Origin of the sequence: Leptotrichia sp. OH3620_COT-345 (genome assembly GCF_003932895.1) — a bacterium.
In the GTDB taxonomy this organism is placed as follows: domain Bacteria; phylum Fusobacteriota; class Fusobacteriia; order Fusobacteriales; family Leptotrichiaceae; genus Pseudoleptotrichia.
The window spans coordinates 173,014-230,684 of record NZ_RQYW01000001.1 but is presented as its reverse complement, the minus strand read 5'-3'; the positions used below and the strand labels follow the sequence as shown (position 1 = coordinate 230,684).

The 57,671-nt window shown below is 30.0% G+C and carries 54 protein-coding genes (2 of these 54 only partly in view); 51 read left to right on the top strand and 3 right to left on the bottom strand.

Annotation, left to right across the window (positions count from 1 at the left end; all coding sequences use genetic code 11):
* Nucleotides 1–352, top strand: partial view of an O-antigen ligase gene (locus EII29_RS01020; RefSeq protein WP_125235679.1) — the 3' portion only. Its footprint begins 743 nt before the window's first position; only the last 352 of its 1,095 coding nucleotides appear in the window; its start codon lies beyond the left edge, outside the window; its stop codon occupies nt 350–352.
* A 279-nt stretch (nt 353–631) separates the two neighbouring features.
* On the opposite strand, the gene EII29_RS01015 is transcribed toward EII29_RS01020, so the two are convergent.
* The gene (locus EII29_RS01015; RefSeq protein ID WP_125235678.1) at nt 632–991 is read right to left on the bottom strand and encodes a DUF4870 domain-containing protein; all 360 of its coding nucleotides are present in this window, start codon (nt 989–991) and stop codon (nt 632–634) included.
* A gap of 132 nt (nt 992–1,123) precedes the next feature.
* Between EII29_RS01015 and EII29_RS01010 the strand changes: the two genes are divergently transcribed.
* From EII29_RS01010 to EII29_RS00885, 26 genes are all read left to right on the top strand, one after another.
* Complete coding sequence (locus tag EII29_RS01010) at nt 1,124–2,107, top strand: DNA polymerase III subunit delta (protein ID WP_125235677.1); 984 nt, start codon at nt 1,124–1,126, stop codon at nt 2,105–2,107.
* A 40-nt stretch (nt 2,108–2,147) separates the two neighbouring features.
* Nucleotides 2,148–3,641, top strand: coding sequence for an ABC transporter ATP-binding protein (locus EII29_RS01005; protein ID WP_125235676.1), 1,494 nt, complete (start codon nt 2,148–2,150; stop codon nt 3,639–3,641).
* 32 nt (nt 3,642–3,673) lie between these two features.
* Nucleotides 3,674–4,474 (top strand): energy-coupling factor transporter transmembrane protein EcfT, encoded by an 801-nt coding sequence (locus EII29_RS01000; protein ID WP_125235675.1) that lies wholly within the window; start codon nt 3,674–3,676, stop codon nt 4,472–4,474.
* A gap of 73 nt (nt 4,475–4,547) precedes the next feature.
* Nucleotides 4,548–5,855, top strand: a complete 1,308-nt coding sequence (locus tag EII29_RS00995; protein ID WP_125235674.1) for an RnfABCDGE type electron transport complex subunit C — start codon at nt 4,548–4,550, stop codon at nt 5,853–5,855.
* Nucleotide 5,856: 1 nt separating this feature from the next.
* Nucleotides 5,857–6,912: an RnfABCDGE type electron transport complex subunit D gene (locus tag EII29_RS00990; RefSeq protein WP_158612440.1), complete on the top strand. Its 1,056-nt coding sequence runs from the start codon at nt 5,857–5,859 to the stop codon at nt 6,910–6,912.
* A gap of 2 nt (nt 6,913–6,914) precedes the next feature.
* Nucleotides 6,915–7,448 (top strand): FMN-binding protein, encoded by a 534-nt coding sequence (locus tag EII29_RS00985; protein ID WP_125235672.1) that lies wholly within the window; start codon nt 6,915–6,917, stop codon nt 7,446–7,448.
* Nucleotides 7,445–8,101: an electron transport complex subunit RsxE gene (gene rsxE, locus EII29_RS00980; protein WP_125235671.1), complete on the top strand. Its 657-nt coding sequence runs from the start codon at nt 7,445–7,447 to the stop codon at nt 8,099–8,101. Before EII29_RS00985 ends, rsxE begins: the two co-directional genes overlap by 4 nt.
* 1 nt (nt 8,102) lies before the next feature.
* Nucleotides 8,103–8,675 carry an electron transport complex protein RnfA gene (locus EII29_RS00975; protein WP_125235670.1) on the top strand — a complete coding sequence of 191 codons (573 nt, stop codon included), beginning with the start codon at nt 8,103–8,105 and terminating at the stop codon, nt 8,673–8,675.
* On the top strand, nt 8,676–8,861 hold the full coding sequence (locus EII29_RS00970; protein ID WP_125235669.1) for a hypothetical protein: 186 nt from the start codon (nt 8,676–8,678) through the stop codon (nt 8,859–8,861).
* Nucleotides 8,861–9,187, top strand: coding sequence for a (Fe-S)-binding protein (locus tag EII29_RS00965; protein ID WP_199725996.1), 327 nt, complete (start codon nt 8,861–8,863; stop codon nt 9,185–9,187). The genes EII29_RS00970 and EII29_RS00965 overlap by 1 nt, the downstream gene beginning before the upstream one ends.
* A gap of 16 nt (nt 9,188–9,203) precedes the next feature.
* On the top strand, nt 9,204–10,352 hold the full coding sequence (locus EII29_RS00960) for an FAD:protein FMN transferase (protein ID WP_125235668.1): 1,149 nt from the start codon (nt 9,204–9,206) through the stop codon (nt 10,350–10,352).
* Nucleotides 10,315–10,752 carry a NusG domain II-containing protein gene (locus tag EII29_RS00955; protein WP_125235667.1) on the top strand — a complete coding sequence of 146 codons (438 nt, stop codon included), beginning with the start codon at nt 10,315–10,317 and terminating at the stop codon, nt 10,750–10,752. Before EII29_RS00960 ends, EII29_RS00955 begins: the two co-directional genes overlap by 38 nt.
* A complete protein-coding gene (locus EII29_RS00950; RefSeq protein ID WP_125235666.1) occupies nt 10,752–11,294 on the top strand; it encodes a Gx transporter family protein in 543 nt (180 codons plus the stop codon). Before EII29_RS00955 ends, EII29_RS00950 begins: the two co-directional genes overlap by 1 nt.
* A gap of 123 nt (nt 11,295–11,417) precedes the next feature.
* Nucleotides 11,418–11,684 carry a 30S ribosomal protein S20 gene (gene rpsT / locus EII29_RS00945; RefSeq protein WP_125235665.1) on the top strand — a complete coding sequence of 89 codons (267 nt, stop codon included), beginning with the start codon at nt 11,418–11,420 and terminating at the stop codon, nt 11,682–11,684.
* A 387-nt stretch (nt 11,685–12,071) separates the two neighbouring features.
* Nucleotides 12,072–14,534 (top strand): helicase C-terminal domain-containing protein, encoded by a 2,463-nt coding sequence (locus EII29_RS00940; protein ID WP_125235664.1) that lies wholly within the window; start codon nt 12,072–12,074, stop codon nt 14,532–14,534.
* 13 nt (nt 14,535–14,547) lie between these two features.
* Nucleotides 14,548–16,614 carry an HD family phosphohydrolase gene (locus EII29_RS00935; RefSeq protein ID WP_125235663.1) on the top strand — a complete coding sequence of 689 codons (2,067 nt, stop codon included), beginning with the start codon at nt 14,548–14,550 and terminating at the stop codon, nt 16,612–16,614.
* Nucleotides 16,601–17,065: an rRNA maturation RNase YbeY gene (gene ybeY, locus EII29_RS00930; protein ID WP_125235662.1), complete on the top strand. Its 465-nt coding sequence runs from the start codon at nt 16,601–16,603 to the stop codon at nt 17,063–17,065. The genes EII29_RS00935 and ybeY overlap by 14 nt, the downstream gene beginning before the upstream one ends.
* Before the next feature lie 39 nt (nt 17,066–17,104).
* Nucleotides 17,105–17,941 (top strand): diacylglycerol kinase, encoded by an 837-nt coding sequence (locus tag EII29_RS00925; RefSeq protein WP_125235661.1) that lies wholly within the window; start codon nt 17,105–17,107, stop codon nt 17,939–17,941.
* Between the two features lie 678 nt (nt 17,942–18,619).
* Nucleotides 18,620–19,543 (top strand): manganese-dependent inorganic pyrophosphatase, encoded by a 924-nt coding sequence (locus tag EII29_RS00920; protein ID WP_125235660.1) that lies wholly within the window; start codon nt 18,620–18,622, stop codon nt 19,541–19,543.
* A 32-nt stretch (nt 19,544–19,575) separates the two neighbouring features.
* On the top strand, nt 19,576–20,601 hold the full coding sequence (locus EII29_RS00915) for an ATP-binding cassette domain-containing protein (protein ID WP_233573211.1): 1,026 nt from the start codon (nt 19,576–19,578) through the stop codon (nt 20,599–20,601).
* Complete coding sequence (locus EII29_RS00910; RefSeq protein WP_125235659.1) at nt 20,598–21,383, top strand: ABC-2 family transporter protein; 786 nt, start codon at nt 20,598–20,600, stop codon at nt 21,381–21,383. Before EII29_RS00915 ends, EII29_RS00910 begins: the two co-directional genes overlap by 4 nt.
* Before the next feature lie 2 nt (nt 21,384–21,385).
* Nucleotides 21,386–22,159, top strand: coding sequence for an ABC-2 family transporter protein (locus EII29_RS00905; protein ID WP_125235658.1), 774 nt, complete (start codon nt 21,386–21,388; stop codon nt 22,157–22,159).
* Nucleotides 22,160–22,265: 106 nt separating this feature from the next.
* Nucleotides 22,266–22,613: a hypothetical protein gene (locus EII29_RS00900; protein ID WP_125235657.1), complete on the top strand. Its 348-nt coding sequence runs from the start codon at nt 22,266–22,268 to the stop codon at nt 22,611–22,613.
* A gap of 24 nt (nt 22,614–22,637) precedes the next feature.
* Nucleotides 22,638–23,300, top strand: coding sequence for a peptidylprolyl isomerase (locus EII29_RS00895; protein ID WP_125235656.1), 663 nt, complete (start codon nt 22,638–22,640; stop codon nt 23,298–23,300).
* A gap of 390 nt (nt 23,301–23,690) precedes the next feature.
* On the top strand, nt 23,691–24,488 hold the full coding sequence (locus tag EII29_RS00890; RefSeq protein WP_125235655.1) for a hypothetical protein: 798 nt from the start codon (nt 23,691–23,693) through the stop codon (nt 24,486–24,488).
* A gap of 361 nt (nt 24,489–24,849) precedes the next feature.
* Nucleotides 24,850–25,161 carry a hypothetical protein gene (locus tag EII29_RS00885; protein WP_125235654.1) on the top strand — a complete coding sequence of 104 codons (312 nt, stop codon included), beginning with the start codon at nt 24,850–24,852 and terminating at the stop codon, nt 25,159–25,161.
* Between the two features lie 1,019 nt (nt 25,162–26,180).
* On the opposite strand, the gene EII29_RS00880 is transcribed toward EII29_RS00885, so the two are convergent.
* Nucleotides 26,181–27,305 (bottom strand): S1C family serine protease, encoded by a 1,125-nt coding sequence (locus EII29_RS00880; RefSeq protein ID WP_125235653.1) that lies wholly within the window; start codon nt 27,303–27,305, stop codon nt 26,181–26,183.
* 469 nt (nt 27,306–27,774) lie between these two features.
* On the opposite strand from EII29_RS00880, the gene EII29_RS00875 reads away from it, so the two are divergent.
* The 12 genes from EII29_RS00875 to EII29_RS00820 all read left to right on the top strand — a co-directional run bounded on the left by EII29_RS00875 (nt 27,775) and on the right by EII29_RS00820 (nt 42,840).
* Nucleotides 27,775–28,509 carry a DeoR/GlpR family DNA-binding transcription regulator gene (locus EII29_RS00875; RefSeq protein ID WP_125235652.1) on the top strand — a complete coding sequence of 245 codons (735 nt, stop codon included), beginning with the start codon at nt 27,775–27,777 and terminating at the stop codon, nt 28,507–28,509.
* A 104-nt stretch (nt 28,510–28,613) separates the two neighbouring features.
* Nucleotides 28,614–29,531 (top strand): 1-phosphofructokinase, encoded by a 918-nt coding sequence (pfkB, locus tag EII29_RS00870; protein ID WP_125235651.1) that lies wholly within the window; start codon nt 28,614–28,616, stop codon nt 29,529–29,531.
* A gap of 4 nt (nt 29,532–29,535) precedes the next feature.
* The gene (locus EII29_RS00865; RefSeq protein WP_125235650.1) at nt 29,536–31,440 is read left to right on the top strand and encodes a fructose-specific PTS transporter subunit EIIC; all 1,905 of its coding nucleotides are present in this window, start codon (nt 29,536–29,538) and stop codon (nt 31,438–31,440) included.
* Nucleotides 31,441–31,647: 207 nt separating this feature from the next.
* The gene (locus EII29_RS00860; RefSeq protein ID WP_125235649.1) at nt 31,648–32,709 is read left to right on the top strand and encodes an ABC transporter ATP-binding protein; all 1,062 of its coding nucleotides are present in this window, start codon (nt 31,648–31,650) and stop codon (nt 32,707–32,709) included.
* Nucleotide 32,710: 1 nt separating this feature from the next.
* Nucleotides 32,711–33,658: an ATP-binding cassette domain-containing protein gene (locus EII29_RS00855; protein WP_125235648.1), complete on the top strand. Its 948-nt coding sequence runs from the start codon at nt 32,711–32,713 to the stop codon at nt 33,656–33,658.
* A gap of 3 nt (nt 33,659–33,661) precedes the next feature.
* A complete protein-coding gene (gene opp4B / locus EII29_RS00850; protein ID WP_125235647.1) occupies nt 33,662–34,624 on the top strand; it encodes an oligopeptide ABC transporter permease in 963 nt (320 codons plus the stop codon).
* A 10-nt stretch (nt 34,625–34,634) separates the two neighbouring features.
* A complete protein-coding gene (locus EII29_RS00845) occupies nt 34,635–35,537 on the top strand; it encodes an ABC transporter permease (RefSeq protein ID WP_125235646.1) in 903 nt (300 codons plus the stop codon).
* A gap of 48 nt (nt 35,538–35,585) precedes the next feature.
* The gene (locus EII29_RS00840; RefSeq protein WP_125235645.1) at nt 35,586–37,373 is read left to right on the top strand and encodes an oligopeptide ABC transporter substrate-binding protein; all 1,788 of its coding nucleotides are present in this window, start codon (nt 35,586–35,588) and stop codon (nt 37,371–37,373) included.
* A 199-nt stretch (nt 37,374–37,572) separates the two neighbouring features.
* Nucleotides 37,573–39,360, top strand: coding sequence for an oligopeptide ABC transporter substrate-binding protein (locus EII29_RS00835; RefSeq protein WP_125235644.1), 1,788 nt, complete (start codon nt 37,573–37,575; stop codon nt 39,358–39,360).
* A gap of 238 nt (nt 39,361–39,598) precedes the next feature.
* Nucleotides 39,599–40,579 (top strand): FAD-dependent oxidoreductase, encoded by a 981-nt coding sequence (locus EII29_RS00830; RefSeq protein WP_125235643.1) that lies wholly within the window; start codon nt 39,599–39,601, stop codon nt 40,577–40,579.
* A 130-nt stretch (nt 40,580–40,709) separates the two neighbouring features.
* A complete protein-coding gene (locus EII29_RS00825; RefSeq protein ID WP_125235642.1) occupies nt 40,710–41,393 on the top strand; it encodes a hypothetical protein in 684 nt (227 codons plus the stop codon).
* A 220-nt stretch (nt 41,394–41,613) separates the two neighbouring features.
* Nucleotides 41,614–42,840 (top strand): replication-associated recombination protein A, encoded by a 1,227-nt coding sequence (locus tag EII29_RS00820; protein ID WP_125235731.1) that lies wholly within the window; start codon nt 41,614–41,616, stop codon nt 42,838–42,840.
* A 170-nt stretch (nt 42,841–43,010) separates the two neighbouring features.
* On the opposite strand, the gene EII29_RS00815 is transcribed toward EII29_RS00820, so the two are convergent.
* Nucleotides 43,011–43,523, bottom strand: coding sequence for a hypothetical protein (locus EII29_RS00815; RefSeq protein ID WP_125235641.1), 513 nt, complete (start codon nt 43,521–43,523; stop codon nt 43,011–43,013).
* Nucleotides 43,524–43,746: 223 nt separating this feature from the next.
* Between EII29_RS00815 and rapZ the strand changes: the two genes are divergently transcribed.
* The 12 genes from rapZ to deoD all read left to right on the top strand — a co-directional run.
* On the top strand, nt 43,747–44,628 hold the full coding sequence (gene rapZ, locus EII29_RS00810; RefSeq protein ID WP_125235640.1) for an RNase adapter RapZ: 882 nt from the start codon (nt 43,747–43,749) through the stop codon (nt 44,626–44,628).
* A 29-nt stretch (nt 44,629–44,657) separates the two neighbouring features.
* The gene (gene uvrC / locus EII29_RS00805; RefSeq protein ID WP_125235639.1) at nt 44,658–46,439 is read left to right on the top strand and encodes an excinuclease ABC subunit UvrC; all 1,782 of its coding nucleotides are present in this window, start codon (nt 44,658–44,660) and stop codon (nt 46,437–46,439) included.
* A gap of 75 nt (nt 46,440–46,514) precedes the next feature.
* Nucleotides 46,515–47,534 carry a hypothetical protein gene (locus EII29_RS00800; RefSeq protein ID WP_125235638.1) on the top strand — a complete coding sequence of 340 codons (1,020 nt, stop codon included), beginning with the start codon at nt 46,515–46,517 and terminating at the stop codon, nt 47,532–47,534.
* A gap of 61 nt (nt 47,535–47,595) precedes the next feature.
* Entirely contained in the window at nt 47,596–49,116 is a 1,521-nt protein-coding gene (locus tag EII29_RS00795) for an ABC transporter ATP-binding protein (RefSeq protein ID WP_125235637.1), read from the top strand.
* Nucleotides 49,109–50,173, top strand: coding sequence for an ABC transporter permease (locus EII29_RS00790; protein WP_125235636.1), 1,065 nt, complete (start codon nt 49,109–49,111; stop codon nt 50,171–50,173). The genes EII29_RS00795 and EII29_RS00790 overlap by 8 nt, the downstream gene beginning before the upstream one ends.
* On the top strand, nt 50,173–51,042 hold the full coding sequence (locus EII29_RS00785) for an ABC transporter permease (RefSeq protein WP_125235635.1): 870 nt from the start codon (nt 50,173–50,175) through the stop codon (nt 51,040–51,042). Before EII29_RS00790 ends, EII29_RS00785 begins: the two co-directional genes overlap by 1 nt.
* Before the next feature lie 225 nt (nt 51,043–51,267).
* Complete coding sequence (locus EII29_RS00780) at nt 51,268–52,314, top strand: BMP family protein (RefSeq protein WP_125235634.1); 1,047 nt, start codon at nt 51,268–51,270, stop codon at nt 52,312–52,314.
* 95 nt (nt 52,315–52,409) lie between these two features.
* Entirely contained in the window at nt 52,410–53,714 is a 1,305-nt protein-coding gene (locus EII29_RS00775) for a thymidine phosphorylase (RefSeq protein WP_125235633.1), read from the top strand.
* A 49-nt stretch (nt 53,715–53,763) separates the two neighbouring features.
* A complete protein-coding gene (gene deoC / locus EII29_RS00770) occupies nt 53,764–54,429 on the top strand; it encodes a deoxyribose-phosphate aldolase (RefSeq protein WP_125235632.1) in 666 nt (221 codons plus the stop codon).
* A gap of 397 nt (nt 54,430–54,826) precedes the next feature.
* Nucleotides 54,827–56,002, top strand: a complete 1,176-nt coding sequence (locus EII29_RS00765; RefSeq protein ID WP_125235631.1) for a phosphopentomutase — start codon at nt 54,827–54,829, stop codon at nt 56,000–56,002.
* A 235-nt stretch (nt 56,003–56,237) separates the two neighbouring features.
* Nucleotides 56,238–56,792, top strand: coding sequence for a GNAT family N-acetyltransferase (locus tag EII29_RS00760; protein ID WP_125235630.1), 555 nt, complete (start codon nt 56,238–56,240; stop codon nt 56,790–56,792).
* Between the two features lie 209 nt (nt 56,793–57,001).
* Nucleotides 57,002–57,671 carry the 5' portion of a purine-nucleoside phosphorylase gene (deoD, locus tag EII29_RS00755; RefSeq protein WP_125235629.1) on the top strand. 41 nt of this gene lie beyond the right edge of the window, so 670 of the gene's 711 nt are visible here — the first part of the coding sequence; the start codon lies at nt 57,002–57,004; its stop codon lies off the right edge, out of view.

Here is a 57,671-nt window from a genome sequence, read left to right as displayed (position 1 = left end):
TTTTAAAACAAATGTAATATTCGGACATGGAAACGGATATTACTTCAAATATACGAAATTTTATCCCCATTCTCATAATGCTTTGACGGAGCTTCTTTTAAGCTATGGAATTGTAGGAACTTTGGCATTAATGAGTGTATGGCTGAAATATATATATGATATCTTTAAAGATGATAAAAGTAATGTTTTGAAAATAGCTATAGTTGCAGGAATAGTAGCCCACAATTCTACAGATTTTCCAATTTTCTGGATTCAGACGGTACTCTTATTTATAATGATACTTTCATGTTCCGAAAATAAAGAAGATATGAAAAAATATAAAATTAGACTTTATAAGTATAGAGGGAAATAAAAACTATCTTTATAAAGGTTATAATGTCTTCATACTTCGACTATCGACTTCGTTTTAGTTCTTTAAAAATGTTTGTTGTATTTAAAATAGTAAGCTCATTACATTTAGACAGATATTTTTCCGATTAATATAATTTTATATTTTTTTGATAAAACATATAAAATGATAATATAATAGTATTAGTGGAAACTTCATTAAGTTTAAGAGTTGGAGATACATGTTAGAATAAAAAAGGACTATGATAGAGATTACTCTCAAAATAGTCCTTTTAAGTATATTTTAGTCAATGAATAAAATATTTGTAATTTTGTTTATATAAGGAATTTCAAATTCATCACCCATTATTGATTTTATAATGGCAAAAATCTGAACAGCTATAAGAACGAAGATGACAACTCCAAAAATAACAGTTCCTATAAGAAATATTATATTTAATAAAGATGATACTAATACAAAAACACTTAATGCCAATGTCTGTTTTGCATAAGTTTTTACAAATTTATTTTCAGTTTCAAGAATTAATGCAAGGATAGGAATTAAAATACCCAGTCCTGTAAAAAAACTTAAATTTATAAGAGCAGCAGCAGCATTCGCTCTTAACCCCCCAATTGAAACCTGTTCTTTAACATTTGAACTCATAAATACCTCCTTTAAATAACTGTAATTTATTACACAAAAATTTTAACATAAAAAAATTAAAAAATCAAATTGAAATTGACAGTTAAAAAGAGTATACTTAAAATATAAAATAAAAATAACGGAAGGAAGCAGATGATTTATTTTATAGGCGGAATGAAACATAGAGAATTTAAGTATTTTGATTTAATGGAAAAAATCAGAAAAAAAACCCCGGGAATAAAAGAAAGTTTTTTTGATGCGGATATTAAGGAGGAAGAAAAATTTTTGGAAAAAGTGAGTTTTAATTCCATATTTTCATCAAAAGAATTAATTGTGTTGAAAAGAGGGGAAAAACTTAAAGATTTGGAAAAAATTTTAGGTTATATTACATCTCTGGACATACCCGATAAAGAAATAGTGATTGATTATTTCAAAGAAGACGGGAAAATAGGAGTAAAACTTTCAAAAAAACTGGAAGAAATAAAAAAAGACAATAAAATGGAGGTTTATCTCTTTTTAAAAGAAGATGACAGTGAAATAAAAAAATATATAAGGGAAGAATTGGAAATTACTGAAAAAGATACGGGGCTATTAATGGAAATGATAGGAAAGAATCCTTTAAAAGTAAAAAGTGAAACGGAAAAAATAAAGATTTTTCTGAATGGGGAAAAGTTTAATATAAATGAAGTAAAAAAAATAATTTCCATTGAAAAAGAATATAAAATTTATGAATGTACTGAAAAAATATTTACCGATAAATCCCGTGAAGTAATAAAATATCTTGAAAAAAGTAAGGAATATATGGGGATTTTGTATTCGCTGTATAGTGAGTTGGAAATAATATACAAGCTGAGCAGTTTTGAAAAATCAGGAGTGAAATTAAGCAGCAGTTATAATATATTTAAAGGAGAGTTTGAGAAATTAAAAGAGAGTTTCAAAACTAATAATAGGTTTCCAAATCCATATTCTATTTTTAAAAAATTTGAAAGATTAAAAAATTATTCTCATAAAAATCTGAAAAAGTTAGTTTTCAGATGTTGGGAAATTGAAAAAGATATAAAGACGGGTAAAGTAGGAATGGAAGCCGGAGTTGAAGTTCTTATAATGGAAATAGCAGACTCATACGGGAAAAAATGAAGATATATGAAAATATCGTGTTTTTAGTATTACAGGGAGAGTGATTATAATTTCCAAAATAATAGAATTTAAAAATGTGTATTATTTTAATAAAGATAAAACAATATTGGATAATGTTTCATTTTTCATTGAAAAAAATAAGTATAATGTAATTACAGGGAAAAATGGAGCAGGAAAAACAACTCTTGTTAAATTGATTACGGGGTTGGAAAAACCTCAGAAAGGGGAAATATTTATAAATGGAGCTCTCTTAAAATATACTGCTTCCTTTTTATATGAAATGAGAAAAAAAATGGGAGTTGTTTTTCAGTATACAGATGAGCAGCTTATAGGAGAAACTGTTATTGACAGTTTAATTTTCGGAATGGAAAATAACTGTATACCTTATGAAAAAATGAAAATATTAATAAAAAAATATACGGAACTTTTTAAAATGGAAAATCTGTTAAGTAGAAGAATTTCTCAACTGTCAGGAGGAGAAAAGCAAAAAGTTGCTCTTGTTTCAGCACTGGTTACAGAACCTGAAATTATAATATTGGATGAAGCTCTGGAAATGTTCGATAATGAGAAAAGAAAAGAAGCCGACAATATAATAAGAAAATTGATGAAAGATGGAAAAACAGTCATATCAGTATCTCATGATACGGAAGAAATTGAAAAGAGTGATAATATAATAATATTAAACAGAAAAAATGTAACAAATGGAAAATTTAATTATACGCTTTCTGAATATGAAAAAATAAATAATATTTTTTCGGAAAATAATGAACGGAAAGTTTATAATTTAAGAAAAGAAGAAAAAAATAGAAAAATAAAAATAAAGTTAAAAAATGTAAGTTACACACATGAAAAGAATTCTGAAAAATTGTTTGATAATCTTTCTTTTTCTATTCCTGAAAGAGAAATAACGGTAATAACAGGAAAGTCAGGGACCGGGAAAACAACACTTTTTGAACTTATGTATGGTTTTATTCCGAGAGAAGAGTTATTTCAAGGAGAAATATTTATTGACTTTTCAGAACAAAATGACAAAAGTGATGAAATAATTAGAGAAAGTAAAAAGAGAAATATTATAGTTACTGGAAATACAGAAGAAAAGGAATTCAGAGAAATAAGAAAATATACAGGATATGTTTTTCAAAATCCTGAAAATCAGTTTTTTCAAAAAGCAGTGAAAGATGAAATAGAATATAACATTACAAAAAAATGTAAGATTGAAAAGAAAAATAAGGGAAAAATAGATGAAAAAGTAAAAAAAGCCCTTATTACAGTGGGACTTAGTGAAAATTATGAAAAGAGATCACCGTTTACATTGTCTTCAGGGGAAAAAAGATTACTTGGAATAGCTACTGCAATATGTACTGAACCGACAATATTATTTTTAGATGAACCTACTGTTTCTCTTGATTACGAGTTTGGAAAAAGAATTATGGAATTACTCAAAAAATTGAAAGAAAACGGTATGACAATAGTCATGACTACACATAATAAAGGTATAATAAATGAATATGCCGATAACTATATCGAATTGTAAACAGAATATATGAATATTAGGAGAAAAATGAAATGAATTTAAAAAGATTATCCCAAATGGGAATTTATTCGCATGAAAATTCTTTCATACATAAACTTGATCCGAGAGTTAAAATATTGACAATGATTTTATTTATAATTTTAATTTTAATAAAACGGCATAGTTTCTATGCCTATTTTTTAATATTTATATTTTTAGTAGTATTTTCATATGTTTCAAAATATAATTTTTTGAATATTACAGCCAAAATAAAAGTGTATATGTATATTTCCTTTATATTATTATTTTTCAACATTTTTTTTATGAACACCGGAAAGTTGCTTTTGGATTTAAAAATGATAAAAATATATGATATTCCTGTTTTATTTACATTAAATATAATGACACAGATATTTCTTTTAACAACAATAACCGAGCTTTTCACTTTTACTACTAAACCGTCTGATATTATAAAAGGGCTAAACTATATTTTGAATAAAAAAAGAAAAAATAGTGAAACCAGTATTTATATTATGATTTCATTACAATTTATTCCTATAATATTTGAAGAGGCAGGAAAAATAATGAAAGCTCAGAAAAGCAGAGGAGCAGATTTTTCAAGAAAAAACATAAAGCAGTTTTTACTGAATATAAAGGAAATTTTTTTAATTATTATTCCTTTATTTCAACTGACTTTACAAAAATCAAACAGAATGTTTGAAATAATGGAAGTGAAAAATTTTATTTTAAATAAGGAGAGAACCGAATACAGTCCTTTAAAATGGAAAATAAAAGATATACTGACAATTATTGCAGTTTTATTATTTTTTCTTTTTTTACTCTTCTTTTTTTAAAATTATGTGGTACACTTATAATGATGAGATAATAAATTTACAATATTATGAATTTTTTGAGGAGAGAGAATTTATGAGCTTATTAAGTGGAATTGGAAAAATTAGGCTTAACGGTAAAAAAGAACTTACAAAGTCAAAACAAGTTCTTAGCTTACCTGAGCCTGAAATTGTTTATATTCCTTTGATTATCGGAGCATCGACAGATTTTGACGTACATGTAAGTGAGGGAGATTATGTTCATAAAGGAACAAAATTGGCTACACGAAAGGACATTTATGTTCCTCTGTATTCGCCTGTTTCAGGAACAGTCAAAGGGATTGAAAAAAGAATGCATACATCAGGAAAAATTCAGAATCATCTGCTTATAGAAAATGATTTTAAAGATGATGAAATTACTCCGTTTTCTTATGATAATCCTGACAGTCTTTCAGCGGAAGAATTAGTAGAAGCAATTAAGGAAATAGGAATATTGGGACTTGGAGGTTCGGGATTTCCTACATATGTAAAGTATCAGAATGCAAAAAATATTGAAGCTGTGCTTATAAATGCAGTTGAGTGTGAACCGTATCTTACATCGGATTATAAGGTGATGGAAAAACATTCTGAAGAATTACTGGATGGAACGCATTTTCTTATGAAAGCCGGACATGCCGGAAAAGGAATTATTGCAGTGAAAGTAACAAATAAAGATTTAATTTTAAAATTAAAAGAAAAAGCTGCAAAGTTTAATGATATTGAAATAGTGGGAGTTCCCGATGCTTATCCTATGGGATGGGAAAGGGTTCTCATAAGAGAAATATTTAAAAAAGAATATGAACGTTTTCCTAGTGAAATAGGTATAATAGTAAATAATGCCACAACGGCAATATATCTGTCTGAAGCATTAAGACAGAAAAAAGCTATAACACACAGAATAGTCACTGTTTCAGGAGAAGGAATAAAAAATCCTGAAAATGTGTATGTTCCTATTGGAACATCGGTAGACTACATAATAGATAAAATAGGAGGATATAATGACAAATGTGAAGAAATAGTAGTGCTTGCAGGAGGACCTATGATGGGGAAATCCATAGCAAATGACCAATTTGTCATAAGCAGTTACAGCAATTCGGTAACTATACTTCCTAAAAAGGATACGGATGAAATGCCTTGTCTGCGTTGCGGACTTTGTGTAGAATATTGTCCCGCAAAGATACAGCCTGTCCAGATAATGAACGGAGAAAAAATGAAAGATTTGGATAGTGTAACAAATGCCGGAGCAGATAAATGCATAACATGTGGACTATGCTCATTTATCTGTCCTTCTAAAATAGAAGTTACCGACTGGGTAGGAAAGGCAAAAACAAGAATAGCCAATGCCCGAAAGGCAGGTGGCAAATAAAATGAAAATAATATTTAAAAGAACTACACCGAATTACAGAAATATTTTATCCACACAGGAAATAATGCTCTATCTTACAATAACTCTATTAATTGTTTCTGCAGTTTCCGCAGGATATTATTTTACTCTTGGAGCTGATTACGGAATAAAAGCAGTTTTAATGATTGCAGTATCACTGATTTCAGCATATTTATGTGAAGCGGCTTATTTTTATATGCTTAAAGAAAAGGATATATTAAAAGCTGTAAACCGATCATTTCCTTATGTAACTGCAATACTGTTCGCACTTATTTTACCTATAGGTACTCCTTATTATGTAGTTATATCAGGAAGTCTATTTTCCATACTTATAGGGAAATTAATATTTGGAGGATTTGGACAGAATATATTTAATCCTGCTCTTATAGGTCGGGTTTTTGTGATGATGTCCTATGGAGATAAATTAACGGCTGTATTACCTTCAAAGGCAGTAGATTCAGTGAGCGGTGCTACCCCTACAACAATGCTTTCAGGAACAGGATGGTCAGGAAATGTGGGTGTATCTCTGACAAATTTATATATAGGATTTTATAAAGGATCTATTGGAGAAACTTTTGCTTTACTTATAATAATATTGGGAATATTTTTAGCGATTAAGAAAGTTTTGGACTGGAGATTACCTGTGTTTTATATAGGAACTTCTTTTATAATCACTTTTATAACAGCACTCGTTCACGGATTATCCCCTTTCGGTTTTGCCTTAGTACAGATAGGGATAGGAGGATTGATATTTGGAGGAGTGTTTATGCTGACTGATCCCGTTACATCCCCTTCAAGTCCATACGGGAAAATAATATTTGCAATAGGAGCGGCATTTTTTACAATGCTTTTAAGATACAGGTCGAATATGCCTGAAGGTGTTCTTTATTCGATACTTATTATGAATATGTTGACACCTATGATAGACAGGTATACAATATCTCCTACAAATGAAAATGAAAATAGAAAGAAAATATATGTTATAGGACTTATTGGAATAAGTGCTTTATTGATAACATTATTCTGGAGAGGTGCATAATTATGAAAAAGTCTTTATATTTAAGTTTATTTCTAGCAATTGTCAGTATAGTTTCGGCATTTGTCCTCTCAATAACAAACTCCTTAACTAAAGAAACAATAAAAAATGCAAATATAGCCAAACAGAATAAAAAACTTGAAGTGATGTTCAATAAAAATACCGAATTTAGTGAAGAAGAGGCTCCTAAAGATTCAAAAATTATAGAAACAATATTTAAAGCAGAGGAAAACGGGAAAGTTTCAGGATATGTATATAGTGTAAAAACTAAAGGTTACGGAGGAAAAATAAGATTTTTACTTGCTATAACACCAGAAGGGAAATACAAGGCATTTAATTCACTGGAACATAATGAAACCCCGGGCTTTGGAACAAAAATGGATGAGGAGGTATACAAAAGTCAGTTTACGGAAAAATCAGTTTCCGATGATATTGACGGTATAAGTGGGGCTACAGTAACTTCCAAAGGTCTTGATAAAGGTATAAAGGAAGCAGTTGCTCATTTTGAAAAAAATTACAAGAAGGAGGACAGAAAATGAAAAAAATTGAACTGATAAAATCAGGAATAATAAAAGAAAATCCTGTATTTGTAATGTTTCTTGGAACCTGTCCCATACTTGCTACAACAAATTCACTGACAAATGCAGTAGGTATGACAGCAGCTTTTACAGTAGTCCTTATAATAACAAATACGATAATTTCGGCAATGAGGAAAATTGTTCCTGATCAGATAAGAATACCTGTATATATAGTAGTTATTGCAACAGCTGTAAAATTCTGTGAAATGATGTTAAATGCTTATGCTTTACCAGTATATGAATCATTAGGAGTTTTTCTTGCACTTATAGTAGTAAACTGTATAGTTTTGGGAAGAGCTGAAGCTTTTGCCAGCAAAAATACGGTAACTGATTCATTTATGGATGCTATAGGAGTAAGTATCGGTTTTGGAATAAGTTTGATTGCGATGTCTGCTTTCAGAGAAATACTCGGAACAGGAGAATTACAGTTGAAGAGTTTATTTGATAGTGAAAAAATAGTATTTCAGATATCAATGTTCAAAAATTACGGAGCATCATTTTTTACATCGGGAGCAGGAGCATTTTTGAGTTTCGGATTATTGGCAGGATTGTTCAACATATATAAAAATAAACCTGTAAAAAAAGATACTAAGAAAAAAGGGCAGGTGAAATAAAATGGAACTGTTTACTTTATTTATATCAGCTGTTCTGATTAATAACATAATTCTTACAAAATATCTGGGAGTTTGCCCATTTCTTGGGGTTTCCAAAAGTCTTAAATCAGCTTTTGGAATGAGTCTTGCAGTAATTTTTGTAATATTTTCTTCATCTATTATAACATATGGGATTTATTATAAAGTATTAGTTCCTTATAATATGGAGTATCTTGACTTAATAACATTCATACTTGTTATAGCTTCTCTTGTCCAATTTGTTGAAATGGTGATAAAGAAGTTTTCTCCTCCATTGTATAAAGCACTGGGAGTTTATTTACCTTTAATTACTACAAATTGTGCTGTGCTTGGAACTGCATTGCTGAATATAAGAGAGGGATACAATTTTTCTCAGATGATAGTGAATTCCATAGGAGTACCTATAGGTTTTATGCTAGTGATGCTTATATTTGCCACAATCAGAGAAAGGTTGGAACTGGCAACTACAGTAAAACATTTTAAAGGTAATCCTATTTCACTGATTACAGCAGCGATAATGGCAATGATTATGCTTGGATTTGCGGGAGTGGTATAAATGGGAATAGAATTGGCACCTTTATTATGGGTATTATTCCTTGTAGGAATATTTATACTGACTTATATATTAAATAAAAATACACCTAAACCTGAGGGGTGTGAAAATCTGATAAGTAAAGTTGGATGCAAAGGTTGCAGGCAATTTTCATGTGGGCATCATCCCGACAGAAAGGAGAAAAATTAATGGATATAAGGGCTATGGTAGTAGCAATGCTTGTTTTAGGAATAATAGGAGCAATTTTAGGACTTCTTTTAGGGATAGCGGATAAATATTTACAGGTAAAAGTTGATGAACGATTGACAAAGTTAAATGAAATGCTACCGAAATTCAACTGCGGTGCGTGTGGATATCCGGGATGTAGTGGTTTTGCGGAAGGTATACTGAATGGAGAAATAAAATCCTTAAAACAGTGTAGACCTATGAAACCTGCAATAAGAGAAGAAATAAAGGAGTATCTTGAAAATACACCGGGAAATAATGGAGAAATTATTAAAGTTGAAGTGAATTAAAAATATAGGAGCACATATGATAAAGTACATAAAAACTTTCATAAAAAAAAATATAGTAATCCTTAAACTTAGAAATATAGGGCTTCTAGTATTTATATTAGCCCTATTTTCAAATTGCTCGGATAAAAAAGAAAAACTGTATACGGAAACAGTTGACGAATTATTCGATACTACACATATTCTTACAGGGTATGCTCAAAGTGAAGAGGAATTCAAAAAAAATGTCTCTGTTTATGAGAAAGAAATGAAAAGGTTCGATAAGCTGTATACTATTTATAAAAGTTATGACGGAATAAATAATTTAAAAACAATAAATGATAATGCAGGGATAAAAGCGATAAAAGTTGATAAGGATATAATAAATTTACTCGAAGAATCCATAAGAATGTACAGAGAAGTAAGCAATTCTGTAAATATAGCAGCAGGTTCTATAATAGATCTTTGGGAAAAAAGAAATGAAAATACTTTACCTTTAGAGGAAAAGTTAAAAGAAGCTTCAAAATGCACTGATATTAATAATATTGTAATAAATAAAAAGGAAGAGACCGTATTTCTAAAGGAAAAGTGCATGAAAATCAATGTAGGAGCTGTAGCAAAGGGATATGCAGTCGAATTTGTAGCTGAAAAAATGAAAAAAATGGGAATAACTTCTTTTATAATATCTGCAGGGGGGAACGTACGAATAATAGGAAAAAGAAAAGTTCCAAAAAAAGAAAATAAAATTTCCGATTTGAAAAAATGCAGAGAAGAGTTTTGTATAGGAATAACATCTCCTATTTATGGAAATACCGAGCTTGATAACAATAATCCCTATAAAAAAGGAGAATATATTGCAAAAATTGCGGCAAAAGATATGTCGGTGGTCACTACAGGGAATTATCAGAGATATTTTGTATATAAAGGAGAAATTTACGGTCATGTCATAGATTTAAAAAAGTTGAAACCGGGAGGAGAGTTTGCTTCAGTGACTGTAATAACTGAAAATTCAGCTTTTGCAGATTTTATGTCTACAGCATTGTTTTTGCTTTCTTATGAAGAAGGGGAAAAACTTGTCAAAAATATGGGAAATATAGATGCAATATGGGCATTTAAAAACGGTGAAATAAAGAATACCGAAAGGCTTATAAATGGAGAAAATTATGTTAAATATAATTTTAAAGAATAAAAAAAACATAAATAAATATGATATTTTGTATATACTATTTATAATTTCAATTTCAGTTTTTCTTTTTTTATTTAAAATAATATTTACGGATACTAAAGGGAATCGAGCAGAAGTTCGGTATTCAGGGAAAGAAATAATGACTCTCGATTTGAATAAAAATCAAGTTATAATTATGAAAAAAAAAGACTATCCGTTATTACTCGGAACTCTTATAATTGAAGTGAAAAATAAAAAAGTTGCTGTAATAAAAGAAAGTTCTCCTTATCATTACTGTTCACTTGTAGGTTTTACAGATGATAGTACAAGACCTATTATATGTCAGCCTAATAAAGTGACAATAACAGTAAAAAATAGCGGCAAAAATTCTATCGATAGTGATATCGACGTGGAGGTACGCTAATGGAAAACAAACAGATAAAATACTTGGGAAAAGAAAAAAAACAATTAAAAAAAGTACTTCAACTTTCAATGTTTCTGAGTCTTGGAATAGTACTGCAAATAATAGAGTCAATCATAGTAATTCCTATTTTTATACCGGGAATAAAATTAGGTCTGGTAAATATAGTGACAATGACAGTCGTTTACACATATGGAGTAAAAGATGGAGTGAAACTGGGTATTATAAGAGTAATTGTCGTGGGAATATTAAGAAACGGATTTGGAATAAATTTTCTTTTTTCTCTGTCGGGAATGCTACTTTCAATTTGTGCAGTTGGATTTGCAAAAAAATACAGTAAGCTTTCAGTAATCGGAGTAAGTATTGTAGGAGCAAATTTTCATATATTAGGACAGATAATAGCAGCTTCTTTTATTTACAAAACAGATTTATTTTTTCTAAGTTATCTGCCGTTTATGTTTCTTATTACAATAGTGACAGGAGGAATTGTCGGATATGTTGCAAATGAAGTCATGGAGCGTATGGAAATAAAAAGTTTTTTATAAATAATATGAAATTACTTGATTTTTATAGGAAAAAATGTTAATATACTTTGGTAATTTTGCATATACGTAAGTTATAGAGCAATATTCATAAATATAAAGAATGATATTTGAAAGGAGGATGAAATGGCACATTCAAAATCATCTAAAAAAAGAATTTTCATTGGTGAAAGAAATGCAAATAGAAATCAAGCTATAAAAAGTAGAGTTAAAACATTTGTAAAAAAAGTTCTTTCGGCTGTTGAAGCTAAAAATGTCGACGAAGCTAAAACAGCATTACAGGTTGCCTATAAAGAATTAGATAAAGCTGTAACTAAGGGAGTTCTTAAAAAAAATACAGCATCAAGAAAAAAATCAAGACTTGCATTAAAAGTTAATTCATTGGCAGGATAATGCTGATAATTAATTTTAAAAAAATTTTTTTAAAATTATTAAATAATAAAGACAGACTCAAAATAGTGAGAATGTCTTTTTTATTTTTCGTAAGGGATCATTGCAACTCCCACGCTCTCTAATGATTGCAACATTTTTTAGTCTTCAAAAATATTCATTATACTTGAGAGATTGTAAACTCATTATGTTCAGACAGTAGTTTTTCCGAACGGCACAATCTAATATTTTTTAAGGAAAATTTTAAATATCGAAGATTCTAAAAGAATAAAAAATAATTTAAGATAGTGATTTTCAGAAGTTTTGTACACTTTTTAAAAAGTATATAAAGCGGCTTATTTTATTGAAAAAAAATCATATATATAGTATAATCTTCTAATAGGAGGAAAAATGAAGATTGCCGATTTTATTAATGTCGAAGTAGCAGAAATAATTAAAAATGAAATAGAAAACTCAGGCGGAAATGAAATTTTTTTCAGAGGGATACCGGATGATAAAGGTCTTGTTACTGATGTTGAGGTGATAGCAAGAGGAAATGGAAATTCTGTTGCGGCATTGCTTAATATGATGAGAAAAAATGAAGTTATAATACATAACCATCCTTCGGGAATATTAATACCTTCTAATGAAGATGTGGAAATTTCAAGTCTATATGGAGAATCTGGAGGAGCTTCGTATATTGTAAATAATGAGGTTGATGAAATATATGTAATGGTTCCTCTGAAAAAATATATTAAAATAAATATAGATGAATTTTTTGGAGAAAATGGGAAAATACATGAAAAAATAAAGATGTTTGAACCACGTAAAGAGCAATATAAAATGTCAAAATACATTGAAAAATGTATAAATGAAAATAAGAAACTTATTGTAGAAGCCGGAACAGGAACAGGAAAAACAATAGCTTATTTATTGCCGACTTTATTATATGCTCTGGAAAATAATTTGAAACTTATTATTTCCACAAATACGATAAATTTACAAGAACAGCTTATAAATAAAGATATACCTCTAATAAGAAAAATAATTGAAAAAGATTTTATATATGAGATAGTAAAAGGTAGAGGAAATTATCTCTGTAAGAGAAAGTTAAAGAATATAAATACACTTGAAAGTGATAAGGATACGGAAGAAGAAAAAAGGGAAAAAAGAATATTAAAAAAAATTCTTGAATGGGATGAAATAACCGAAACGGGAGATAGAAGTGAGCTGAAATATGAAGTTCCGAACTATATATGGGAGCAAGTAAACTGTGAAGCTGACCTGTGTACTTCAAGTCGTTCTTCAGACTGTTATTTTTTTAAAGCAAGAAAAAAAATAGCCAATGCGGATATGTTAATAGTAAATCATCATTTATTTTTTGCAGATTTGTCAATAAGAAATGAAATAGGTTTTAATACGGAATACTCCATACTTCCTAATTATGATATTGTTGTTTTTGATGAAGCCCATAATATAGAAGATACTGCGAGAAATTATTTTACTTATGAAGTATCAAGACATACATTCGGAAGACTTACAGGTAATATATATAACAGGAGAGCAACAGGGCAGAATAATGCAGGAGCATTAACAAGACTTCTTGTATATTTGAATGAAAATCTGAAACAGGAAGAATATGTAAAAATAGATGATATGAAAGAAGAAGTTATTAGATCTTTAAATGAGTTTTATGATTACGGTAACACAATTTTTGATAAAATAATATATCCTTTTGCACAGGAATTAACAACAGGAGAAATAAAAAGAAGGATAGATAAAGATGAGATAAAAAATAGTAAATTCTGGCTTGAAATAATGGATATGAAAAGCGACTTTAAAGATAAATACGGAGAATTGTTAAGAAAAACGGTAAAATTTTTAAATTTTATAGATAGTTTTGAATTGGAAGATGAAAATGGTATTATATTTGATTTTACAAGGTATTTTGAACGTCTGAAGCAATACTTTGTAAATTTTGAATTTATATTACGGGGAGATGATGAAAATTTTGTGTACTGGCTAAATATTAATTCTTCCAGAGCAAATATACGCCTTTATGCCACTCCTTTTGATATAGCTGAATCCCTTGAAGAAAATTTGTTCAATAAAATGAACAGAATGATTTTCACATCGGCGACTCTAGCAGTGGATAATAAATTTGATTATTATAAAAAAAGTATAGGACTTAAAAACAGTGAAAAGAAAGAAATCGAGGAAAAAATTATAACTTCTCCTTTTGATTACGAAAAACAGATGAAAGTATATATACCGAATGATACTTTAGATCCCAATAGTATGGATTTTTTAGCTGATCTAGAACGTTTTATAGAAAAAATTATAAAAAAGACTGATGGACATTGTTTTTTGCTTTTTACTTCATATAGTTCAATGAACTATTTATATAATAAGCTGAAGTTCTATTTTAATAAAAATGAGTATACTCTTATAAAACAGAATGATTATCCGAGACATGAAATGATAGAGATTTTTAAAACATCAAAAAGTCCTGTTCTATTTGGAACTGACAGCTTTTGGGAGGGAGTGGACGTTCAGGGAGAACAGTTAAAGTCAGTAATTATAGTGAAATTACCTTTTAAGGTGCCTAATGATCCCGTTACTGAAGCAATTATAGAAAATACAAGAAAAAAAGGGAAAAATCCTTTTAACGATTATCAGGTACCTCAAGCTGTAATAAAATTCAAGCAAGGAGTGGGGAGACTTATAAGAAGCAAGCAAGACACAGGTATTATAACAATTTTAGATAACAGGATTATAAAAAAAGTTTATGGAAAAAAATTTTTAAAATCATTGCCTAAAAATATAATTGAGAAAAGTAGAAATAAAATTTTGGAATTAATGGAATCTGAGTAATTGGAGGAAAAAAATGACATTTAATATATTTGGACGCGAAATTGTATTTGAAATAAAAGAAAAGCATAAAAAAGAAAGTTTGTCGGTAATATCTGACAGAAAATTTATAAACAGATTTATATGGTCAATGATCGTATTTTTTTCTTTTGGAGTAATTATAGAGCTTTCAAAACTGGGATCGAATTATACAATAGGAAGTGAAGCAACTTCAGATATAATAGCATACAAAGATGTAGTTTACACTATAGATATTTTGGATAAGGGAATTAAAGACAAAATAATAAAAAATACAACTCCTGAATATGATAAAATTTCTTCAGTTCCTGATGAAGCAGTAGTCGGAATAAATAATTTCTTCAGAGATGCAAAAAATGTTGATTTATCCAGTGACCAGAGTATAAGTAATTTTATAAGGGATAACAGGTACAATCTTACTGTAAAGGAATTTAAAGGGATTATAGAGCGGGAAAGTATAGGATATGTCGTAAATCTTATTACGATAATAAAAGAGATTTATGAAATAGGAATAGTAAATACAAGTGAGTTTGATACTATAGTAAGTAAAAACAATATTAAAATAGACGAGCTTGATAAAAAATTTCTGAGAAATTTTATAAGACCTAACTTAAAAATAAATGAGAAAAAGACAGCTCAAAAAATAGAAGATAATATAGATTCACTTAAGGATAAAGAAATAAAAATATATAAAGGGGATATAATAGTCAAAAAAGGTGAAATTATTGACAGTGATGACTATGAAAAACTGGAGAAGTTAAATCTAGTGAGAGGACAGGATAAAGCAAGGAAAATAGCAGGACTGATTATAACTTTTATGCTTATAGGAGCTTTATTTTATTACATTCTCAAAAAATACTGTAAAAAAACGGTGGAATCAAAGGCTTTTTATCCTTCATTACTGACTATTATTATAATAAATATTTTATATGTCACATTATTTAACGATGAATATATGATATATCTTCTTCCTTTTGCAATGATACCGATAGTATTGACAATACTTGGAGATAAAGTCTTTGCATTGACTTTAACATTTTTTAATATGATATTGCTTTCAAGAGATGAAACATGGTTTCTTGTAATTGTGGCAGTTACTTTAGTGGCAATATATAAAGCGGATAAACTTACAAGCAGAAGTGATATAGTAAAGCTGGGGATATTTACGGGAATGTTTCAGGGAATAATGTCATTGAGCTATGGACTTGTAAATCAGCTTGAATTTACATTCCTTATAGTAATGATAATATTTTCAATATTATCAGGTATTTTGACAGGGATGATTTCTTTAGGGCTTTTACCTTATCTCGAAAATACATTTGACATACTAACGGACATTAAACTTTTGGAATTAAGTGATTTTTCCCATACATTGTTGAAACAACTTTTAGTTACAGCTCCGGGAACTTTTCACCACAGCATAATGGTGGGAGCACTGGCTGAAGCGGGAGCGGAAGCCATAGGAGCAAATGCCACATTCGCAAGGGTAGCTTCTTATTATCATGATATAGGAAAAATGAAAAGGCCAATGTTTTTTGTGGAAAATCAGAAAGGAGGGGAAAATCCCCATAATACTATAAAACCGTCACTGAGTGCTTTAATAATAATATCCCATACAAAAGACGGTTATATAATAGGAAAGCAGAATAAACTTCCAAAAGAAATACTTGATATAATACTGGAACATCATGGAACAACTCTTGTACAGTTTTTCTATTATAAAGCACTGGAAAATGATGAAGAAGTTCTGGAATCCGATTTCAGATATAGCGGTCCAAAGCCAAAATCAAAAGAATCGGGGATTATTCTTCTTGCAGATACCATTGAAGCAGCAGTAAGGTCTTCAGAAGATAAAAGTAGAGAAGGAATCGAAAATTTGATAAGATATCTCATCAGATACAAAATTGATGACAATCAGCTTGATAACTCCGATTTGACTTTAGGAGAAATAGAAAAAGTTATACAAGCTTTCTTAAATGTACTTCAGGGGGCTTATCATGAAAGGATAAAATATCCGAGACTTGATGAAAATTCAAGAAGGAGAGAAAATAATGTTGGAATGTGATATAACTTATGAAATTAAGAAACTTGAAGAATATCTCGATGAAGAGAAAATTGAAAAATTTGCCGAATTTGTTATTGAAAATGAATATAAAGAAATGTATATTAAAAATAATTATTATTTGTCCTTATTAATAGCAAATAATGAGATTATAAAAAAAATAAACAGTGAATATAGAAATAAAAATACCGAAACAGATGTAATTTCTTTTGCTTACAATGAAACTGAAAATATAGGCGGGATGAATGTACTCGGAGATATTATAATTTCCCTTGAAAAGGTAAAAGATCAGGCAAAAGAGTATGGACACTCGGAAGAAAGAGAATTTTACTATGTTTTATGTCACGGAATATTACATTTGCTCGGATATGACCATATAGAGGAGAAAGATAAGAAAATTATGAGAGAAAAAGAGGAAAAAATACTTGAAAAATTTCATTATATAAGGAATTGATAAAATTTATACAACTAATCCAAACAGATGAGGTATTTTATGGATAAAAATAATGAGGAATTAAAGGTGAAGGAAAAAACAGTAAAAAGGAAAAAGACTTTTTTCTTTAAGAAATATGAAAATTATAACTGGGATATAAAAAAAGAAAGAGAAAGAGATAGGAGAATTGTAGATAGTTTTAATTTTGCAATAGAAGGACTGACAGAAGCCATAAGAAATGAAAAACATATGAAAGTTCACATAATGGCGGCAATAATAATAGTCATTCTTGCAATATTGACTAATGCAAGTAAAATTGAAATACTCATAATTTCAATTTCAGTAGCTTTTGTAATGATTACAGAACTCATAAATACATCTGTTGAAGCACTTGTTGATTTGATTTCCCCTGAAAGACATCCTTTGGCAAAACTGGCAAAAGATGTAGCGGCGGGAGCGGTACTTATAGCTGCGATAAATGCTCTCTGTGTAGGATATCTCATATTTTATGATAAACTTTTAAATATACTGGATAATAAGAAACAGCTTCATATTATAGCAGGGAGAAAAGGTAATATAGCAATACTTATAATTGTTCTTATAGCAATTATAGTAATTATAATAAAATCTTTTTATAAAAGGGGCACTCCTCTTGAAGGAGGAATGCCGAGCGGACATAGTGCAATAGCTTTTGCAACATTCGGTATACTTATGTTTATGACAAATGATATAAGAGTGTTGGCATTAGTTTTTCTTATGGCTCTTTTGGTTGCTCAAAGTAGAGTAAAAGCAGGAATACATAGTTTCCGTGAAGTTTTTGCAGGAGGTATTTTAGGATTTTCCATTGCATTCGGAATAATGTTTATAATGGAACATTTTGGAATTTTGTATAATTAATTTTAAAGTTTTTTAGAAATATTTTTATAAATGAAAAAACAATTTTTAAATCAAGAATAATATGTTTATCCAACTTATGAAGATTTTCCGAAAATTTTTCGTTATAAGGATTTTTATTTTAAAAATATCTGATGTATAAGAAAATCAGAGGCTTGTGTAAATTTGAGTATTTATTTTTATATCGAAAGTTTACAGAACGGAAAAATAAATTAGATTTTCTATGATAATATATTATGTGATTTTATAACATTATAAGAATAATAATTTATAGAAATATTTTCATTAAATTAAAAATTTGATTAAATTAAAATATAAAAAAATTATATGTTATAAAATATATTTAAAAATAAAAAAATCATGGATGCATTATTATTAAAATGTATTTAAAATAAAAAATCGGATAAAATTTAATTTGATATAATAAAATTATTATAAATAAAATTAATATTCAAAATTTTTGTATTTAAAATTTTGGATTAATAACGGTTCTGCCTTATTAAGTTAAAAAATGTTTATTTATTTTATACTCCATGTAACTTTACAGTATTTTTTAAGAATAACGTTTTTAACAGCAAGAAATCATTAAAATTAAAAATGTTATCCGTAATTTTGAGTGTTATTTTTAACTTATAGGCAATAATGCCACAGTGTAAGAAAATATTATTAGGAGGGACGATAATGTCAATATTAGTTTTTGGGCATAAAAATCCGGATACGGATACTATCTGCTCGGCAATAGCCTATGCCGAATTAAAAGGGAAGTTGGGAAAAGATGTAAAACCTGTAAGACTGGGAGAAATTAACGAAGAAACAAAGTTTGCATTAGATTATTTTAAAGTGGAAAAGCCTGAATTGGTAGAAAATGTTGCAGGAAAAAAAATTATTCTTGTGGATCACAACGAGAGAACACAGACAGCTGACGGATTTGAAGAAGCTAAAGTGTTAGAACTTGTAGATCATCACAGAATATCAAACTTTAATGTAGATGAGCCGCTTACAGTGAGAATGTCTCCTGTAGGATGTACAGCTACGATTATTCTTAATCTGTTCAGGGAAAATAACCTTGTTCCGTCAAAAAAAACAGCCGGACTTATGTTAAGTGCTATTATTTCGGATACACTGTTGTTTAAATCACCTACTTGCACTGAGCATGATATAAAAGCGGGAAAAGCACTTGGAGAAATTGCAGGAGTAGATCCTCAGAAATATGGACTTGAAATGCTTAAGGCAGGAACTGCTTTAGGAGGAAAATCTGAAGCAGAACTTATTAATATGGATATGAAAACATTTGAAATAGATGGTGTAAAAGTAGGAGTAGCACAGGTAAATACTGTAAATGAAGCAGAACTTTTAGAAAAAAAGGAAAAATTAATTAGTGAAATGAACGATATTATTTCAAAAGACGGATTAAAATTTTTCCTATTTATAATAACTAATATTCTGTCAAATGATTCAATAGGAATAGTTGCAGGAGAGGGAAATGGAATAATAGAAAAGGCTTTTAATGTTAAAGTTGAAAATAGCCTTGTAACTTTGAAAGGAGTAGTTTCAAGGAAAAAACAGGTTATTCCTCCGCTGACAAAAGCGATACAATCCCTCTAAAGTAAAATTATTGACAGAAGAGGGGAGAAATAATGTCAATATATATGAAAAAATCGGAAACAAAAGAAATAATAAAATGTGAAAAATTGAATTACTGGTATGAGACATATGAGAAAAGTTCAGGACTTAAAGGTACTTTAAAAGATTTTTTTAAAAGAAAGTATAAAAAGGCTGAAGCTGTTATAAATGTTGATATATCAATAAATAAAGGTGAAATAGTCGGCTTACTCGGTCCTAACGGAGCGGGTAAAACGACTTTAATAAAGTTAATGACAGGGATTTTGGAAGCAAAATCAGGTGAAATGAATTGCTTAGGTACAAATCCTTATAAAAAAGAAAAAGAATATTTGAAAAATATCGGTGTAGTAATAGGACAGAAAAGTCAGCTGATATGGGATTTACCTCCAATGGAAACGCTGAAAATGCTGAAAGAGGTTTATAACATAAACAAGCACGAATTTAACGAACGACTTGAGAAATTACTGAAATTATTGAATTTAAAAGAAAAAATACATATTCCGGTAAGAAAGCTTTCCCTTGGAGAAAGGATAAAATTTGAGCTGGTCTGCTCATTGATACACAAGCCGCAAATTTTATTTTTAGATGAACCGACAATAGGACTCGACATAACAAGTCAGTATGCAGTATACGATTTCCTGTCCGAAATTAATAAAACTGAAAATACTACGATTATTTTAACAAGTCATTATATGAAAGATATTGAAAAGTTATGTGAAAGAGTCATTATCATTTTGAAAGGTGAAAAACATTTTGATTTACCCATTGAAGAGCTGAAAAAAAGATTTGTAAACGGAAAAAGCTACATTGTAGAAAGTAAAAAGGAAGAACTGCCTTTTGAAAGCAGTGATTTTATCGTGAAAAAAATAGAAAAAAATATTTTTGAAATTTTTAGAAAAAATGAAAACAGTCAAATTTCAAATTTGGATTTGGAAAATATAATTTCCATAAAAGAAAATACTCCTGAATTAGAAGACATTATTTTCAGATTATTCAGTAATAAAAATTCTGAAATAAAGTCGGAGGAGGAAGAAAAATGAAAAAATATTTTATTATAGCTTTAAATCAGATTACGATAAGATTACAATATAAATTTAATGTTTTTATAGCTTTCATATCAAGAATGGTACCGATATTCATGTTTTATTTTATATGGAATAATATATACAATTCAATATCTGCTGATAAAGTGGGACATTATGACAGAAATCAGATGCTCACATATATGGTTTTAGTAAATTTAACAGGATATGTGTTCACTTTCGTACATATAAGGGAACTGGGAATAAGAGTATATAAAGGCAAATTGACAACTTTACTTTTAAGACCTTTAAGCCTACTGGGAGAAAGTTTTGCAACATTTGCAGGAAGAGTTTTCTTTCCTATGCTTGTATATTTGTCGGCTATTGTTTTTCAGGGAGTTACGGGACATTTTAAAAGTCCGTTGTATTTTATGGAAGTTATAGTATTTGTTATTTTATGTTTTATAATGTTTTTTTATGTGATTTCCTTTGTGTCTACTGTAGCTTTCTGGCTGATTGACATATGGCCTGTTCACGTAATATTGATAGGAGTTTATCTACTTTTTTCAGGGGTATATTTTCCTTTGGATTTACTGCCTGAAAAAATTTACGACATAGTTAAATACAATCCTTTTTCCTTAGTGGGATACATTTCAATACGTTCAATTCAAAATGCTTTTTCTCATAAAGAAATGCTGATTTATATTATTTCGGTAATTATGTGGGGAATAATATTAAAAGTATGTTATGGAAAGGCTTTTAAAGCAGGATTGAGAAGATATGAAGGAATGGGGGCGTAATTATGAATTTAGGAGTATATAGGACAATGCTTGCAAACAGTATACAGCAAGTTCTGATTTACAGAACGACTTCCATACTCATTGTAATATTCGGGCTATTATTTTATATAATAGAAATGTTTGCGGGAATGGTTTATTTCAGTTATACTGATAATATATTAGGCTGGACAAAATGGGATTATTTCAGTTTAGTTACGACCGCTTCCATTATACAGTATAGTTATAATCTTATATTTGTATGGGGAGTTTCAGGATTAATCAGTAATATAATTGAAGGAAATCTGGATTATATTATTTTACGTCCGTTGAATTCTTTCTGGTACTATGCTTTATACAAAGCGGATTTTCCGAGCATTATCAATATAATATTAGGAATAATTGTCCAAAGCTGGATTATTTCAAAAAGGAATCTGAGTGTATTACAGATATTGTTATATATTTTATGTGTGTTAATAGGTATATGGTTTATATTTTTACTTAACTATCTGGTAGTTATGGTTTCTTTCTGGAAGGAAAAGTCAGAGGCACTTATGTGGATACCTGAAACTTTAATGGAAAATTCTACGAGACCTGCGTCAATTTATCCTAAGTGGATTCAGATTCTTTTAATGTGGATACTGCCTGCATTGACTTCCATTAATCTGCCTGTGGACATTATAAGAGGAAGAATAAATGTTATGAATATGTGCTGGTATATTATCTTTGTTACAGTTTTTACCGTTATAATTTACAAAATGTGGTATGCCGGCTTAAGAAAGTACCAATCAAGCAATTAAGACAAAATTATAAAATCCATAGAAAAAATATAGAATTTTATAGGAAAATTGAAAAAAACTCATGTATATGGTATAATTAATAAAACAAGAGTTTAAAGGAAAAAGTATGGCGATAATTAAATTTAAGAAACGAGAGGAACCTGAAATTTTATTCGGTATAAAACTACCTTTGATAGCTACCAATTTTTATAGAGAAATCAAAAATAAAAAACAGGCTTATGAAATAATAAGAGATACATTTAATATTGCAGATGGACGGCTAATTAATATTGTAGATGTACGTGATGCAAATGACAATCCCGCTTTAGTTCTCGTAGTTTATAATAATTTTGTTACTGAAAGGGAAAAAATGAAAATGGATCTTGAAATAGAAGTTTTTGATTTTAGTATTTTTGAATTTGACTATAATAATAAAATAGATGTTGAAGATGTAATAACAAGAATTAAAAACTAAATTTTTTGAGAGAGGTTTGATAAAATGAGAAAAATACTGCTACTTGGAATTTTAATGATGATGTTTTTTAATATAGGTAATGCAGAAACAAAAATAAAAAAAACCAGAGCTGAGAAAAAACTCGAAAGACAGGAAAGAAAGGATTATAATAAATTTAAGAAACAAATGAAGAAGTTTGAACTGGAAGCTGTGGTAAAAACAAATAAAGGAGATATTACATTATTTCTGTATCCTGAAGCAGCTCCTCAAAATGTGGCGAGTTTTGTATTTTTAGCTAAAAGTAATTTTTATAACGGATTGTCATTTCACAGGGTTATAAATAATGTATTAGCTCAGACAGGAGATCCTGAAGGAAACGGAACAGGAAATACAGGGTACCTTGTTAATGATGAAATAGTGGATTGGCTTACATTTGGAAGTGCGGGAATGCTGGCAATGGCAAATACAGGACCGAACACAAACAGCAGTCAATTTTTTATAACTGTTTCTCCGTTATCTCAATTAAACGGTAAATACACGATAATCGGAGAGCTGAAATCAAGGGAAGATTTAAGTGTATTAAGACTTATAAGAGAAAATGACAAAGTTATGGAAATAGAAATAAAGGGAAGAAAAGTCGATGAATTTCTGAATTATTTTACAGATGAAGTTTCCCAATGGGAAGCAACTCTAAAACAAAGCAAATAAAACTTAAATAATGTTTAAAAATATGACTTCTAAAATTTGGCAATCCGGACAGTAAAGGTTGAAAAGATTTAGGAGTCATTTTTATATTTAAAGAAACGGATATTAAAATTTATACTTTTATTTAATGATATAAAAATAAATTGATATTTATAAAATGAAAATTTAAATTTAAAAAATTAAAGTAAAAAATAAAGTTTTAAGTAAAGTAAAAACAATAGTTGCAGAGAAAAAATCACTAAAATTCGGAAATTTGAAAAAGGATTGGAAATATTTTATAATAAAGAAAAAGAAAGATTATAAAATTTATAAACAAATAAAAACTTAAGGAGGGAAAATGCCAAGAAATTTACAGGAAATTAGAGAAGAAACGGAAAGAAAAGCTAGAAAAAAATGACAGGAGAAAATGAAGGGGCAAATTATTATAATAAGGATTTAAGAGTCTCACATGATAATAAAAGAAGAATATACAGCGAGGATGAAATACAGAATAACATTGATTGGTGGTACGGAAAAGGTAAATTTACTGTAAATTGGAATACATATAAAATTAGTCAGGCTTACAGAGAAAAAGTTAATTATTATTGTTTTCAATCTAAATATGCTTTAAGAGATGTAAAATATGAAGGAAAGTCGGATGAGGACGGAAAAAAAATAATAATCAGTTATAGAACTGAACAAGGCGGAATTGGAAAAATGGAAATGAATAAAGTTTCTGAAACAGAGTCTATTTATCACAATTTAGAATATAGAAACGGAACAGTGTATTTGAACTTTAATGGTAAAAATAAAAAATATGTCGGTTCAAATGGAGAGGAAGTAATTTTAGATGGAAATAATAAAGCCGTTTATGATCCTTCAATAATAGGGACATATAATTATTATTCCTATCCTGTGGATTCTGATATAACAAATGTGAATAAACTAAAGCATAAATTAGATATAGATTTATGGATAAAATATGGAACCGGTCCTACTGATATGACCAATCCTAAATTAAGAGAAAGTATAGGAAGTTTAGCTTTAGGAGAACTTATAATGAGAAATTATAAATCTTTAAAAGAATTGGCTAATAAAAATAATAATAGAGGGAGATTGTCATTGGAACAGTTAATATCAAAAAATTCTAAAGAAAAATTTTTATTTATTAAAAGTGTAGGCCCGATTCAAACAAGAGGAGGAGGTTTTTAATGTTTAAGTCTTTAATAAAAGAAAATTTTTTTGATATATTACTTTTACCTGATATTTTGATGTTTTTTTCTCATTAATGCTTTTATTATTTATGCCTGAGTTAATAATTGGGGTATTTACTTATACAGTTGTTAAAATTTTGGTACTGATATTTTTATTTTATTTATTAAATATAATAAATAAAACTGTAAAAAATATTTCACTTAATAAAATACTAAAAGTCATATTAAAATATTTAGTATTTTATTTGAATATTCGACTGGTAATATTTGTACTGTTAGTTATGACAGCTAATTATAGAATTGGATGAGGAATTATCAATTTGGAACAAAAATATTTATTATAAAATGTGAGGTTTAATATGAGAAAGAATTTTTATTTAATAGAAGCTTATATATTAAGTTATGTATCTATTTTTACGTTTAGTAGATATTTTAATGCACCTACTTTATATTTTAATGAAACATTGAAAAAATTTGTTGCAAATTTTTATGAATTTATGAATGGTGAAATAATAATTTTGGTAGTAATAATAACATTTTTATTATTAAAAGAAAAATATGGTGAAATATTAAATAACAGTATATCTAAAAGATGTATATATATATTTTTTTATTTTTATGTATCTGTTTTTAAAAAACTATACTATACTTACATAAAATATAAAATTTAAAAGAGAATTTTCAGTTTTTAATTATTATTGTAAGGTTAAGTAAACTTAAAAATAAAAGTAAATTTGGAGTTTTAATTAAAATAAACAGATTAAAGGAGGGAAAATATTCAAATATTTGAAGAAAGAAAATTTTCTTAATATACTGTGTTATTATCGGATATTATGTTACTTCCTTTTATCTTTTTTACTCGTATGCTTACTTTAATATCTTATGTTTTAGAAGAAATATGATTATTGTACATATATATTTTTATCAGAATTTTGTTATTTATATTAACTTTCTGTCTATTATATATTATTAATAAGATTATAAAATAAATAAAGGATTAAAAATAATATTAAAATACATGGTTTTTTATGTGAGTATAAGAATAATAATTTCTTTTTCCTTGTTCACATTATTTATGTAAAAAATATTCTTTTTAAAACGAGAGACAAAAATAGAAAAAATTTTTTATTTAATAGAAACTTATTTTTTAGGTGTTTTATAACAAAATTTTTATTTTATGGCATATTCCATAAAATTTATATGAATTTACGTGAGTTTATAATAAAAGAAGCTACAATATCAGGTATAGTAAGTGTGTTTTTAATATTAAAGAAAAAAATATAAAAAACTGGAAAATAATAAAATAGTTGAAAACTGTACGTACACTTTTATTTTTCCATATATATTTTTAAGAAATTATATAATACTTCGTTAAAATAAAACAATAAATAAATTCAGATATAAAAAACTAGAAGAGTTATTTTGAGCCAAAAATAATAAAATGTATAAAATATATAGACCAATATATTTTTGAGTTTATAAAACAACCCTTGAACATACTGAAGTATAATATGTTAAGTTTAGCCATCTACTGATTTGATTTTTAAATTAACAGGGTTTCTTATTATTATATTAATAGCTTCTTATTAATAAACCTCAATAGCTTATTTAAGCTATTGAGGTTTACATAAATCAGTGAACTGAGTAATTTATTAAATATTAATAATATTGAGGGTTATAAACAATTATATCAGTTACGGCTGTTAAATTTCTCTAAAACAAGGTTTATATTTTTTTCTTTTCCGTTTGAATATATTTTCAGGCTGATAGTGTCTCCAATTCTTTTTGCAGCAAGTTCACCTATAAATGAACTTGCAGATAAAATCCTTTTATTATTAAGTTCAAGAATTATATCTTTTTCACGGATACCGTATTTAGCTGCAGGTGAATTTTCAAATACTTTATTTATATATACTCCGTAAGAATAAGGCGGTCTTGTCTGTCCTGCAGAGAGTGAAGATAAATCAGCTATTGAAACACCTAAATAAGGACGTTCAAATCTTCCGGTTCTTATAATAGAGTCTTTTACATTTTGTGCAAGATTTGAAGGTATTGCAAATCCTATTCCTATACTTCCTCCCGTTGTAGAGAAAATGGCCGTATTTACACCGATGACATTTCCGTTAATATCTAAAAGAGGACCTCCACTATTTCCTTGATTTATCGCAGCATCTGTCTGAATAAAGTTTTCTATCTGCTCAATTCCTAATGAACTTCTTCCTAACGCTCCTATTACTCCTACTGTCATAGAACTGTTAAGCCCTAAGGGATTTCCGAAGGCAATAGCCCAGTGTCCGATTTTTATACTGTCAGAGTTTGCAAATCTTAATGGAATAAATTTTTTATTAGAGTTGATTTTTAATATTGCAATATCTATTTCAGGGGAACTTCCCACAAGTTTAGCAGAATATTCATTTCCGTCAGAGAGTTTTACAAATATCTCATTGGCACCATCAATAACATGGTTATTTGTCATTACATAACCGTTATCTGAAATAATAAATCCCGAACCGAGACTTCCTGATTCCTTTTTTATCTGTCTACGCCCTGAAGTACCGAAAAGAAGTTCCTCAAGAGGATTGTAAGTATTAACAATAATTGTTTTTTTCGTTCTTATATTGACTATAGAATCTTTACTTTTTTCATATACATTTGAAAATGCATCTTGAACTCTATATATATCATTAGATGAGTTAACCGAAGAAAAAGAAGCTTTTTCTGCAGCCTCTCCGGAAGTACTCTTATTTACAATTTCTCCGTTTAAGCTGAGAGCAGCAAGTAAAAAAGAAGTTGCTAAAATTTTTTTCAATTTCATAAATATATCTCCTTATTTTTAATTATTTTATTTAAATAATTGTATTCTTAATTTATTAGAAATTCGATAGAAATTTAATAAATTATTCCTTTGAATGAGAATTTTTTTATGAATACTTATCATCACCTTCATATTTTCTTATACCAACTTCAAATTTAAATACTCATTATACTTTTAAAAAAGTAAACTCACTATGTTCATGCAGCAGTTTTTCAAGCAATGCAATCTCATATTTTCTTGGAAAAATTTTTAATGTCAAAGGAAGTTTAGAAATAATGTAAAATAATTTTAAATAAAAACATGTAAAAATTGTATTTATAATTTAAATACTAAAATAAAAAATATATATCAATTTATATTTTTGTGAAAAAAAATAAAAAAAATTGAAAAAAAATGAAAAAAATGATTGACTTTGAAAAAAATAAAGTATATTATAAGGATATAAAAAATAAAAAAGAGGAAGTAAGATATGCTGGAAATAGACAGATTTGAAAAAATAATATCAGAGCTTAATAAAAGGGGAAGACTCTCCTATCAAGATCTGGACAGGATAATGGACGTTTCCTCGTCAACAATCAGAAGAGATGTGGAAAAAATGTATTCAAAAGGGCTTCTTCTGAAAATAAAAGGAGGAGTGTGTCAGCATAAAAATTTGAATTTTGATGTTGAAGTAAAAGACAGATTTAAAGAAAATGTAAACGAAAAAAAGGAAATAGCCGAAAAAGTATCAAAAATTCTCAAACAGGGGGACTTCATATATTTAGATGCAGGAACAACAGTATTTTATGTGATTGAAAAATTAAAAAATATGAATATTACGGTTGTGACAAACGGACTTATGCATATTGAAGAACTGCTAAAATATAACATTAAGACTATTATGCTTGGGGGAGAAATAAAGCAGTCCACAAAGGCGGTAGTAGGAGTTGAAGCTCTTGCTTCACTGAATAAATACAGATTTGAAAAATGTTTTGTGGGAGTGAACGGAATAAATATAGAAAATGGATTTACCACTCCTGAGATAAATGAAGCTATTTTAAAAAAAAGAGTAATTGAATTATCTCGTGAAAAATATGTTCTGGCGGATAAAGAAAAATTTGATAAAATTTCAAATGTAAAATTTTCTGATTTGAAAGACTGTAAAATAGTAACGACTAAACAAACTATTAAAAAAAATAATAGATATAAAAAATATTTTTATTAATATGATTAAAATATATGACTATTGGAAAAGATATGCCTTGGAAAATTGTCAAAAACTTCTTTGAAGTCATATATTTGAAAATATTAATAAGAAAGGGAGGAAATATGATTTATACATTAACTTTAAATCCCGCTCTTGATTATGATGTGTATATTAATAAAGAGCTGAAAACGGAGCATTTAAACCTTGCAGATAAAGTAAATTTCAGAGCAGGAGGAAAAGGAATTAATGTATCCAAAGTTCTTAAAAATCTTGGTGTGGAATCAACAGCAGTAGGATATATCGCCGGATTTACAGGAGATTTCATAATAAAAGATTTAAAAAATGACGGGATAAAATCCGAATTTGTAGAAATTGACGGAAATACGAGAATTAATGTAAAAGTGAACGGTAATGACAAAGAAACTGAAATAAACGGTGTTTCTCCTGAAATTACGGAAAAAAATCGAAAAGAACTTGCTGAAAAGCTTTTACAGTTAAAAAATGGCGATATATTAGTTTTATCAGGAAGTATCCCTGAAATGATAAGTAAAAAAATATATAAGGAGCTTTCAGAAAATATAGAAGCAGATGTGGAAATTGTACTTGATACGCGAGGTAATCTGCTACAGGATAATATATATAATAACTTTTTCATTAAACCGAATATACATGAGCTTAGGGATATGTTCAATGAAAAATTGGAAACAAAAGAAGAAATTGTAAAAAAATGTTCGTTTTTTTTGGAAAGAGGAGTCAAAAATGTAATTATTTCACGTGGTGGTGAAGGGGCATTATTCGTAAACGGAGAATTTGTAATGGAAGCCTCTGTACCTCAAGGGGTGCTGATAAATTCAATAGGTGCAGGAGATTCCATGGTAGCAGGGTTTATAGCGGGATATGTAAAAGGAATGTCGATAGAAGACTCGTTCCGACTTGCAGTAGCTGCCGGAAGTGCAACCGCATATTCTTACGGATTGGCAGAAAAGGATTTAATTTATAAATTATATGAAGAAATAAATATTGCTAAGGAAGGTGTATAAAATTATGAAAATTTCAGATTTACTTATAAAAGAAAGAATTAATCTTGATTTAGAATCAACTGATAAAGGAAATGTGATAAGAGAAATAGCGAAATTACATGATAATACAGGGATTTTATTGGATTATGAAGGATATGTGGAAGCTTTGAATGCAAGGGAAGAACAAAGCTCTACTGCACTTGAGGAAGGAATTGCAATACCTCACGCAAAAACAGAGTATGTAAAAAAGCCCGCTCTTGCAATGGGAAGAAGTTCAAAAGGAATAGAATACGGCTCAATGGATGGAGAATCGTCAAAATTATTTTTTATGATAGCTGCTCCTGCGGGAGCTGACAATACACATATTGAAACCTTGGCAAGATTGACACAGTTGTTATTAGACGATGATTTCAAAACAAGTCTTGAAAAAGCAGGGAGTGCTGAAGAAGTATTGGAAATAATAAATAAAAAGGAAACAGAAAAGCTGGAAGCTCAAAAAAATGAAAAGACAGCGGGAAATTCTATAAATGGAAATGAAGTTTATATAGTTGCAGCAACGGCATGTCCTACGGGTATAGCCCATACATATATGGCTGAAGAAGCTTTAAAAAAAGCTGCAGCTGAAATGGGAGTTAAAATAAAAGTAGAAACAAACGGAACAGACGGAAGAAAAAATGAGCTTACAGCAGATGATATAAATAATGCTAAAGGGGTTATCCTTGCAGTGGATAGAAATATAGAAACGGAAAGATTTAACGGAAAACCTTTAATAAAAGTAGGAGCAAGAGAAGGGATAAACAATGCTAAAGGACTTATTCAGAAAGTTCTTGATGGGGATCTTCCTAAATACATCGCTTCACCTATAGAAGAAAGTAGGTCAAAAACTAATGAGAAAACAGGCTTTTACAAACATCTTATGAGCGGAGTATCGTATATGCTTCCTCTTGTAATAAGTGGAGGTATATTGATAGCATTGGCATTTTTAGCTGATACGCTTACAGGAAACGGGAATGCAGGTTCTGATTACGGTTCAAAATCTTACATGGCGAAAATGCTAATGACAATAGGAGGAGCTGCATTTGGTCTATTCGTACCAATTTTGGGAGGATATATAGCTTTCAGTATAGGAGACAGAGCGGCATTGACGGCCGGACTTGTAGCAGGAGCATTGGCAAGTGCAGGAGGTTCAGGGTTTTTAGGAGCAATAGCAGGAGGAATACTGGCAGGATATATTGTCAAATTTTTAATTCAAGCACTAAAAGGATTACCTAAATCAGTGAGCGGATTGAAAATGATACTTCTTTATCCTGTATTATCGGTACTTATTGTAGGAGTGGCAATGGTTCTTGTATTAAATCCTGTTGTATCTATAATAAATAATGGAATGAACACTTATCTTGCTTCTATGAGCGGTTCAAGTAAAGTACTTCTGGGACTTATATTGGGAGGAATGATGGCTGTGGATATGGGAGGACCTATAAATAAAGCGGCTTATGTTTTCGGAACAGGAACTCTTGCAACAACTATAAATTCAGGAGGAAGTGAAGCAATGGCAGCGGTTATGGCAGGAGGAATGGTTCCGCCATTGGCAATAGCAATAGCTTCATCATTGTTCAAAAATAAATTTACAGAGCAGGAAAGAGAAGCGGGATTGACTAACTATGTAATGGGACTTTCATTTATTACAGAAGGAGCAATACCTTATGCAGCGGCGGATCCGGGAAGAGTAATCCCTGCCAATGTTGTAGGTTCGGCAATAGCAGGAGGATTGACAATGTTATTCAGTATTAAAATACCTGCTCCTCATGGAGGAATACTTGTAATGGCATTGAGTAACAATTTTATAATGTATCTTTTAGCAATAGTTATAGGAAGCTTAGCATCAGCAATATTTTTGGGATTATTAAAAAGAAAAGTAAAAGAAAAATAATTTAAAATAAAATTATTTAATTGTTAAATTAATAAAAAATATGAATAATTGAAAAATAAGAAGAACACTCTAAAATACTAATGAAAATAACTTTGTTTCATAAAAAGGGTGTTTTTTCTTTATAAAAAATATTTGAAAAATATTTGAATATAAGGTACTATTAATTATAAGAAGCAAGAAATTAAATAAATTTTAAGGAGAGAGGAATTGGAAGAAGATAAAGTTTTATTGAAGATCAATAACTTATATACGAGTTTCCGTATTAAAGATGATTACTATCCGGCAGTTGACAATGTATCGCTTGATTTGAAAAAAAATGAGATACTTGCAATAGTTGGAGAATCAGGCTGTGGGAAAAGTACCCTTGCCACTTCCGTTATGGGGTTACATAATCCTTTAAATACTAAAATTGAAGGAGAAATTATTTATAACGGAAAAAATTTATTAACACTGAACGAGAGCGGATATAATGAAATAAGAGGAAATGAAATAGGAATGATATTTCAGGATCCTTTGTCAGCTTTAAATCCTCTTATGAGAGTGGAAGAACAAATCGAAGAAGGATTGATTTACCATACTGAAATGACTTCAGAAGAGAGAAAACAGCGTGTATATAAGTTACTACAGCAGGTGGGTATTCCTAATTATAAAAGGGTTGCCAGGCAGTTTCCTCACGAGCTTTCAGGAGGAATGAGACAGCGTGTAATGATAGCTATTGCACTTTCCTGTAAACCACCTATTATAATAGCGGATGAACCTACTACAGCTCTTGATGTCACAATACAGGCACAGATACTTGATTTACTGAAATCACTGCAAAATGAAATTCATGCAGGTATTATTTTAATTACTCATGATTTGGGAGTTGTAGCCGAAATGGCAGATAGGGTAGCAGTGATGTATGCAGGTGAGATTGTGGAAATAGCACCTGTAAATGAGCTTTTTAATAATCCCAGACATCCTTATACTAGGTCACTTTTAAATTCCATACCGCAATTGGAACATCAGGCTGAAGAACTTCATGTAATACAAGGAGTGGTACCGTCATTAATAAAGCTTAAAAGAACAGGATGCAGATTTGCTCCAAGAATACCTTGGATTGCCGAAAGTGAACATGAGGAGCATCCTGAGTTGCATGAAGTGTCAGCGGGCCATTTTGTAAGATGCAGCTGCTGGAAAAATTTTTATTTTAATTCTGAAAAAAAATTAAATAATGAATATAAATATGAAGAAAACAAAATAAACTATTCTGAAACGGAGGGAAGTTAAAATGAGCTTTCTGGATGTAAAGGGATTAAAGGTTCATTATCCCATTCGCGGAGGATTTTTTAATAAAATAATGGATTATGTCTATGCTGTAGACGGTATAGATATATCCATTGAAAGAGGAAAAACTTACGGTCTTGTGGGAGAATCGGGATCAGGAAAATCAACAATAGGAAAAGCTATTATAGGGCTTGAAAAAATAAAAGAAGGAACAATCATATACGAAGGAAAAGAAATTGATAAAAAATTCAGGAATAGAAAATCCGATTATAATAGAAATTTACAAATGATTTTTCAGGATTCAATGTCAAGTTTAAATCCTAAAAAACGTGTAATCGATATTATTGCAGAACCTTTAAGAAACTTTGAAAATCTCACTTTGGAAGAAGAAAAGAGAAAAGTTTCCGAGTTATTGGAAATTGTCGGAATGAGTGATGACGCATTATATAAATATCCCCATGAATTTTCGGGAGGACAGAGGCAGAGATTGGGAGTTGCCAGAGCAGTAGCGACAAAACCTAAACTCATAATAGCTGATGAACCTGTTTCAGCACTGGACTTGTCGGTTCAAGCACAAGTTCTGAATTATATGAAAGAAATACAGAAGCAGTTCGGATTAAGCTATCTGTTCATATCCCATGATTTAGGTGTGGTGAAACATATGTGTGACTATATGGCGATAATGTACAGAGGACGTTTTGTAGAGAAAGGAACGAAAGAGGATATATACGGTAATCCTAAACATATATATACAAAAAGACTGATTGCGGCTATTCCTGAAGTAAATCCAGATCATAGGGTTAAAAATAAGGAAAACAGAATTGCTGTTGAAAAGGAATATAAGGAAAATGAGTTGGAATATTATAATGAAAACGGAAAAGTTTATGATTTGAAAAAATTAAGCGATACTCATTATGCAGCATTGGCACATGAAGTTAAAGGAGGAGATTAAAAAATGTGGAAAACGGTATTGAGAAGAGTTTTAATAATGCTGCCCCAACTGTTTATATTGAGTATAATAATCTTCATTCTGGCAAAATTAATGCCGGGAGATCCTTTTACAGGATTGATAACTCCCCAAACAGATCCGGCAGCCATAGAGGAATTGAGAAGAAAAGCCGGACTTTATGATCCGTGGCATATTCAATATATAAGATGGATGAAGAATGCTTTTCAGGGAAATTTCGGAATGAGTTATGCTTATAAAATACCTGTAAAAACTTTAATCGGTCAGAGAGCAAACAATACATTCATACTTTCACTTGTAAGTGTTATACTTATGTATTCTATAGCGGTTCCTTTAGGAGTACTTGCAGGAAGATATCAAAATTCCGCCCTTGACAGAGTGGTTACTTTTTATAATTATGTAAGTTATGCTGTTCCTACATATGTATTATCTTTAATAATGCTATGGTTTTTTGGATATACACTCGGCTGGTTTCCGAAAACAGGATCAGTGACAATAGGTCTTGATCCCGGAACATTTAAATATTTTATTGACAAAATACATCACATAATTTTGCCTGCAATGACTTATGCCCTACTTGCAACTACAGGTACGATACAATATTTGAGAAACGAAGTAATAGATGCAAAATCGCTTGACTATGTAAAAACTGCAAGAAGTAAAGGAGTTCCTGAAAAAAAAGTATACTCAAAACATATATTTAGAAATTCAATATTACCTATAGCGGCCTTTTTTGGATATACTATAACAGGATTACTCGGAGGTTCAATATTTATCGAACAGATATACAGCTATCCGGGAATGGGAAATCTCTTTATAAGTTCCATATCTACGAGAGATTACAGTGTGGTAACTTCACTTATACTGTTATACGGATTTTTAACATTACTGGGAAGTTTACTTTCAGATATTATTTTAAGTATAGTTGATCCGAGAATAAGGATAGAGTAGGTGATATGTAATGAAAAATAAAAATAAAAAAGATAATAATATACAGATGAGTGAAAAACCTACAGGGTTCAGTGTCATCGTAAGAGAAATAAAAAAAGATAAACTTGCAATGATATCACTGGGAATATTGGCAATATTATTTATTACGGTGTTTGTCAGTGCGGCGTTATTAGATAAGGAAAAAATAATGGAAGTTTCACTCCTTGATAAGTATGCTGCTCCGGGAGAAGGATTTTGGTTAGGTGCGGACGCAGGAGGACGTAGTATTCTCGGGCAACTTGTTATAGGTGCAAGAAATTCCATTGTAGTAGGATTTGCAGTAACATTTTTTACATCAATGATAGGAATTGTAGTAGGACTTATAACAGGATATTACGGTGGAACAATAGATAATATAATAATGAGAATAGTGGACTTTATAACGGTTCTTCCTACACTTATGCTTATAATAGTGTTTGTAACAATTGTTCCGAAATACAATCTTTATACATTTATTTTTATAATGAGTATATTTTATTGGACAGGAATAACAAGGCTTATAAGAAGTAAAGTTTTAACTGAAAGTCGTAGAGAATATGTACTGGCTTCAAAAACAATGGGAACGAGTGATTTTAAAATATTATTCAGAGAAATTCTTCCCAACATAAGTTCTATAATTATAGTAAACTCTACATTAAATCTGGCAGGAAATATAGGAATAGAAACAGGGTTGACATTTTTAGGGTTCGGATTCCCTCCATCCACACCGAGTCTCGGTACATTGGTAGGTTATGCCACAGATCCTGAAGTGCTGTCATCTAAGTTATGGATATGGCTCCCTGCTTCTTTGCTTATTCTTATTATGATGTTATCAATAAATTATGTAGGTCAAGCACTGAAAAGAGCCGCAGATGCAAGACAGAGATTAGGATAGTTTATAAAAAGGATTCAAATAAATAATATAGAAAAGGAGAAATTCAAAATGAAACGAAAAAATCTTTTGTTGTTATTTGTAATTTCAATTGTGCTATTGGCAGTTTCGTGCGGGCCGGGAAAAAAGAAAAGTGAAGGAGGCGGAGAAAAAGTTGATACTTCAAAATTTCCTGCTGCTGTGAAAAATGACGGAAAAGCAGTAGAAGGAGCAACTTTAAAAGTGGCGATAGTAAAAGATTCACCATTAGTGGGAATTTTTACAAGTCTATATTCCAATGATGCATATGATGCAGTAATATCTGATATTTTTACTTCAGAACAAATTTTTGATACTGATGAAAATTTTGAAGTTACTGATACCGGAGCAGCTACATTGACGGTAGATATACCGAATAAAAAAGCAATAATAAAAATAAAAGATAATGTAAAATGGAGTGACGGTCAGCCTATGGTTGCCGAAGATGTAATATATGCTTATGAAGTTATAGGAAGTAAGGATTACGAAGGAATAAGATATGATGATGAAAATGAAAAAATAATAGGAATGAAAGAATATCATGCAGGAAAGGCGGATACTATTTCAGGAATAAAGAAAATAGATGATAAGACAGTGGAAATAACATTTACTGAAATAGGTCAAAATATTTATACTTTAGGAAACGGACTTATAGGACAAGCTTTACCTAAGCATTATTTAGGAGATGTTCCGATAAAGGAGTTAGTATCGTCGGAAAAAATAAGAGATAAGATAATAGCGATAGGTCCCTACTATCCGGTAAAATCAGTACAGGGAGAAAGTATAGAATTGAAAGCGAATCCTCATTACTTTAAAGGGAAAGCTAAAATCGACAGAGTAACTATACAAATAGTAAATTCCCAGACAGCAGTCGCTGCACTGAAAGCAGGAGAATATGATATAGCATATTTAATACCGGGAAATTTATATAATACTTTCAAAGATTTAAACAATTTAGAAGTGCTTGGAAGACAGGAATTATACTACTCATATATGGGCTTTAAAGTAGGGCGTTTTGATAAGGAAAAGGGAGAAAATATAGTAGATCCTAATGCAAAAATGAGTGATGTGAGATTAAGAAAAGCACTTGCGTATGGATTGAATGTAGATAAAATGTTGACATTTTATCATGGATTAAGAGAAAGAGCAACATCATCAGTACCTCCGGTATTTAAGAAATACTTTCCTGAAGGACTTGAAGGATATCCTTATAATCCTGAAAAAGCAAAGCAGCTGTTAGATGAAGCAGGATATAAAGATGTGGACGGTGACGGATACAGAGAAGATAAAAACGGAAAGCCGTTTGAAGTAAGAATAGCGGCAATGGCAGGAGGGGACATAGCAGAACCGTTATCTCAGTTTTATATACAGAATTGGAAAGAAATAGGTATAAAGGCGGTACTAACAACAGGAAGACTTATAGAATTCAATAATTTTTATCAGAAGGTTGATGCTGATGATAAAGATATAGATATTTACTTTGCAGCGTGGGGAGTGGGTACAAACTTGAATCCTATTGAATTTTCAGGAAGAAAATCTCCTTTTAACAGACCAAGATTTGCATCTGAAGAAAATGATAGATTGATGAATGAAATAGTAGGAGAAAAATCACTGTCAGTGGAAGGATATAAAGCGGAAGCATACAAAAAATGGCAGGAATATTATATGGATCAAGCAGTGGAAGTTCCCCTGACTTACAGATATGAATTAGTTCCTGTAAATAAAAGAGTAAAGAATTTTAATGTTTCTTATGATAGAGATAAAAACAGCATACATCGAGTCGAACTTACTGAAAAAGAACCTTTAAAAGCTTCTAAGTAGAAATAAAAAATAAAAAAGAATAATATAAATAATTTATGCCGGCAAAAATAAAATATATAGTTGCCGGCATAAAAAATATTGACTTTATTTATATATAGTATATAATATAAGATATATAAAAGATTAAAAAAATAAATTTTAAGAATGGATCTAATTTTATTAATTATTTAAAAAATAAAATTTTAGGAGGAAAGAAGGCATGAAAAAAAAGAGTATAGTTTTAGGTTTTATTTTATCTATCATGATGTTACTGACAGCATGTGGACCGGGAGAAAGAAAAAGCAAGGGAGTTGAAGGGGTGGATGCCTCCAAATTTCCGAGAGAAACTGTAAATGATGCAAAAGCGGTAGAAGGTGCTACATTAAAAGTAGCATTGGTAACAGATTCTCCAATTAAAGGAGTATTGAATGAGGCATTTTATCAAGACGCTTATGACGGAGAAATTTTGGATTATTTTGTGGGTTCGGATATATTTGATACTGACAATAATTTTGAAGTAACGGATACAGGAGCAGTTACTTTAACTGTAGATGCGGATAATAAAAAAGCAGTAATAAAAATAAAAGACGGTATAAAATGGAGTGACGGTCAACCGTTAGTTGCAGATGATTTGATTTATGCTTATGAGATAATAGGACACAAAGACTACACGGGTGTTAGATATAATGATGAAAGAAAAAAAATAGTAGGAATAGAAGACTATCATAACGGAAAATCCGAAACAATTTCCGGAATAAAGAAAATAGATGATAAAACAATAGAAATGAGCTTTACCGAAATGGGACAGGGAATTTATACAATAGGAAACGGTTTAGTGGGGTACGCTCTTCCTAAACATCATTTGAAAGATGTTCCCGTAAAGGATATGATTTCTTCGGAAAAAATAAGAAATAACATAGTAACATTAGGGCCATATATTCCTGTTAAAGTAGTACAGGGAGAAAGTATTGAATTAAAAGCAAATCCTTATTATTATAAAGGAAAAGCTAAGACGGAAAGAGTAACTATACAGGTAGTAAATTCAAAGACAATAAGTGCTGCATTAAGAGCGGGAGAGTATGACTTGGCATTACAGATCCCGGGAGATTTATACAATACTTTCAAAGATTTGGACAATATAACAATCTTAGGAAGACAGGAGCTTTATTATTCATATATGGGATTTAAATTAGGATATTATAATAAAGAAAAAAAGGAAAATGTAACAGATCCTAGTGCAAAAATGGGAGATGTGAAATTAAGACAGGCACTTGCTTATGCACTTGATATAGATGAAATGGCAAAGGCATTTTATCATGGATTAAGAGAAAGAGCCACATCCGCTGTTCCTCCTGTATTTAAAAAATATTATCCTGAAGGAATTGCAGGATATCCTTATGATCTCGAAAAAGCTAAAAAACTGTTAGATGAAGCAGGATATAAAGATGTGAATGGTGACGGCTTCAGAGAAGATAAAAATGGAAAACCTTTTGAAGTAAGAATTGCTTCAATGGCAGGAGGAGATATAGCTGAACCGTTAGTACAATTTTATATACAGAAATGGAAAGAAGTAGGAATAAAAGGCGTACTGACTACAGGAAGATTGATAGAATTTAACAGTTTTTATGATAAAGTTGAAGCAGATGATAAAGAAATAGATGTATTCTTTGCAGCATGGGGAGTAGGGACAAACCTAAATCCTTACGGAACAAAAGGGCGTTCTGCCAAGTTTAACTATACACGTTTCGTATCCGAAGAAAATGACAGACTTATGGCGGAAACAGCAGGAGAAAAAGCTTTAAAAGTTCCGGGATATAAAGCTGAAGCATACAAAAAGTGGCAAGAGTATTTTCTTGAGCAGGCCGTTGAAATACCTTTAACTTACAGATACGAGTTATTTCCTGTGAACAAGAGAGTAAAAAACTATAATACTACATACGATAAAGGTGTTTGGAGAATGCACCTTGTGGAATTAACGGCAAAAGAGCCTATAAAAGCAAGTAAATAAAAAATTAAAAATATCGGTAATAAAATTTTTATTATCGATATTTTTTTGTAAAAATAATTTTGTTTGATTAATTTTCAAAATTTTATCAATTTTTTAAAAAATTATGGAAAAAACTATAATAAGTTATAATAGAACAAAATATTATTATTGACAAAGAAAGCATTTTGTAATACAATAAATCATATTGTAATGATTACAAGATTAAATGGATTATTATAAAATATTATTAGGAGGAAAAATGGATTTCAGTTTAAATTTAGGGACATTGGATGAAGGAAAATTAAGAAAAATAGATGAAAATGAATTATATGATGTTATTGTAGTGGGGACAGGTCCGGCAGCAGTTTCAGCAGCAATATATGCAGTGAGAAAGGGACTTACTGTAGGTATAATAGGACTTAAAATAGGAGGACAGGTATTAGATACAAATGAAATTGAAAATATAATAGGAACTCCAAAAACTACAGGGGCAAAATTTGCCGAATCTCTTGAAAAACATATGAAGGAATATGAAATAGCTTTTAAAGAAGGACATCTTGTAAAAGAAATAAAAGAAGATGGAAAAGATAAAGTAGTAATAACCGATGACGGGAAAAACTATAAGACAAAAACTGTAATAATAGCAACAGGTGCAGAATGGAAAAATCTGAATATTCCCGGAGAAGCTGAGTATACAGGGAAAGGAGTACACTATTGTTCTACATGTGACGGTCCTTTTTACAAAAATCTTGATGTAGCGGTTATAGGCGGAGGAAATTCAGGAGTGGAAGCTGCCCTTGATTTGGCAGGAATAGCTAAAAATATTACTTTGATAGAATACATGCCTGAATTGAAAGCGGATAAAGTGTTACAGGATAAGCTTGCAGAAAGAGAAAATGTAAAAATTATTACAAATGCGGCTACTACTGAAGTTACAGGAACACAATTTGCAGAAAATTTGAAATATCTTGATAGAAAAACAAATGAAGAACATAACTTAAAAATAGATGGTGTATTTATAGAAATAGGGCTTGCTCCAAAAAGTGGATTAGTTAAAGATTTAGTAGAAACAAATAAAATCGGAGAAATTCTTATTAATGAATACAATATGACAAATAAAAAAGGGATTTTTGCAGCAGGAGACGTTACCGAAGTCAAACAGAAACAGATTGTTGTGGCTGTAGGAGAAGGAGCAAAAGCTGCATTGGGAGCATTTGAATATATAATTAAAGAATATTAGTTTATTAAAAGATATAAACTTTTAAACAATTTTTCATATGGAAATTATTTTTATCAAAATCGACTTGCATTTTATATATTAATAGAGTATTATTAATATAATAATGAAAGTTTTGAAAGGAGAAAAACATATGGAAGAATTGAAGAAAGAGTTATCAGAGGGTTATTTAGAGACAAGTGAATATTTCAGTCAAGCTTTTGAAGTATTTAAAAAGATATTGAAGAAAGAAACGGTAACGGTAATAGGAGTCACTATGCTTTATTTTGTTAGTGCAGCTTTTAACATGCTGATGCCTAATCTACCGTTAGGTTTACTAACAAGTGCAATCGGAAGTATTTTTTCTCTTTTGTTAATGAGAAAAATTGCATTTTTGATTGATCCCGTTCAGGAAATAGATAACAATTTAATAAAACTTATTATATTAGTTGCAATATTCAGTATACCCATGACAGGAATTGGATTTTTGATTGTTTTTTTTATGTCTCCTTATTTTATAATTTCATATGTCATTGAAAAAAAGACTTTAAATGAGCTATATAACTATAATTTGAGAATAACTTCGGGAAACAGAAACAGAATGTATTTTCCGATAATAATTTTAATTGTTATTTCTTATGTCTGTTCCGTTATTTTGGATTTTCTTCCTGTTCTACCTGAAATTAAATTAATTATTATATGTATTTTAATAGGAATATCTGTTATATTTTCAAATACAATAATGATTATTGTTTATCTGAATGTAAAATATATAAGAATAGAAAATGAAAATTATAAAAATCGAAATGACAATGATAATTTAAAAAGAATTGAATAAATTATAAATATTTAAATTGCTCTCTTTTGAGAGCATTTTAATATTTGTTGACTTAAATCAGTTGAGTACGCAAAGCGTGTGAAACATAAAACCACCCGCTATGCGGGTGCGGAGATGTAAGTTTGCAACAAAAATACCTTCCGTTATAATAGAGTTGTATTAATGAAAGGAAGGTGTTTATATGACTCAAGAAAAAATAAATACGGGAGGAAATTATAAAATGAATTTATTTGAAAATTTGCATGAAGATAAGAAACCTCTTGCATTTAGGTACAGACCAAAAAAATTGGAAGATTTTTACGGACAGAAGAGATTGGTGGGAGAAGAAGGGATTTTAAAGAAAATAATTGAAAAAGGAACTTTTATGAATTCGATATTCTGGGGAGCATCTGGAACGGGAAAAACTACACTTGCCGAAATTGTAGCAAATAAAATGAACTATAATTATGAATATCTTAATGCAATAAAGTCTTCGGTTTCGGATATTAAGGAATTATCAGTGAGAGCTAAAAGGATATTTAACATTGAAGGAAGGCAGACACTTCTATTCTTTGATGAAATCCACAGATTTAATAAACTTCAGCAGGATTCGTTACTTCAAGATTTAGAAAATGGAAATATCATATTAATAGGAGCTACTACTGAAAATCCTTATTACAGTTTAAATAATGCTTTATTATCAAGATGTCTTGCGTTTGAATTTAAAAAATTAAGTAAAGAGGATATGCTTTTTATTTTGAAAAATATAAATGAAAAGGAAAATTTTAATTTTTCTCAGGAAATTCTTAAATACATTGCAGGAATAACTGAAGGTGATGCAAGACAGGGTATAAATATACTGGAACTTTTATCAAATGTAGGAGTGAAATTTACCATAGAAGAAGTTAAGGAAATATTAAATACGAAGAAATCTTATCATAAGACTGAAGATAAATATGATACAATTTCAGCAATGATAAAAAGTATAAGAGGAAGTGATCCCGATTCTGCCGTTTACTGGATTGCAAAAATGCTTTCAGGTGGGGAGGATCCTATGTATCTGGCAAGACGTCTTGTAATCCTTTCATCTGAGGATATAGGACTTGCAAATCCGCAAGCATTACCTATAGCAGTGGCAGGAATGCAGGCAACAAAAGAGATAGGTATGCCCGAAGCGAGAATAATATTATCAGAAGTGGCGATTTATCTTGCATTGTCTCCTAAAAGCAATTCAGCTTATATGGCAATAGACAATGCTATGAATCACATTGAAAATCAGGAAATTCAAGAAATTCCAAAATATCTCACAAAATTAGGAGCTAAAGATTATAAATATCCTCACAACTATGAAGGAAATTTTGTAAAGCAAGATTATATGATAAAAAAAAATAAGTTTTATGAGCATGGAGATAATAAATTTGAAAATGCTGCAAATGAAAGAATGGAGAAACTGTGGAGAGAAAAATAGAGTATAGAGCCTATTTTTAAACTTTTTCAAAAAATCTTAAATATATCCAAATTTTTTTTAAAAAAGCTTGGATATATTTAAGTATGATACATATTTTTGAAATAATAAAAACTTTGCATTCTATAGTAAAAATATGAGGGCAATGATAGACCCTCACAAAGAAAATTTTTTTATTTTATCACAACTACTTTATTATTTTCTATTTTAATATCCTTTATCATTTGAAATTTTTCAATTTGTTTTAAATTTATAAGTTCTTTTTTTTCCAACTGACTGAAAGAAAAGTTTAAAGCAGTTCTTATAATAGGTTTTGTACCGATGTCAATATTTTTTCTTTCTTTTGTTAGCTTTATAAGTTTAAAATTATTAAGATAAAGTTTTGCATCTATAAGATCGTATTTCAAATCAGTTTCAAATGTCATAGTTCCGCTAATTTTATCATTAAGAGCATCATTCAGATATTCTGTTTCTATTATTAATTTATCATTTTCAAAATATGTTTTAGGATTATAAAGTTTTATTTTTCCTAAGGGATAAGATTTTTCCAAAGGAAATTTTGAATTTACTGCGGTTTGAACCATTGTATCGGGTATTTTTACTTGATTTTGCGAATAAATGTATACTCCGCTTCCTATTATTGTAAAAATAATCAAAAAAAATATCAATTTAAAAAAATTTTTCATAATTCACCTCTTGTAATTTAATATTATAGCTAATATTAACATTAAAAACTTTTAATGTTCTTAGAAAATATATAAAAATAGCGGTTTACTTAAAGAATATTTTTGTAATATTTTTTTGTAAGAAATGGAAAAATTATGTTATAATAAAAAAGTTAAAGAAAAAATATCATTAAAAATAAAAATTTATTATAATTTATTTATTGAATACTGAAAGGGGTAGTTTATGGAAGAAAGAGAAAAAAAGGAGCTTGTCATTATAACAGGAATGAGCGGTGCAGGTAAATCTGAAGCAATGGATTTTTTCGAAGATAGGGGTTATTTTTGTATTGATAATTTTCCTATAAGCTTATTTCAGTATCTGAACGAAATATTTATTAGCAGTGAAAAAAGAGATAAAGTTGCAGTAGCAATTGATATTAGAAATCAGGAATTTATAAATCAGTTTTCCAAGCAGATGAAACTTTTGGATGATTTAAAGATAAATTATACCGTGATTTATCTTGATGCAAGAACTGATGTTCTTTTAAGCAGATATGAGCTTTCAAGAAGAAAACACCCTCTGAATCTGCATGATACTTTACTGGAAAATATAGAAGAGGAAAGAAAGATCATTAAAAATTTTATGCTGAAGGCGGATATAGTTATAGACACGACTAAAACGACAGTGAAAGAATTTCAGGAAATCCTAAAAAAAGAATTTTTAGGGAAAATGACGAAATTAAGCATTAATTTGACATCTTTCGGATATAAGTACGGTATACCATTAGACATGCATTTGATGTTTGATTTGAGATTCTTGCCTAATCCATACTACATAGAAAGTTTAAAGAAAAAAACAGGAAACCATAAAGATGTAAACCAATATGTAATGGGGTTGGAAGAGAGCAAAGAATTTTATAAAATGCTGTGTGATATGCTTTATTATTTAATTCCTAAATATGAAAAAGACGGAAAATCACATTTGAGAATAGGAATAGGCTGTTCAGGAGGACAGCATCGTTCGGCAACATTTGTAAATAAACTTTATGAGGATTTGTCGGAAAAATTTGATTATAAAATTACGAAATTTCATAGAGAAATTGGAGAAAAACTTGAAATTGAATAAATTTTTCCTAAATTTGCAAGAGGGTAAAAATGGATAAAATAAAATCACCTGTGGAATATAAAAATATACCGGAAAATCCCGGTGTTTATCTTATGAAAAATGAAAAAGGGAAAATTATATATGTAGGAAAAGCTAAAAATCTGAAAAACAGAGTTTCTTCATATTTTAAAAATATAAGTTCCCATAATGTGAAAACTTCTGAACTTGTAAAAAATATAGCAGATATAGAGTTTTTTATATGTAAAACTGAAGTAGAAGCTCTAATTCTTGAAAATAATCTTATTAAAAAAAATAGACCTAAATATAATATTTTACTAAAAGATGAAAAAACATATCCTTATATAAAATTTACAAGGGAAAAATTTCCTAAAATAGAAATTGTGAGAAGTACAAAGAGATTAGAGGAGAAAGCTGATTATTTCGGTCCTTATCCTATGGGGATATTTTTTGCAGTCAAATCTCTACTTAAAATATTTCCGATAAGAGATTGTAACAGAAATATGGAAAAGGTTACAAAGCCTTGTCTTAAATATTATATGAATACCTGTACCGCTCCTTGTCTGTACAAAAATATTGAAAAAGAATATAATGAAGATATAGAAAATTTTAAAAACTTTTTAAAGGGTCATCAAAATCAACTTCTCAATAACCTTGAGAAAAAAATGAGAGATTTCAGTGAAAATATGGAATTTGAAAGGGCTATTGCCGAAAGGGAAAAAATAACAGCATTAAAAAGAATGTTACAAACTCAGATTATAGAATATAGTAAAGAAATAGATGAAGATGTATTTGTATTTGAGGAAGTGGGAGAAACTGTATTTTTATGTGTATTGAATATAAGAGAAGGAAAAGTGATAAATAAAAGCCATATAAAGATTTCTCTTGAAAGAAGTCAGGAAGACAGTCTGTTTGAAAGGCTTATTACTCTATATTATGAAAAAAGGAACATACCGAAAAATATAATATGTGATGTGAAATATATTGAAAATGAAAGTCTTATAAAGGAATGGGCTAAAATTGAAAGAAAAAAAGAAATTAAATTACATTTTCCTAAAGTCAACAATAGACGTCAGAAGCTTTTGGAAATGGGATATTTAAACTTAAATGAAGAAGTTGAAAAACATTTCAGGCAAAAAAAAATTATTCAGGAAGGGTTGCAAAAATTAAAAATCGAGTTACAATTAAAAGAGCAGCCATTTAGAATTGAATGTTTCGATATTTCAAATATTCAGGGAAAGGACGCCGTTGCAGCAATGACTGTGGCAATAAATGGTGAACCTGAACCAAAAGAATACAGACATTTTAAAATAACTGTAAAAGACACTCCTGATGACTTTTTAATGATGAGGGAAGCCCTGACAAGGAGATATTCAAAGTTGTCCCCTGAAAATTTTCCTGATTTAATTCTTATTGACGGAGGAAAAGGTCAACTTGGAGTAGCAGTGGATGTTCTTGAAAAGATGGATAAAATGGAATATACTGATATAATAAGTATAGCTAAAAGAGAAGAAGAAATTTTTAAAAGTTACGAAAAAACTCCTTATATTTTTCAAAGAAATGATGAGACTCTTAAAATTTTACAAAGATTGAGAGATGAAGCCCACAGATTTGGAATAACGTATCATAGAAAATTAAGAAGTAAAAGAAATATAAAGAGTGCTTTAGATGATATAGAAGGAATAGGACCAAAAAGGAAAAAAGAGCTTATACGTAAATTCGGAACAATAGAAAATATAAGAAATGCCACAATAGAAGAATTGATTGAAATAGTTCCCGAAAAAGTTGCATTTTCCATAAAAGAAAATTTATAGAAGAAAGTTTATAAAAATAATGGAACATATATTATCCGAAAAATTATAAAAATATTTTGAAAAAGGGAGAAAATTTTGAAAAAAATAGGAATAATTTTAATGGTAAGCATAAGTATGCTCAGTTTCGGTATTTTTGATAAAATAAAATCGGAAATAAAGTTAAAAGGAGAAGAAATACCCAGATTTAAAAAAATAAAAGTTATAATAAACGGAAAAGAAGAAATGAGAAAAGTTATTCCGGGAAGATATCAAATAAAACTGTTTGAAATAAACTATCCTAATGATATATTCGGGAAAAACAAATTTTACAATGAATTTAATGAAGTTCTTGAAAATGTTAATAAAAATAAAAAATATTCATTACTTCTTGAAAAACGTTTTTATGATGACATGCAAAAAATAAAAACGGATGAAATGAGTGAAGAAGAAAAAATACTGGAACTGCCGGCTTCTTCTCTTGACAGTTACGGTATACAGGAATTATCAGTTCTTTCAAAGAATTTGAATGTCAGCCAGTATGCGGGGACAGATCAGGAATATCTGAACAGACAGATTTACGTACTTTATGAGTTATTAGATAAAAAAAATTTTAATCCGGGCAATGTATATTCGGAGTTGGATAAAGAATTTTTGATTTCAGAATTGAAAGAAAAAAGAAAAAAAATTGTTAAAAATTTTGAAAGTTCAAAATTTGAATATTTTGTAAAAGAAAGTTATAATAATATTGACTTTAAAAAGTTTCAAGATGATTCTGTATACAGATTTGATAAGGATATTGTAATTTCTGAAAAAATTGAAGATCAAGCATTATTGCCTAAGATAAAAAATAATCTTTATTTAACGGATTTTCCTGTAGAAATAATTGAAGAACTCGCAAAAAATAATTTAAAATTGAAAAGAGAAATTCTACTTCTTGAAAATAACAGATTTCACGGTTATACTTATAATGAAAATAATACAGTTGTTTTTATAAACGGAAAAAATTCGCGATATTATTATAATGATTTCAAAATAGATGTAATACTTGAAAAAATAAATGTTTTAAAATTACTGAAAACAAGCTCAAATTATTATATTTCAGATTTTTTTAACTAAAGAAGAGATAAAGCTAAAAAATATTTTACATATAGTTTTTAAATTTAAAGTAGGAGGAAATATGAGTGACTATATTTTAGAAATGAAGAACATGAGAAAAGAATTTTTAGGCGGGAAAATAGTCGCTAATGATGATATCACTCTAAAAATAAAAAAAGGTGAAATTCATGCAATAGTAGGAGAAAACGGAGCCGGAAAATCTACTCTTATGAAAATACTTAACGGCCTTTATTCACCTACATCGGGAGAAATATACTATAAAGGAAAGAAAACCGATATAGCAAGCCCTTCTGTAGCTGCAAATCTGGGTATAGGAATGGTTTATCAGCATTTTATGTTAGTAGAAACTCTGACTGTTGCTGAAAATATGGTATTGGGCTTTGAACCAAAAATCGCAGGAACATTTTTTGATTTGAATACTGCACGAAAGCAGGTAAGGGAAGTATCCGAAAGATATGGACTGAACATTGATCCTGATGCGAAAGTATCCGATTTATCTGTCGGTATACATCAAAGGATTGAAATACTGAAAATATTGTTTAAGGGTGCAGAGCTTCTTATATTTGATGAACCAAGTGCAGTGCTGACTCCTCAAGAAGTCGTGGAACTCTACGGTATTATGAGAAATCTTGTAAAAGAAGGGAAAACGATAATATTTATAACTCACAAATTACAGGAGGTTCTTGATTTATCAGATAATATAACAGTTATAAGAAAAGGAAAAGATGTAGGAAATCTGAAAACTTCCGAAGCGACAAAGGAAAAAATCGCAAATATGATGGTGGGAAGAGTGGTACTTTTTGAAGTAAAAAGGCCTGATGTAAAATTAGGTGATCCGATAGTAAAAGTGGAAAATATGGTGGTTAAAGGTGAAAATAAAGTGGACAGAGTAAAAGGAATATCCTTTGAAATAAGAGAAGGTGAAGTGCTGGGAGTTGCGGGAGTTGAAGGAAACGGTCAGACAGAGCTCATTGAAGCACTGGCGGGACTTAAAAAAATTGAAAGCGGAACATATACAATTTCCAATGAGAACCTTGAAAATAAAACTCCTAAAATAATAAAAGAAAAAGGACTTTCCCACATACCTGAAGATAGACATAAAAGAGCAACTATCAATGATTTTACAATCGAGGAAAATATGGTTTTAGGATTACAGGACACATATCAAAAAGGAATGTTACTGGATTTTTCAGAAATAGAAAATAAAACGAAAAAAAATATGGAAAAATACGATATAAGACCATTAGACGGAAAAATCAGATTTGGGGGATTATCAGGAGGAAATCAGCAGAAAGTGGTTGTTGCAAGGGAACTGGAAAAAGAAAATAAATTTATAATAGCTGCTCAACCTACAAGGGGAGTTGATATAGGAGCTATTGAAATGATACATAATACAATTTTAAATGAAAAAACAAAGAAAAAAGCGATAATGCTAGTTTCGGCAGAACTATCGGAAATAATGGCACTTAGTGACAGAATAGCCGTGATGTACTCAGGCAGAATTGTCGGAATGCTAGATAGAAAAGATGCAACAATGGAAAAACTAGGTATACTAATGGCAGGAGGAAAATTAAATGACTAAGAAGTTAAAAGAATTTTTGCCGTCAATAATAGCGGTTCTTATTGCTTTGACTATTGGTGGAATAATAATGATATCAAAAGGAGTAAATCCTTTATTTGCTTATTCGGATATGGCAAAAGCCGCATTTTATCAGGCATCTCCCAGAGCACCGTTTTTAAGTGGATTGGCAAAAACATTGTTTACTGCAACACCGCTTATATTTTCCGCACTTGCGGCAATGGTGGCATTTAAAGCAGGATTATTCAATATAGGAGCTCAGGGTCAAATGATAGCAGGAGGATTGGCAGCTACATTTTGGGCAATTACATTTAGGAATTATATTTTAGGAAATGTATTTATAGTTTTAATTATTGCTATGGCAGCAGGATTTTTATGGGCAGGAATTGCAGGATTTTTGAAGTCCAGGTTTGGGGTAAATGAAGTAATAAGTACAATAATGCTTAATTATATCATCATAGAATTTCAGAATTATTTATTAAATGGAATATTGAAAGATCCTGCATCAGGAAGTACACAGTCACCTAAAGTTTTTGAAGGAGCAAGATTACCTCTTATATTTGCAAAAATTACGAAACAGAATTTGAATTTAGGTTTTGTAATAGTGATACTTCTTGTTATAGGAATTTACTTTTTCTTCAAATATTTTAAAAAGGGATATGAAATAAAAGCAGTGGGATTAAGCGAAACTGTTGCTGAAAATTCAGGAATAAATCCGAAAAAAATAATGTTTCTCGCAATGGGACTGGCAGGAATTTGTGCAGGTCTTGGAGGAGCGGAAAGAGTTTTGGGAGGTTCTGCACAGTATGCATATACTGAAGTAATTATGGGAGATGCAGGGTTTACAGGACTTGCAGTGGCACTACTCGGTAAAAACAGTCCTTTCGGAATATTAATAGCCGGAATTTTCTATGCTGCACTTGATGTAGGTGGACAGGCTCTACAGTTGAAATATCAGGTAGATAAAGAAATAGTCCTTATTATTCAAGCATTAATAATAATTTTTGTAGCATCGGAAAACTTATTCAAATTCTTTACACTGAAGAGAAAGGAGAAATAATGAATATATTTGGAATTATAGGACCTTTAATTGAACAGACTATAACAATATCAGCACCTATAATGATTACTGCTGTGGGAGCATGTATAGGAGAACGTAGCGGTGTAGTAAATATAGGACTTGAAGGAATAATGCTGAGTGGAGCGTTTGCCACAACAGTTGTAAATCTTGCTACAGGTAATCCTTATTTGGGGATATTGGCAGGAATAATTACAGGAGGACTTATTTCACTTATTCATGCAGTAATCAGTATAAACTTGAAAGGTAACCAGATAATAAGCGGTGTAGCAATAAACCTGTTTTCAATAGCTGCAACATCATTTTTAATAAAAACTATATATGGAGTGGCAGGAACTACTCCTTCAGCTGATAAACTTGCAGATTACAGGATTATATTAGTTTTAATGTACGGAATTGCCATAGGAGCGCACTTTTTCCTTTTTAATACTGTAACGGGTCTTAGGATCAGAGCTGTTGGAGAACATCCCTTGGCAGCAGATACTGTGGGAATAAGTGTGTATAAAATAAGATATCTGGGAGTCATCCTTTCAGGAATGTTTGCAGGATTTGGAGGAGCATATTTGACAGCAGTAGTACTCAGATCCTTTTCAAGTAATATGTCCGCCGGAAGAGGATTTATGGCGATGGCTGCCATGATTTTCGGAAAATGGAATCCTTTGGGAGCCATACTGGCAAGTTTATTATTCGGCTTCGGACAGGCTTTTTCCGATTATGCAAAAACAGTGAGATTGCCTATACCTCAACAGTTTCTTACAATGATACCTTATATATTGACATTGCTTGCATTAGTAGGTTTTGTAGGAAAATCAAGGGCTCCAAAAGCGTCGGGACAACCTTATGAAAAGTAATCTTTTAATTTCTGATTAAAAAAGCAATTAAGATTTTAGAATATTCTTACAAAATAGCAAATAAATTTATCAGAAATTATTCCAACTTATATATTTAAAATAAAAATCAAAAGAAGTATTTAAAAATTTTTTAAAAAATAAAAATATAATAAATAATATTTGAAAAAATAAAAAAATAAGGTATAATTTATTATAGATATACATAAAAAACAGGAGGATTTTAAGATGAAAAAAATTGTAACAGCTTTCAGTATTATAGCTGCGTTGTTTTTATTTGTAGCTTGTGGTGGTTCAAAGCCGGCAGAGGGAGAGCAGAAAAAAGATGATATGAAAACAACGGTCGAAAAAACTGATGTTAAGAAAAGTGTTGCTGTGGTTTATTCAACAGGAGGAAAAGGAGACAAGTCGTTTAATGACGCTGTTTTCAGAGGAGTCGAAAAAGCACAAAAAGAATTAGGGATTACATTCAAGGAATATGAGCCTAAAGATCCGGGTGCGGAATCGAAAGATGCTTTGGAAAGATTTGCTGAAACAGGTGAATTTGACCTTATTATCGGAGTAGGATTTACAATGAAAGATTCTATATTAGCAGCGGCAAATGCATATCCTGATCAGAAATTTGCAATAATTGATGAAAATACTAATGATACTTCCAATGTAGCTTCAGTAATGTTTAAAGAATATGAAGGTTCATTCCTTGTAGGAGCTTTGGCGGCAATGATGAGTAAAACCGGAACGGTAGGATTTGTAGGAGGATTAGAGCTTCCTTTAATTAAAAGATTTCAATCTGGATTTGAACAGGGAGCAAAATATATAAATCCGGATATAAAAGTTTTGTCAGTTTACATAGGAGGAAACAGTGCATTTAATGATCCTGCCTCTGCAAAAACTAAAACGGAAACTTTGATTCAACAAAAAGCGGATGTTGTATACCATGCAGCAGGAGGAAGCGGAGCAGGAGTATTTGAAGGTGCAAAAGCCAAAAATGTATATGCAATAGGTGTTGATTCCAATCAAGACGGATTATTCCCGGGAACAATTCTGACATCTATGATGAAATATGTAGATGTTGCAACGTTTAATCTTGTTAAAGATACTCTTGAAGGAAAGTTCCCTCTTCAACATCAGGAATTTGGAGTAAAAGAAGGATATGTTGGAACTACCGAGTTTGAATTTACAAGAGATAAAATTGGAGAAGAAAACATTAAGAAACTTGAACAGATAAAACAAGATATAAAAGATGGCAAAATAGTAGTTAAACCTACTTTATAGTTAATTATCTTAAAAGTCTTGAACAGAAATGAAAGCAGGATTTAGCATCCTGCTTTTTTGACTAAAAGACAACTTTAAAAAAGGAGAAGTTAAAAATGAGAGTAGTAGACTTAATAGAGAAAAAGAGAGACGGAAAAGAACTTTCAAAAGAAGAAATTTCATTTCTCCTGAGTGAATATTTAAATGGAAATATGCCTGATTATCAGATGTCATCATTTTTAATGGCAACATACTTTAATGATATGACAGCAAATGAATTACTTGAATTTACCATGACAATGAAAAATTCAGGAGACACAATATCCTTTGATGATGTAAGAAGGTTTTTAGTAGATAAACACAGTACAGGAGGGGTTGGAGATAAAGTTACTATAGTACTTGCTCCTATTTTGGCAGCATTAGGTATGGGGACTACAAAACTTTCTGGAAAAGGACTTGGACATACAGGAGGGACAATAGATAAATTTGAATCTATAAAAGGATTTAGCTTTTCAAATACGAGAGATGAATTAGTTTCCATAGCGAATAAAACAGGAATAGGGCTTATGGGATACAGTGACAGAATTGTCCCTCTTGACAAAAAACTGTATTCTTTAAGGGATGTTACAGGAACTGTACCGAGTATTCCTTTGATTGCAAGCAGTATTATGAGTAAGAAGTTGGCAATACAGTCAGATGTCATAATACTGGATGTGAAAGTGGGGGACGGTGCTTTTATGAAAGATAAGGAGCATGCGAAAGAGTTGGCGGAAAGAATGATAGAAATAGGAAAAGGTGTCGGAAAAAAAGTGAAGGTAGTTTTAAGTAACATGGACGAACCTTTAGGATATTCTATAGGAAATGCCAATGAAATAATAGAGTCTATCGAAATGCTCAAAGGAAAAGGTCCTGAAGATTTAAAAGAAGTGGTTTATACTATAGCTTCTCTTGCATTAAAAGCAAAAGGTGAAATAGAAGAATTGCCGGATGGGAAGGAAAAAATAGATAAAGTGATAAATGACCGTTCCGCACTTCAGAAACTTTCGGAATTTATAAGTGAAAGCGGGGGAGATGGTAACCTTATTAATAATTATAATCTGCTTCCTCAGTCAAAATCAGTACTTGAAGTATTTTCTAAAAAAGAGGGATATATTTCAAAAATAAAAACTGAAGAAATTGGGAAAGCAGCTATGATAATAGGAGCGGGAAGAGCTACTAAAGACGATATAATAGATCATGCTGTAGGAATAAAAATATTTAAAAAAGTAGGAGATAAGATTTCAACAGGAGAAAAAATAGCTGAGATATATTATAACGACGGTAAAAATGTTGAAACGTCAAAAAATATGATTTTACAGGCATATACTATAAAAAATGATAAAGTTAATAAACAAAAAGCTATTTTAGAGATTATAGAATGATCAATGATAGTTGAATATAAAAAAAATTAAAGAAAGGAAAGATATTGTAATGGAAATAAATAAATACATAGATCATACTACATTAAAAGCTGCAGTTCAGAAAAATGAAATAAAAAAATTATGTGATGAAGCAAAAGAGTATAGATTTTATTCCGTTTGTGTAAATGGAGCAAATGTAAAATATGCTTATGAGCAGGTAAAAGACAGTGATGTAAAAGTTGCGGCAGTTGTAGGTTTTCCTTTAGGAGCAATGTCTAAAGAGGCAAAGGTATTTGAAGCTAAGAAAGCCATAGAAGACGGAGCTTCTGAAATAGACATGGTCATAAATGTAGGGGCACTGAAAGACCGAGAATATGATTATGTAGAACAGGAAATAAAAGAAATAAAGCAGGCGATAGGAGAAAATATTTTAAAAGTTATAATAGAAACGTGTTATCTGACTGATGATGAAAAAAGGAAAGCATGTGAATTGTCTTTAAATGCCAAAGCGGACTTTGTAAAAACTTCGACAGGTTTTGGAACGGGAGGAGCAACTTTTGAAGATGTGGAACTTATGAAATCCGTGGTAGGTGATAAAGCACAGGTAAAAGCAAGCGGAGGAGTGAAAGATATGAAAACTGCTCTAAAATATATAGAATTAGGAGCTACGAGATTAGGAACAAGCTCAGGAATAGAAATAATAAAAGGAATGGAAATTGAAGAAGGAAAATATTAGAAATGAGTAATAAAGAAACATTGTTAATATTTTTTTCATCTGAAAATAAAAGATACTAGAAAGCATACAAAAAACATGTTGATGATAGTATAGAATGGGAAATTCATGGGAAGCAAGTCAAAAAATCAAAGGAATTAAAATTATATGAATGTTATACAGGAAAGTTAAAAAAATTCCGAGAATACGTTTACTCTCGAAAACATTGTCGGAAGTAAAATTTCTTTCGAAATAGTTACACTTTTGGAGAATAATATTGAAGAATATCCTATGATATATTTGAATTTGAAAATGGAAAAATTATTAAAGAGTATGAATTTTTATTAGGAAACTAAGTAGAATAAGAAAAATTGAGTAAAAGAATTTAGTATTAGTAAAGGAAACAGAAGGGAAGATAAAAATGAAAGATATAAGTAGAGTAACATTAATAGTTCTGGACAGTGTAGGAGCGGGAGAACTTCCCGATGCAAAGGATTTTGACGATGTAGGTTCAAATACATTAGGAAATATGGCAAAAGCTACAGGAGGTATGAGTTTGCCTAATATGGGAAGACTTGGACTTGGAAATATAACTGAAATACTTGGAACATCTCCTGTTGAAAATGCTGAAGGCGCATACGGAAAAGCCGCTGAAGTTTCTATGGGAAAAGATTCCACAACCGGACACTGGGAAATAGCAGGAGTACCTTTAGAAAGACCGTTTCCAAGTTATGCTAACGGTTTTTCGGATGAAGTGATAAAAGAATTTGAAGAAAAAACTGGAAGAAAAGTTATGCTGAACAAACCTATGTCCGGAACTGCAGCTATTGATGAATATGGTGAGGAGCAGATAAAAACAGGAAAATGGATAGTGTACGGTTCAGCCGATCCTGTGTTCCAGATTGCAGCGAATGAAGATGTAATACCTTTGGATGAGCTGTATAAGGCATGTGAAATAGCTCTTGAAATATGTAATGAAAAATCTCCTGTTTCAAGGGTAATTGCGAGACCATATATCGGGAAAAAAGTAGGAGAATTTCAACGAACTGCCAATAGACACGACTTTTCCATAGATCCTCCCAAAGAATCAATGTTGGAAAGAATTAAAAAGGCAGGATTTGATGTAGTGGGAATAGGAAAGACAAGTGATTTGTTCAACGGAAAAGGAATTACCGATAACAGGAAAGCCAATCAGGATAATCTGGACGGGATAAAAAAGACTGTTGCAGCATTGAAAGAAAATACAAAAGGACTTATATTTACCAATCTTGTAGATTTTGATGCTGTCTATGGACATAGGAGAAATCCTGAAGGCTATGTAAATGCTTTAAAGGAATTTGACGAATGGCTACCTGAAATACAGAAAAATTTGAAAGATGATGAAATACTTATAATAACTGCCGATCATGGTAATGATCCTACATACAAGGGAACGGACCATACGAGAGAATACATACCGATACTCATTTACGGGAAAAAAATCAAGAAAAATGTAAATATTGGGATAAGAAAAACTTTTGCAGATATAGCGGCTACTATTGAAGAGATTTTACTGGGCACTGAAAAAGAAGGAAGTTTTGCAAAAGAAATATTATAAAAATTTTTATGTTTTTTCAGAGAAAAACTTTGTAAAGTATTTTCAATCTTTTTGTAAAAAAAATTGAATCCAAAAACGATTCAAGTCAATTTTTACAGATACTTAAAGATACCTATTTATTATAAAAGCGAAAAAAATTAATTATTCGTATATATAAAAGTGTTCATAAATAATGACATCCAAACTTTTTTAAAAAATTTAGAGTTTTTACTATATTTAAAATATAGGAGGTTATATGATTTTTTCTTTAAAAGAATATAGACTGAAAAATGGTAAAAAATATAGTATAAGAAGTGCTGAAGAAAGTGATTCCAAAGATATAATAAAATACAGACAGGAAGTAACTTCAGAAACGAACTTTCTGCTGACTTATCCTGAAGAGATAGATACAAATATTGAAAAAATGATGAAATATTTAAGGGATTTTGAAAAAAGCACTGACAGATTATTTTTGCTTGTTTATATGAACGGTGAGATAATAGGAATGTGTAGTATAGTTCCTATTTTAGAACGTATCAAAGTAAAACATCGAACAACATTCGGATTAACAGTGAAAAAAGAATTTCAGGGAATGGGTGTCGGGAATATTCTAATGAATGAAATTATTGAAAATGCAAGGAAAATGAATTATGAACAGATAGAATTGGAAGTTTATTCAAATAACAAAAATGCAATAAAATTATATGAAAAACACGGCTTTCAAAAATGGGGAGAGATTCCAAACGGTTATAAGCTGAAAGATGGAACTTATAATAACTGTATAAAAATGGGAAAATTTTTGAAAAAGTAATATTTAGATGAATAAAACAAAAATTAAATTGCAAAATAAAAGTTTAAAGAGTATAATAAATTATATTCATAAAATTTGAAAATTAAAGAGTAATATAAGTTTAAAATTTGGTAGAAGTTATTCTGGCTGATAAAAAGAGAAAATTTTAAATCAGTTTCACAGTAAAATGAATTTATAGTGGAAATAATAAAAAATCAGGAGGTAAGATAATGGCAACACCACATATAGGAGCAAATAAAGGAGATATAGCGGAAACTATATTATTACCCGGAGATCCGTTAAGAGCAAAATATATTGCAGAAACATTTTTACAGGATATAGTTCAATATAATAATGTAAGAGGAATGTTAGGATTTACAGGGACATATAAAGGGAAAAAAGTATCAGTACAGGGGACAGGAATGGGAGTTCCTTCAATTGGAATATATACTCACGAATTAATAAATGAATATGGAGTAAAAAACCTTATAAGAGTTGGAACAGCAGGTTCTATGCAGAAAAATATAAAAATAAGGGATGTAGTTATAGCAATGGCGGCATCTACAGATTCAGCAATAAATAAACTCAGATTTAATGGAGCGGATTATGCACCTACTGCAAGTGCAGAGTTATTGTTTAAGGCTTATGAAGTAGGGAAAGCCAAAGGATTAAGTATGAAAGCAGGAAATGTATTGACAAGCGACACTTTTTATGGAGATGAACCTGAGGCATGGAAAAAATGGGCAAAATTCGGCGTTTTGTGTGTAGAAATGGAAACGGCACAATTATATACAACAGCTGCAAAATTTGGAGTAAATGCACTTACATTACTTACAATAAGTGATTCTCTTGTAACAGGGGAAGCTACTTCAGCAGAAGAAAGACAGCTGACTTTCAATG

Excerpts from the sequence above, each read along its gene's own strand:
- EII29_RS00905 (WP_125235658.1), top strand. The coding sequence starts at position 21,386 with ATGAATTTAGGAGTATATAGGACAATGCTTGCAAACAGTATACAGCAA.
- EII29_RS00765 (WP_125235631.1), top strand. The coding sequence starts at position 54,827 with ATGAAAGATATAAGTAGAGTAACATTAATAGTTCTGGACAGTGTAGGA.
- rapZ (WP_125235640.1), top strand. The coding sequence starts at position 43,747 with ATGGAAGAAAGAGAAAAAAAGGAGCTTGTCATTATAACAGGAATGAGC.
- EII29_RS00960 (WP_125235668.1), top strand. The coding sequence starts at position 9,204 with ATGATAAAGTACATAAAAACTTTCATAAAAAAAAATATAGTAATCCTT.
- EII29_RS01000 (WP_125235675.1), top strand. The coding sequence starts at position 3,674 with ATGAATTTAAAAAGATTATCCCAAATGGGAATTTATTCGCATGAAAAT.
- EII29_RS00895 (WP_125235656.1), top strand. The coding sequence starts at position 22,638 with ATGAGAAAAATACTGCTACTTGGAATTTTAATGATGATGTTTTTTAAT.
- EII29_RS00920 (WP_125235660.1), top strand. The coding sequence starts at position 18,620 with ATGTCAATATTAGTTTTTGGGCATAAAAATCCGGATACGGATACTATC.
- EII29_RS00965 (WP_199725996.1), top strand. The coding sequence starts at position 8,861 with ATGGATATAAGGGCTATGGTAGTAGCAATGCTTGTTTTAGGAATAATA.
- EII29_RS00785 (WP_125235635.1), top strand. The coding sequence starts at position 50,173 with ATGAATATATTTGGAATTATAGGACCTTTAATTGAACAGACTATAACA.
- EII29_RS00825 (WP_125235642.1), top strand. The coding sequence starts at position 40,710 with ATGGAAGAATTGAAGAAAGAGTTATCAGAGGGTTATTTAGAGACAAGT.
- EII29_RS00775 (WP_125235633.1), top strand. The coding sequence starts at position 52,410 with ATGAGAGTAGTAGACTTAATAGAGAAAAAGAGAGACGGAAAAGAACTT.
- uvrC (WP_125235639.1), top strand. The coding sequence starts at position 44,658 with ATGGATAAAATAAAATCACCTGTGGAATATAAAAATATACCGGAAAAT.
- EII29_RS00880 (WP_125235653.1), bottom strand. The coding sequence starts at position 27,305 with ATGAAATTGAAAAAAATTTTAGCAACTTCTTTTTTACTTGCTGCTCTC.
- EII29_RS00925 (WP_125235661.1), top strand. The coding sequence starts at position 17,105 with ATGGATAAAAATAATGAGGAATTAAAGGTGAAGGAAAAAACAGTAAAA.
- EII29_RS00790 (WP_125235636.1), top strand. The coding sequence starts at position 49,109 with ATGACTAAGAAGTTAAAAGAATTTTTGCCGTCAATAATAGCGGTTCTT.
- EII29_RS00890 (WP_125235655.1), top strand. The coding sequence starts at position 23,691 with ATGACAGGAGAAAATGAAGGGGCAAATTATTATAATAAGGATTTAAGA.
- EII29_RS00830 (WP_125235643.1), top strand. The coding sequence starts at position 39,599 with ATGGATTTCAGTTTAAATTTAGGGACATTGGATGAAGGAAAATTAAGA.
- EII29_RS00950 (WP_125235666.1), top strand. The coding sequence starts at position 10,752 with ATGGAAAACAAACAGATAAAATACTTGGGAAAAGAAAAAAAACAATTA.
- EII29_RS00845 (WP_125235646.1), top strand. The coding sequence starts at position 34,635 with ATGAAAAATAAAAATAAAAAAGATAATAATATACAGATGAGTGAAAAA.
- EII29_RS00935 (WP_125235663.1), top strand. The coding sequence starts at position 14,548 with ATGACATTTAATATATTTGGACGCGAAATTGTATTTGAAATAAAAGAA.
- EII29_RS01015 (WP_125235678.1), bottom strand. The coding sequence starts at position 991 with ATGAGTTCAAATGTTAAAGAACAGGTTTCAATTGGGGGGTTAAGAGCG.
- EII29_RS00795 (WP_125235637.1), top strand. The coding sequence starts at position 47,596 with ATGAGTGACTATATTTTAGAAATGAAGAACATGAGAAAAGAATTTTTA.
- EII29_RS00955 (WP_125235667.1), top strand. The coding sequence starts at position 10,315 with ATGGAGAAAATTATGTTAAATATAATTTTAAAGAATAAAAAAAACATA.
- EII29_RS00815 (WP_125235641.1), bottom strand. The coding sequence starts at position 43,523 with ATGAAAAATTTTTTTAAATTGATATTTTTTTTGATTATTTTTACAATA.
- EII29_RS01010 (WP_125235677.1), top strand. The coding sequence starts at position 1,124 with ATGATTTATTTTATAGGCGGAATGAAACATAGAGAATTTAAGTATTTT.
- EII29_RS00885 (WP_125235654.1), top strand. The coding sequence starts at position 24,850 with ATGAGAAAGAATTTTTATTTAATAGAAGCTTATATATTAAGTTATGTA.
- EII29_RS00985 (WP_125235672.1), top strand. The coding sequence starts at position 6,915 with ATGAAAAAGTCTTTATATTTAAGTTTATTTCTAGCAATTGTCAGTATA.
- rpsT (WP_125235665.1), top strand. The coding sequence starts at position 11,418 with ATGGCACATTCAAAATCATCTAAAAAAAGAATTTTCATTGGTGAAAGA.
- EII29_RS00995 (WP_125235674.1), top strand. The coding sequence starts at position 4,548 with ATGAGCTTATTAAGTGGAATTGGAAAAATTAGGCTTAACGGTAAAAAA.
- EII29_RS00970 (WP_125235669.1), top strand. The coding sequence starts at position 8,676 with ATGGGAATAGAATTGGCACCTTTATTATGGGTATTATTCCTTGTAGGA.
- EII29_RS00915 (WP_233573211.1), top strand. The coding sequence starts at position 19,576 with ATGTCAATATATATGAAAAAATCGGAAACAAAAGAAATAATAAAATGT.
- EII29_RS00855 (WP_125235648.1), top strand. The coding sequence starts at position 32,711 with ATGAGCTTTCTGGATGTAAAGGGATTAAAGGTTCATTATCCCATTCGC.
- EII29_RS00760 (WP_125235630.1), top strand. The coding sequence starts at position 56,238 with ATGATTTTTTCTTTAAAAGAATATAGACTGAAAAATGGTAAAAAATAT.
- EII29_RS00900 (WP_125235657.1), top strand. The coding sequence starts at position 22,266 with ATGGCGATAATTAAATTTAAGAAACGAGAGGAACCTGAAATTTTATTC.
- pfkB (WP_125235651.1), top strand. The coding sequence starts at position 28,614 with ATGATTTATACATTAACTTTAAATCCCGCTCTTGATTATGATGTGTAT.
- opp4B (WP_125235647.1), top strand. The coding sequence starts at position 33,662 with ATGTGGAAAACGGTATTGAGAAGAGTTTTAATAATGCTGCCCCAACTG.
- EII29_RS00875 (WP_125235652.1), top strand. The coding sequence starts at position 27,775 with ATGCTGGAAATAGACAGATTTGAAAAAATAATATCAGAGCTTAATAAA.
- EII29_RS00820 (WP_125235731.1), top strand. The coding sequence starts at position 41,614 with ATGAATTTATTTGAAAATTTGCATGAAGATAAGAAACCTCTTGCATTT.
- EII29_RS00990 (WP_158612440.1), top strand. The coding sequence starts at position 5,857 with ATGAAAATAATATTTAAAAGAACTACACCGAATTACAGAAATATTTTA.
- EII29_RS00910 (WP_125235659.1), top strand. The coding sequence starts at position 20,598 with ATGAAAAAATATTTTATTATAGCTTTAAATCAGATTACGATAAGATTA.
- EII29_RS00780 (WP_125235634.1), top strand. The coding sequence starts at position 51,268 with ATGAAAAAAATTGTAACAGCTTTCAGTATTATAGCTGCGTTGTTTTTA.
- EII29_RS00840 (WP_125235645.1), top strand. The coding sequence starts at position 35,586 with ATGAAACGAAAAAATCTTTTGTTGTTATTTGTAATTTCAATTGTGCTA.
- EII29_RS00940 (WP_125235664.1), top strand. The coding sequence starts at position 12,072 with ATGAAGATTGCCGATTTTATTAATGTCGAAGTAGCAGAAATAATTAAA.
- rsxE (WP_125235671.1), top strand. The coding sequence starts at position 7,445 with ATGAAAAAAATTGAACTGATAAAATCAGGAATAATAAAAGAAAATCCT.
- deoC (WP_125235632.1), top strand. The coding sequence starts at position 53,764 with ATGGAAATAAATAAATACATAGATCATACTACATTAAAAGCTGCAGTT.
- EII29_RS00865 (WP_125235650.1), top strand. The coding sequence starts at position 29,536 with ATGAAAATTTCAGATTTACTTATAAAAGAAAGAATTAATCTTGATTTA.
- ybeY (WP_125235662.1), top strand. The coding sequence starts at position 16,601 with ATGTTGGAATGTGATATAACTTATGAAATTAAGAAACTTGAAGAATAT.
- EII29_RS00835 (WP_125235644.1), top strand. The coding sequence starts at position 37,573 with ATGAAAAAAAAGAGTATAGTTTTAGGTTTTATTTTATCTATCATGATG.
- EII29_RS00975 (WP_125235670.1), top strand. The coding sequence starts at position 8,103 with ATGGAACTGTTTACTTTATTTATATCAGCTGTTCTGATTAATAACATA.